Here is a 57,671-nt window from a genome sequence, read left to right as displayed (position 1 = left end):
TTCCCGTCTCGGCAATCCAGATGTTGCCTTTCGAGTCCTTGTAGACCATGCGCACGAGGTTGCTCCTCAGCTTGTTGTTCTCCACGCTGAGCAAGAGGTAGTCGTCAGGGTTGCCGATGATTCTGTCAGGATTGGCTATGACCACTCCGGCGTTAGTGCTGACCCACAGGTTTCCGTCGTTGTCCTCGACGATGTTGCGTGTGCAACTGATGTTGTACTCCTTGTCAAGGAAGTGGCGGAAGCGGTAAGTGCCGTCCTTTTGCTTCACGGCAAGGTTCAGTCCGCCGCCGTGTGTGGTTATCCACATGCGGTTCTTGCTGTCGCGGAGGATGCTGAACACGGCGTCGTTCGACAGGCTTTCGGCGTTGCCTGACTGCCGGTTGTAGAGCTTGTCGCCGATGATTATTCCGCCGTCGCGCAGTCCAAGCCATTGTGTCCCTTCGCTGTCGAAGGCCACGGAGTAGACGCTGTGTGGGAATTTCTCAGAGTTTTTCTGTATGGAGAACGTTGCGTCATAAGTGTCCAAGGTAGTGTTCTTTGTGCCGACATAGATGTCGCCGCCCTTTATCGGCTGGCAAATCATGCGCACCTGTTCGCCTTTGTACGTCTCGGTGGTGACATTGCGTGAGACATTTATGCAGCTTATGCCTGTGTACCAGGAGCTTACCCATACGTGGTCGTCCTTGTCAAGGAACGTGTAGAGGAGGTTGTTCTGGCCTATCGGCGATGTCCCGCTGTTGCCGGCCCTGAAGTTTGTGAGTTCGCCGGTGCGCTTGTTGTACATCAGCAGTCCGCAATGGTCAGTGCTTATCCAGATCAGTCCGCGCGAGTCCTCCACGACATTGTACCTGAAGTTTGCGCTGCTGCCGTCTCGTCCCGGTGCGTTTATGCGGATGACAGTGCCGGTGCGCTTGTCGATGCGTGTGAGTACGAAGTCCTTGTTGTAGAGCCAGCAGTTGCCTTTGTTGTCGGTGCGCAGGTCAGGCAGGTTGTCGTTCGTCCAGTCGGCAGGGACGGGAGTGAGCGTGTTTGCCTTTGTGTTGAAGTACATGAAACTGTCATTGCTGCTGCCACAGACGACAAGCCGTCCTGCAATCTCCGTGGCATTGGTGAATCTGCCATGGTGCTTCAAATGCCGGAAGCCTTTTCCGTCAAAGATGAACAGTCCTTTGTCGTTGCCTGCGATAGTCTCGTGATTGGAGGTTTCGTAGATGAACTGGAAGTTTCTTGCCATCTTGTCCTTGAAGCTCTTTGCCGACAGGCTGCCGTCATTGCCGACAGTAATCAGTACTGTGCCGTATCCATAGAGCCATATCCTCCTGCCGTCATTTGACATCGCCATCCTCTTGCACTGGAATCCTGTCCCGAGGAGTCCGTTCATGTCAAGGAACTTGTCGGTGCGCAGGTCCAGGCAGTAGCTCTTCATGTTCATGGTGAGGACCCACAGGTGCCGGTGTGCGTCTTCCATCACCCAGTCGATGCGGTCGTCGTAAATGGAATTCTGTCCGTATCCCTGCGGATTGAACACTTTCATCGTGTTCCCGTCGTACCTGCACAAGCCGTTGAGAGTGGAGAACCACATGAATCCCTTCCTGTCTTGTGCGATGGAACGGACGAAATTGCATGGCAGTCCGTTGTCGGAGGTTATCCGCTTGGAATATATGGAAAATCCTTGTGCCGTGGTCTGCGCATCCGCGAGAAGGGAGAAGGCTGCCGCAAGTAGAAGGATGATGGATTTATGTAAAGGCATATTGTATATTATAAGGTGTAGTATCAGACAGTTTTCTTGTTTTCAAGAGCAAAGTTACAATATTTTTTTAATATTTGGAAAAATATACATGCATATTGCACAAATTTGCATATAAAAATGTAAAATGAAAGTTAATTTTGCAACTAAATTTAATGAAAAGCGAAAATTCACTAATCACTACAACCTAAAAAGCAATTTACGAACCAAGAATCCGGCTCTGCAAAGGTACGCCAATGTCCTTTGTCATGGCTGCCCTGCTATGGCGTTTCCTGCTTGCACGGCAAGTCCCGGAGTTGTTTGGCTTGTAATCAGACGCGACAAAACTAACAATAAAATAATTTACAACTAAACTTATGAGCAAAATCAGACTACTGAACACGAGTGGAGCCTGCAAACTGCCGGCAATGGTGTTGTGCGCTTCCGCTTTGGTGTTTGCTCCCAATCTTGGTGTCTTGCCGGCACAGGCGGTCACAGGCGTTGCTGCCCTCCAGCCTGCGGGAGTCATCAAGGGTACTGTGCTTGACCCAACCGGCGAGCCTGTTATCGGAGCGACTGTTTATCTTGTCAGCGCATCAGGTGCCACATCGGCACAGAACGCTGCCATCACCGACTTTGAAGGAAACTTCTCCATCAAGGCAAAGGCAGGTGACAAACTCAAGATTGTGTACATCGGCTACGCTGACCAGATTGTCACTGCCAAGGACAACATGAAAGTGACTCTCAAGGAGGACGCCACCATGCTTCAGGGTGTGGAGGTCGTTGCCTACGGCACTCAGAAGAAGGTCACTGTGACAGGTGCCATCTCTTCCATAAAGAGTGAGGATCTTGTCCGCACTCCTGTCAGCTCTGTCAACAACGTGCTGGCGGGACAGCTCTCAGGCGTCACCTCTGTGCAGTTCTCAGGTGAGCCGGGTTCAGATGCTGCCGACATATTCGTGCGTGGTAAGGCTACTTTCGCCGGCTCTGATGCTGTGAAGCCACTCATCCAGGTGGATGGTGTGGAGCGTGAGATGTGGGACATCGACCCTAACGAAATCGAGAGCGTTACAGTCCTGAAGGACGCGTCAGCTACTGCCGTGTTCGGTGTGCGTGGTGCTAACGGTGTAATCCTCATAACCACAAAGCGTGGTAAGGAAGGCAAGGCACGCATCTCAGCAAATGTCAGCTTCTCAGCTCTCACTCCTACGAAGATGATTGATATGGCGGACTCTTATGAGTATGCAAATTTCTATAACAATATGTTGTCGTACGACGGTGATGCCCCAATGTTCAGTACAGACATCGTTGAGGCTTTCCGCACGAATTCCGATCCTATCCGCCTGCCAAGTATGCGTTGGACAGATTATATCATGAAGGATGTGACGCTCCAGCAGCAGCACAATGTCAACATTTCCGGCGGTAACAACAAGGTGAAGTATTTCCTCTCAGCGGGTATGTTCACTCAGGGTGGCCTGTTCGAGTCTTTCGGAAGGGATTATGACTTTGACTACAGCTACCAGCGTTTCAACTATCGTGGCAACATCGATATAGATGTCACTCCGACAACAAAGCTCAGTGTGAACCTCGCAGGTAAGGTGGATGACAGTACAAAGCCACGTACAGGTCAGGGTGCTTCAGGCATGATTAAGGCTATATATGAGGCATCACCGTTCTCAAGTGCGGGTTTCGATGAGCAGGGACGTTACATTTATACAAATACAAACCCTGCATATAACACATTCACTATCCCTGAATATGATGATGAAGGTAATGTTGTGCGTGATGCAGACGGCAATCCTGTAATTGCAAGTACTAAAACTTCTGTCCTCCCATTCACTGGCAGTGCACCTATGACATACATTATTTATCAGCCAGGTGCTTACCATTATAATAACAACCGACTGATGATGGACGTCATCCTTGACCAAAAGCTTGACTTCATCACAAAGGGCTTGTCACTGAAGCTGAAGGGCTCCTACAACTCTATCTACGGTGTCACAAAGGAACTTACTGCAAGTACGGCAAGCTATACTCCGGTAATCAGATGGAATCCTGAGACAGCGACTAACGACATGCTGTATCTGAAGTCAGGTCAGGATACAGACCCTTCTTACAAGCCAAGCACAAGCAAGGGTCGTGACTGGTATGCCGAGGGCTCTCTGAGCTACAGCCGCGCATTCGGTGAGCATACTGTCAATGCTCTCGCTCTCTACAACCAGAGCAAGACATATTATCCAAAGACTTACTCCGACATTCCCCGTACTTATGTAGGTTTTGTGGGCCGTGTCACTTATGACTACAAGAATCGCTACATGGCAGAGTTCAACATCGGCTACAACGGTTCTGAGAACTTTGCTCCTGGCAAGCGTTTCGGCTCTTTCCCTGCAGGCTCTGTGGGATGGCTCATCAGCGACGAGCCTTTCTTCAAGCCTCTCAGCAAGGTCATTTCGTTCATGAAACTGCGTGCTTCATGGGGTCTTGTAGGTAATGACAAGGTTGGCGGCAGCCGCTTCATGTATCTTGCCGACCCTTACGTTGTCAACGGTGCAGCCCTGATGGAGCGTATGGGCAAGGATGCGAACCCTTATGCTTACTATTTCGGTGTCAGCAACATTACGGGCTCCACACAGTACGGTGCCACGGAGCTGGCCAAGAACAATGCCGACGTGACATGGGAGAAGGCGTTCAAGCAGGACTATGGTGTTGATGTCTACTTCCTCAACGACAAGCTCCGCATATCATACGACTACTTCAAGGAGCACCGTACAGACATCCTGTGGAGAGACGGGACAGTGCCTTCCTTCCTCGGATTCTCTGTTCCTTACACAAACTTCGGTGTCGTGGACAGCTGGGGACATGAGGTGTCCGTCAACTGGCAGGACAAGATAGGCAACGATTTCCGCTACTGGGCGAAGTTCAATCTCTCTTACAACCAGAATGAGATTATCGAGGACCGTCAGGCTCCACAGAACGAGCAGTACATGTATACTGCAGGACGCCGCATCGGCAGCCGCTCACTCTATAAGTTCTGGAATTACTACTATGAGGGTTGCGAGGCAGACTATGAGAAGACGTTCGGTCAGCCATTCCCTGAGCAAATAGTCCAAAACGACCAGTTGAAGCCGGGTGATGCACTCTATGTTGACTTGAACAATGATGGCAAGATTGACACCAACGACATGAGCCGCGACCTCGGATACACTGACGACCCGGAGTATATGGCAGGTCTCTCTTTCGGATTCTCATACAAAGGATGGTCATTCAACACCCAGTTTACAGGTGCATGGAATGTCAGCCGTGTGATTGACGGAACATTCCGCCGTCCATTCTACAATTCTTCTGGTGACAATAAAGGAGGTCTGTTGGTTTACCATCTCGAGAACTCTTGGTCACCGGAGAATCCTAATGCGGAATATCCACGCCCGACATTCAGAAGAAAAACCCAGAACTACGACCCACAGTCAACATTATGGGAGAAGGATGCCAAGTATCTGCGCTGTAAGACCATGCAGGTGGCTTATGACTTCAGCATGCCTTGGATGAAGAAGTTCGGCATGAACCAGCTGCAGCTTGCTCTCAGTGCTTACAACCTCTTCACACTCACTCCATACAAGTGGGGCGACCCTGAGGTGAGGGCTTCAAATTCTCCTTCTTATCCGTTGCAGCGTACTTACACTCTGTCAGTTAAAGTAGGATTCTAAGCTAATCATATATGAAGAACAATAAAATGAAAATAAAGAATATATTCAACGGACTGAGTGTCGCAGTTCTTGGAGCTGCAATGCTCTCAGCCTGCACCGATGACATAAAGTTCGGCAACGCCTTCATCGAGAAGGCACCGGGTGGAGCGGTCAATGTGGACACTGTGTTCAGCAGTCCTGTCTATACCCAGCAGTTCCTGAACTCGCTCTATGCGCGTCAGTATTATGGATTGCCATACGCCAACGCCAGCGGTACTCCGAACAGTTCCAACACATATACAGGAAAGTTTGATGCCTTGACTGACTGCTACCAGCTTCACTGGGGAAGCACAAGGGTTGAAAACTCTTATTATACAGGCAGCCTTAACTCCAACACCACACCGCTCATGGGATTCAATGACGACTATGTGTGGGAGGTGGTACGCCTTGGATGGATGCTGATTGAGAACATCGGCCGCGTGCCGGGGCTCTCCGACGCTCAGAAGAAGAATATGGTTGCTCAGGCTAAATGCCTTATTGCCGAGCGCTATTTCGATCTTTTCCCGCACTATGGAGGCTTGCCGATAATCAGGAACACATACACCGGCAATGAGGGCTCCTACGAAATGTCACGCAGTACAGTCGATGAAACCGTGAAGTTCATGGTTGGGTTGCTTGATGAGGCTATAGAGGGTGATGCTCTCGTGTGGGCGTATAACGGCAACACTCCGGAGACCAACAGTACCAACGTTGGACGCTGGACAAAAGCCGGAGCAATGGCAATGAAGGCAAAGATTCTTACCTTTGCCGCTTCTCCGCTCTTCAACAATGCAAAGCCTTACTATGACGGCTCAAGCGAGGCGGAACAGCAGCATCTCGTATGGTACGGCGACTACCAGAAAAGCCGCTGGGACGATGCCCTGAAGGCATGCAGGGATTTCTTTGACGAGGTGAAGAAAAACGGCTACTATGGTCTCCGTGAGGCGACAAGCAAGACTCCTGACGGCTACCGCCACGCATACCGTATGGGATACATTCTCGATGACAGTCCGGAGGCTCTCCATACCACACGTGTGATTTCAATCTATGGTACCCAGGGTACTTACTGCTGGCTCTCATGGGGATGGCAGCAGAACGGCATCAACCGTAACAACTATACTCCTACTCAGGAATATGTGGATATGTTCCCATGGAAGGACGGCACACCGTTTGACTGGGACAAGGACTTTGCTGCCGGACGTATAGAAGGCTCTAACGGCAAGTTGTTCTTTAGCTACACACCTATCCGTGGCGGTTTCAAGAAAGAGGCTTCACGCGACCCTCGTCTCTATGAGAACGCTTTCGTAAACGGTCAGCAGGAACAGCTCGGATGGGAAACCGGCACATCAACCGGTAACGTCTTTGAGTTCTGGGTTGGCGGCTACCATGCTTCCTCCAATGTGTTGGGAGAGGCAAAGGATAAGGACGGAAAACCAAAGAAGGACGAGAACGGGAACCAAATATATGAACCTGTTGAAGCTACTCTGACGATGTGTCCTACCGGATACGGTAATGTGAAATATCTCCTTGATGAGCAGTTCCACCGTAAGGCAGACAACCACTGGAACGTGGTGACAATGCCGGAGATGTACCTAATCTATGCTGAGTGCCTCGCACAGACAGACAATCTGCCGGAAGCCATCAATCAGGCCAATGTTGTCCGCAAGCGTGTCGGTCTTGGCTCTCTCACAATGGGACACCCAGAGATTGCTACTAACAAGGATGCTCTGATTGAAGAGATTCTTCGTGAGCGTGCTTGTGAGCTCGGTCTGACCAACGCCCGCTTCATGGATATGGTTCGCTACAAGCGCACTGACTGGATGACAAAACAGCTCCATGGTCTTGGTATCTTCCGTATGCAGCAGGGCTCTGACGGAAAGTGGGTACGTGTGACACGCCCATGGCTTGGCGACGACAAGAACAGCGGTACAAAGGAGCCTAACCGCTTCGAGTATCAGAAGTTTGAGCTGAGCAAGCCTGTACGCCGCGTACTGTGGGGCATGGATCCTGATGACACCGATGTAAGGAAATGGCTCATGTCTCCATTCCCACAGACGGAAATCAACAAGGGCTATGGTCTTGTCCAGAACCCGGGATGGTGATACATTTGATTATTAATGTGCAAGAACTTAGAATTTTATGAAAAATAAGAATATATTGATGCTTTCACTGCTTGCCGGACTATCTGTTCCGGCAGCAGCACAGCAGGACAGCACAGGCATCGCCTTCGTTGACCAGACCATCGAGGTGGGAGCCAACAAGAATTTCTCACGCGAGACCTCAACGGCTGCCGTGTCTGTCATAACAAACAAAAATGTCAACAAGCGTTCGGCAAAGAACATTGGCAACTCTATCCTCGGACAGGGTAACGGCCTTATCTCATTGCAGGGCGGAGGCACATTTTTTGAGCAGAACCCTACATTCTACATCCGTGGCTTGCAGAGCCTCAGTGTCAGCAGCCCATTGGTGCTTGTCGACGGTGTGGAGCGTGACATCAGCTACATCAGTGCCGACGAGGTGGAGGAAGTGCAGATCCTCAAGGATGCTGCTGCCGTTGCCCTCTATGGTTACAAAGGCACAAACGGTGCACTGCTCATCAAGACAAAGCGTGGTGAATACAACAGCAAGACTATAAAGTTCACTTATGACCATGAGTTCCGTCAGATGCTTAACCGCCCTAAGTTCATCGATGGTGCGACTTATGCAAGCGCAATGAACGAGGCTCTGTACAATGAGGGACAGGGACAGTTCGCGAAGTATTCTGCTGACGAGATTGCCGCTTTCCAGAATGGTACACACCCTTACCAGTATCCAAGTGTCAATTGGGTGGGCGAGACATTCCGCAACCACGCTCTTGACAACCGCTTAGGGCTTGAGTTCAGCGGTGGTGGTGAGAAGTTCCGCTATTTCACAGCGGCAACCCTTATCTCTGACAAGGGCTTCATCAAGAATCCTGCAATGAATGAGGGCTATAACACTCAGGACAAGTACGTTCGTGGTAACATACGCACAAACCTCGACATCGACCTCACTCCAAACACAATGATGAGAGTCAACCTCCTCGGTATGCTGAGCGAGATGTCACGCCCGGGCAGCAATGTTGATCTTTGGGGAATGATGTACTCAGTGCCTTCAGCTGCTTTCCCTATAAAGAACGAGCACGGCACATGGGGCGGTTCCAGCACATGGGCAGGAACAAACAACCCAGTAGCTCAGTCAACAGGCGCAGCCTATTACAAGATTCATGAGCGCGCACTGAACCTCGACGCAGTCCTTGACCAGAAACTCGACTCTTGGACAAAGGGACTCAGCCTGACGGTTAAGGCAAGCTACGACATATATTCCACCCTTTACGAGGACCACTCCAAGGAGTATCTCTACGGCTACACTCCTGTGACAGGATGGGCAAACGGTGAACCAGTTCTCGGTGATTACTGGGAAGGTGGCAAGCAGGGAGAGATGGGTGCAGGCGCAGCTACTGACAAGTACGCTCGTCGTATGACCTTCGGTGCAGGTTTCAACTACAACCGCTCTTTCGGCAAGCACAGCGTCTACAGCCAGTTGATGTATGGCTACGACTTTGAGGAGACAACAGGTGTCAACACAAAGATTTACCGTCAGAACATCTCTTGGCTCGGTCATTACGCTTACAACAACAAGTATATCGGCGAATTGGCACTCATGGAGTCAGGCTCAAGCCGTCTTGCTCCGGGTACAAAGTGGGCGATGTCTCCAACAGTGTCAGCAGCATGGGTTGCTTCAAACGAGAATTTCCTGAAGGATGTCTCCTGGCTTAACTTCCTTAAGCTCCGCGCTTCTTTTGGCGTAATCAGTGCCGACTATCTGCCGGGTGACAACTTGTGGACATACTACACACAGTCTTACTCAAAAAACGGTACACAGTATCTGTGGGGTGCCGGCTACGACACCAGCGACGGTGCTACAGTGCTTGGTCAGATGGCAACCGCAAATCCTTCACACGAGAAGGCGCGCAAGTTCAACATAGGTATCGACGCCACTCTCTTCAAGGGACTGAACATCGAGTTTGACTACTTCAACCAGCATCGTTATGATATCTGGGTGAGTGGTGCAGGCGCATTCTCTTCACTCATTGGTTTCGAAGCTCCTTATGTCAATGCAGGTGTGGTTGACCAGTACGGTTTTGACCTTGCTCTTGACTATACAAAGACCATCGGCGACGTTACATTCAACATCGGCGGAAACATGACCCTCTCAAAGAACGAGATTAAGGAACAGGCAGAAGAACCAAAGGCTTACGCTAACCTCGTGACCACAGGCAATCCGCTCAATTCCAACTACGGACTTATCGCTGAAGGACTCTTCCGCAACGAAGACTTCGTGTATGATAAAGACGGCAACCCTACCGCTCTCGTTGACGGCATCCCTGCACACACCTTCTCACAGGTGCGCCCGGGTGACATCCGCTATAAGGACGTGAACGGTGACGGCAAGATTGACGCTAACGACAAGACAAAGATTGGTTACAGCTCAACATGTCCTGAACTCTACTACTCTTTCCACCTCGGAGCAGAGTACAAGGGACTGGGCTTCACAGCACTCTTCCAGGGCGCAGGTCGCTACACAGCAATGCTAAGCAACTCCGGCTACTACTGGGGACTTGTCAACAATACATCCCTTGCACAGTATGTTTATGACAACCGCTGGACAGCAGAGAGCAACGACCCTAACGCTATGTTCCCACGTCTCAGCTCATCCAGCAACGCCAACAACTATCAGGCGAGCACATTCTGGATGCGCGACCGCTCATTCCTGAAGCTCCGCAACATTGAGGTCTACTACAACCTGCCAAAGGCTGTCATGAAGAAGACCGGTTTCGTGAACGCTGCCAAAGTCTATGTCCGTGGCAACGACCTCTTCTGCGCTGACCACATCGAGGGTCGTGACGCTGAGATTCTCGGCAACGGAACTCCTGCCTCACGCAGCATTGTAGTTGGTGCACAGCTTACTTTCTAACCCTTAAAACTGAACAACAATTATGAAACTAAAGAATATAATTTTCGGTTGCGTGGCTCTCTCGCTGGGATTCACCTCATGCGACATGGACTACCACGAGTATAAGGTTGACGGCGAGGACTACATCAAGGAGAATTTTGAAAATGTCAATGGCTTGATGACAACCATCTACCGTGACCTTGACTCCGATTGGGGAAACTACAGCGGAGCAATGCTCGCATCTGCAACCGACGAGGCTGTCTATTCTCATCAGGGCAACTCTGTCGAGAGCTTCTTCAACGGCAACTGGGGACCTGCCAATGCCAATTCCTCTGTATGGGACAAGTGCTGGCACGGTATCTCTTACTGCAACCTCTTCCTTGACAAGTTCACCAATCTGACGTTCGATGACTATAAGCTTGACATCAACTATGAGGCTAAGATGGAGAAGTACAACAACTTCCAGTATGAGGCGCGTTTCATGCGTGCTTACTTCTATTTCCAGTTGGTGCGCCAGTATGGCGGTGTGCCGCTCATCGTAAACTATGTCGACGCTGAGACAGCCAACAACACTCCACGCGCGACGGCTGAGGAAATCTTCAAGTTCATCGACGACGAATGTTATGCTATAAAGGATGAAATCATCAAGGATTACTCAAAGGCTTATTCTGAACTCGGACTTGTCGAGAACGGACGCGCCAACAACCTCACTGTGATGGCTCTCCGCGCACGTGCTGCCCTGTACCACGCAAGCCCACTCTTCAATCCTGAAAACAACAAGGAACTCTGGAAAGAGGCTGCTCTCCGTGCTCAGGAATGTATCAATGCCTGCACATCACGCAACATGGGATTGGTTTCAAAATACGCCGACCTGTTCGCTGTTGACAGCTACTCAAAGTGCACAAAAGAAATCCTTTTTGGCACACGTACCGCTGCTTCCAACTCTTTCGAGAAGAACAACTTCCCAATTGGTATGGAGAACGCAGGCGGCGGCAACTGCCCTACCCAGAACCTTGTCGACGCTTATGAGACAAAGAAAGGCCTGACAATCACTGAGGATCCGGATTACGATGCGCAGAACCCATACGCCAACCGCGATGCACGCCTCGCAGCTACCATCGCTGTCAACGGCGAGCGTTGGCCTGACGGACTGGCAACAGACGCAAAGGCTGTGCTGGAGACTTACTACGGCGGTCGCAACAGCCGTTCTGTTGTTTACGGTACTCCTACAGGCTACTACCTGAAAAAGTATCTGCAGAAGACACAGGTCATCGGTGCTTCCAACGCAACTACATCCTACCATACATGGGTACTCTTCCGCCTTGGCGGCATCTATCTCGACTATGCTGAGGCTGTGCTGAACTACTTCGGTGACGGTTACACATCAGGTGAGGGACTTACACGCACCGCTGCACAGGCTATCAATATCGTGCGCAAGCGTGCCGGACAGCCTGATATAAAGACAGGACTCAGCCCAGAAGCGTTCACAAAGCGTTATGAGAACGAGCGCTTCGTGGAACTCGCATTCGAGGGACACCGCTTCTTCGATGTGCGCCGCTGGAAGAAGGGTGCAGAGTACTTCAAGGACATCAAGGTGATGGAAATCACAAAGAATGCTGATGAGTCATTCACATACAATGTAGTGACCAACCCATCATACATCACTGCCCGTAATTGGGAGGACAAGTTCAACCTTTTCCCTCTGCCACAGAGCGAAATCCTGAAGTCCGGTGCACTCACCCAGACTCCTGGATGGGAATAAAAAAATAAATTTATTATGTGGCAGGACACTCTTGCCCTGCCACATAATAAAGAAATATATCATTACTAATTTATCAATTTTATTATTAACTAAAAATCAAACGTATGAAAAAGTTTTATCTTTCTCTCGTTGCATTGACGATGCTCTGCATCTCTAATGTAAGTGCGGGTACACGCGTGCTGTTCTCGCAGAACTTTGAAGGCGTGACAAGCTCTGCGGAGACAGGCTGGACTTATGGTGGTGAGGCCATGAACATCCTGACTGATGACCAAGGCACGTACTTTGAGTTGTTTGGCGGTGCAACCAACGGCCGTAACGCTGTATTGAATTGGGGTGCCGAAGTCTATGGTGAGAATGCCTCTATCCTTGAAGATGGCAAATATACCTTGACATTCGAATTTTGCCCACAACAACCTTCAAACAACCAGTACAACAGTGCAATCACAGTTGTATCTAACCTTTCCGCTCCGGCCAATCAGCCTTATATCAACCGCTGGACTTACCTTAAGGATCAAGACGGAAATGAAATCACAGACCCAGCTGCTTATGTTGGCTTCCTCTTTGACCTTTCACAAAAGGCAGATATCGCTACAGGTGATGCATATTTCGTGAATGGTGATGAGTCTAACATTGTTAATCTTACTCAAGGTTCTTGGTACCTTGTTTCTCTCAACGTTGACGTTAATGCTCGTACCATAGAGTACAACGTTAGTGACCTTATGGGTACTACTGTTACTTCCGGTACACGTACAATCCCTGCTACAGAGTGTGACGGCACAGAAATCAGCATGTATGCAGAGGGCTTGAACGTTATGGTTGCACGTTATCAGGCAAGATACTACTTTGATAACATCAGCCTCACTTGCGAGTCTGCTCAGGATGTGGCAAACGACCCTGTTGTGGCTCTCACTGGTCTTGGAAAAGACGAAGAAGGCAATCTTAACCCGAACCTCCGTATTTACACCATCACATTCAAACCTGGTGAGACATTGAAGGTAAAGGGAACTGAGGGTGATGTTGCAGAAGTAAGATACGACGACTGCACTGGTTCTTACAAGTATTCTACTACAACAAGTGGTACATTGGTAGCTTGGACAGAGGTTGGTACTGCTAAGTCTAACGAGATTACTATGGAAGTTGACTGCTCACCTTGTGCTCTCCCTGCAGTTGCCGCTGACGTTATCTCTGTGGAAGAAGGCTTCGCTAAGACGTACAAACTTACTGTAAGCAACGCTGAAGTGCCATTGTCTCCAACATTGTTCATCTCTTACACATTCAATGGCAAGAACGGCACTACATTGAGCGGCGAGGAGCTTCCTACAGGTACCACAGTTACTGTTCCTGAGGCAGGTACTCTGACTGTGACAACATCTGCTTTCGGCTATCAGGCTACTGTAGTAACTATAGAGAACAACATCGAGTACGAGCTTAAGAATAGCTACGACTTTGCCCGTATGACTCCGGAGACAATCAAGGCTGCTGGCTTCGCTGCCATAGAGGATTTGAATTCTGCAACAACAAGTGGTGAGAACAACTGGACAGCCCGCAAGCGTCTCTTCTACTATGACGTCAACCAGCCTGTAATGGGTGAGGATGGCAGCCCTGCTGTTGACGACAAGGGCAACCCTGTTTATACAGCTGTCTATCCATTCGGCTATGTTGCTGACGATTCAGAGTGCGTCATACACCGCTGGGTTATTGCTGACACTGACATGACAGAGGAGAAGGCTGCTGCAACATTCGAGGGTGTTACTCTTTGGAACGGTCTTGCTGCTCAGGTTCTCCAGGGCATCGGTCTTACCCAGAATGCTACAAAGAACAACTACAACACTGTCAAGTTCAAAGGTATCGGTGCTAACGACATCGTGATAGTCAACACAATCAATAGCTATGGCAGCAACTCTATCCACCCTGTATGCGCAACAGCTGACGAGTATTTCGCTCAGGTAAAGGGTGAGGATGTTGCTTATCCAATCGCAAGTACAGGCCGTGAGGTTCTTGGCAGCAAGGCAGGCGGTGCTTACGTTATCGATGAGGAGGACGGCACGAAGACTCTCGGCTTCCAGCTCTATCGTATCGACACAGCCCTTGTCTACGCAAAGGTATTCGGTGTGAAGGGCGGTTCAGTAGGCATCGAGAACATCGGTACCGGTGAGAACGCTCAGAACGCAGGTGCTTACTACAACCTCGCAGGTCAGCGCATCGCGAAGCCTGCTAAGGGCTCTATCTTCATCCACAACGGAAAGAAGATGATCATGAAGTAATCCTCAACGAGGATAATTTATAAACAAAAAGGGACGCCATGAACGGCGTCCTTTTTTGTTGTCGGTAGGTTTCCCTTTGGAAATGTTTCTAATGCGGATTCTGATGATTTCCGTGGATTCTTCGAGTGATAATGTCTTTTTTTTGTTGTAATGCTTTGATAACCAAGGATATAATTGTGTAAAAATGAAAGGTATCGCTTTGCACGTCAAAGCGTTACCTTTGACCATGCAAAACGTTATCTTTCGTCATGCAAAGCGTAACCTTTTGGGAAACCATGATTTCTTCTTCGCAAAACCATGTGTTTTTATACGAAATCACATCTTATGCGCACGGATTTACATTGTTATTTCGTCTGTTTTCATTAATTTTGCGGAAGAAAACAAACATACCTGCATTTTCCTTATCAAACTAACCGTAAAAACTGTAAAAACATATACCATGCGCAAAAAGATAATCCTACTGTTCCTTTCCTGCTTCTCACTCGTGCCGGTGAATGCCGATGAGCTTGTATGGTTCGGCAATGGGAAGCCTGTGACGCTTTCCGTGCAGAAACGTACCGACCCGGTGGTCACTGTCGCACTGAGGATGTTCAATTCCGACATGCGGATGGTGACGGATGCGGAGCCGCAGCGTGCCGACATGAAGCGTGCGACAATACAAATCGTTCAGCTTGACAAGGCCGGAAAGGCGGAGAAGCAATGCCTCATGAAAGCCGGTGTTGACACGGATTTCCTGCGGAACGGCACGGATGCTTTTGTTGTCAAAGTCCATGAAGGACGCATTCTTGTGGCAGGCGGCAACGGCAGGGGCACGGCTTATGGCCTGCTCGAACTGAGCCGCATCGCCGGTGTGTCGCCATGGGTATGGTGGGGCGATGTCACTCCCGAGCGCAAGCCGCGCCTTACAATCGCCACGGACTACATGACAAAGCAGAGCGCGTCGGTGGAGAAGCGCGGCATTTTCATTAATGACGAGGACTGGTCATTGCGCCCGTGGAGCAGCAGTGACGGACGGCGCATAACGACAGACACCTATCGCCGTGTTTTTGAGCTGCTCCTGCGCCTTCGCGCCAATGCCGTATGGCCTGCGATGCACGAGGGAACGGAGGCGTTTTTCGCCAATCCCCGGAACAAGATTGTCGCCGACAGCTGCGGAATATTCATCGGCACATCCCATTGTGAGCCGCTTTTGAGGAACAATGTCGGCGAGTGGAAGGTCAAGGAGCGTGGCGCATTCAACTACCGAACGAACCGTGAGGCGGTGCAGAACTACTGGACAGACCGCCTGAAAGAGGTCAGCAAGTCCTCGACAAACATGTTCACCATCGGCATGCGAGGAATACACGACGGTTCGATGGAGGGCTACAAGACTGCCGATGAGAAGTTCCACGCCTTGCAACAAGTCATCGACGACCAGCAGCAGCTTATCGCGAAACATATCGGTGACCCACGGAAGCAGATGCAGGTCTTTGTGCCTTATAAGGAAGTCCTTGAGCTTTACACGAAAGGACTGCGCGTTCCGGAGACCGCAACCCTGATGTGGTGCGACGACAATTATGGGTACATAACCCGCCTGTCCGACCCTCGCGAGCAGCAAAGGCAGGGAGGCGCCGGTGTCTATTATCACCTCAGCTATTGGGGACGCCCTCATGACCATCTTTGGCTGACGACCACGCAGCCGGGACTCATCTTCCATCAGATGCGTCAGGCTTATGACCATAATGTGCGCAAGCTGTGGATTGCCAATGTCCATGACCCGAAAGTATCTGCTTACGACCTTGAACTGTTCCTCGATATGGCGTGGAATATCGACTGTGTAAACGGCAGCACTCTTGACAATCATCTGAAACAGTGGCTCACAACGCAGTTCGGGGCGGAGGCAGCCAATGCACTTGCCCCGGCGATGAAGGAGTTTTACAGGCTTTGCGGTATCCGTCGCCCGGAGTTTATGGGATGGTCACAGGTGGAAAGGGACAAGAAAATCTACGACCGCGGTCTCTCTCCGGTGCGCAACAGTGAGTTCTCCACCACACAGTTCGGCAATGAACTCGACCGTTATCTTGATGATTACCACCGCATTGTGGCTGTTGTCGACAGTGTAGCAAAGAGGAATATCCCGGCACGCCTTCACGATGCGTTCTTCGCAGCGGTGGAGTACCCTGTGAAATCAGCAGCCTTCAATGCCGTGAAAATGCTTGAAGCGCAGCGTGCGCGCCAGCTTTCCAACGGCAAACAGGCAGAGATGAAGGCGGCATGTGTAAGGAGTCTTGACGCTTATCGCAGGGTTATGGTGATGACCGACTATTATAATAATGATCTGGCGAACGGCAAATGGCATGATATTATGGACAACAATCCTCGCCGTCTGCCGTCGATGGGTGCGCCTGTCCTGCCTTATCTCTTCACGGATGAGGATGTCAAGGCGGCTTCTGCAACGGAAACCAACGCCCGGAAGTATCACGCCATAGACCTTGACGGTGTCGTGGCGCGCAACGCATCGTCCTTCACCACCGCTCCGGAGGGCACTGCGCCAGTCAAGATGTTAGGTCATTCGATGAACGCTGTGCCACTGCAGAAGGGCGGCACACTGACCTATGACTTCACATTTGACCACGAGGGCGAGGCGAATCTGACAGTTGCCCTTATCCCGACGCAGCCGAACGACAGCGGTGACTTGCGCTTCCAAGTGAGCATTGACGGAGCAGAGCCGACGGTGTTCTCACAGAAAGAGCCGTTCCGTTCCGAGCAATGGAAGGTGAATGTGCTGCGCGGACAGGCACGGCGCACGCTGAAAGTCAATCTCTCAAAGGGCAGTCACAGGCTTGAAATCAAGGCTCTTGACCCGAATATTGTCGTTGACCAGTGGATGATTGATCCGAACCTGAAGCGCGGAACGCATTACCTGATTCCGGTGAAATAATGGGACAATACTGACAATATTGACACTACTGTCAGTATTGTCATAAAAACAACCTAATCAAAAATGAAACATCTACTCGCATCTTTACTGATAATATCCTCCTCTCTGCCAACTTTTGCAGCCGGCAGCATGACCAATGTGCCGGAGGAAAAGGACATGAAAGCCTACCTTATGGTCTACCATAAGGACGAGGACCACGGCCTGCACATGGCAATCAGCCGTGACGGACGCCGGTTTACGGCACTCAACGATGACAATCCCGTCATCGCCGGCGACACCATTGCCATGCAGAAAGGCATCCGCGACCCACACATCTATCGCGGACCTGACGGCGCTTTCTACATGACCATGACCGACTTGCATGTCTTCGGGCAGCGTGACGGCAAGCGCACGACGGAGTGGGAACGTCCGGGCAAAGACTATGGCTGGGGCAACAACCGTGGCATCGTGATGATGAAATCATGGGATTTGCTCCATTGGAGCCACACTGTGCTGAACTTTGACACACTCTTCCCGGCATGGAAAGAGATAGGTTGCGCATGGGCTCCTGAGACTTTCTACGATGACAAGGCAGGGAAACTCATGGTGCATCTGACCATGCGCCAAAGGAAGGATGCCAACAAACTCTATTATGTCTATGTAAATCAGGATTTCAATGCCATGGAATCCGAGCCGAAAGTCCTTTTCCGCCACAACGATCCGAAGGTTTCGGTCATCGACGGTGACATCACCAAGGTTGGCGATGCTTATCATCTGATGTACGTCAGCCACGAACGGCAGGCAGGAATACGGCATGCCGTGTCCGACAGTCCCACGGGCGAGTGGACGGTCTCTGACGGTTATGTCGACGCATCGCCTGTCGGTTGTGAGGCACCTACCGTGTTCAAGCGCATCGGTGAGGATGTTTGGGTGGTGATGTATGACATCTATCGCCAGAAACCGATGACCTTCGGTTTTGTGGAGACCACGGATTTCAAGACCTATAAAGACCTTGGGGAGTTTAACAACGGCAAGATGCGCATGCTAAACTTCTATTCCCCGAAGCACGGTGCTATCGTGCAAATCACCGGAGAAGAGGCTGACCGGCTGGAGAAGCATTGGAAGGAGAATCCGAAAGGTTATAATGCCTATCGTCCTGTGACAGAGCCGAACAAGGCAAACCCTGTCATCGAAGGCTTTTTTGCCGACCCTGAGATACTTTATTCAGAGAAGACAGGCCGCTATTACCTCTATCCAACCACCGACGGTGCTGAGGAATGGCGCAACCATGATGCGGAAGTCTACTCCTCAGCCGACATGAAGACATGGCGGCATGAGGGCAAGGCACTTGACCTGAGGACAGATGTGGCGTGGGCAGACAACTGCCTTTGGGCGCCGTGCATCATAGAGCGCAAGTACGGAAAGGGAAAGAAAGCGAAGTACAAGTACTTCTACTATTTTGTCGCCAACGGCAATATCGGTGTGGCAACGGCAGACAATCCCGCAGGACCGTTCAAGGATGCGCTCGGCAAACCTATGATTCCGAATCCCGAAAGCGGACCGATGCGCGGGCATATCATCGACCCTGATGTGTTCCATGACCCTGTCAGCGGAAAGTATTACCTGTATTGGGGCAATTCGTTCCTTGTCTGTGCGGAGCTCAATGATGACATGCTGTCGGTGAAGGATGAGACTCTGACCTATGTAATCCCACGAGGCGAGCAGCGGAAGTTCCGTTACAATGAGGCAAGCTATGTCTTCTACCGCAACGGAAAGTACTACTTCATGTGGTCGGAGAACGACACTCGCAGTACGGAGTACCGTGTGCGCTACGCCATGGGTGACTCTCCGACGACAATAACGGAACCTGTCAAGGACGCTGTCGTCCTCCGCAAAGACCCTGACCGTCAGATTTACGGCACAGGTCATCATGCTGTCATCTGCAAGCCGGGCACAGATGAGTGGTACATCGTCTACCACCGTTTCCAACGTCCTGACGGCTTGAAGCGCGGATGGTCGGCAGGCTACTACCGTGAGGTGTGCATCGACAGGATGTATTTCAACTCTGACGGCACCATAAAGCCCGTAAAGCCGACATTGTAAGTTGGAAGGTATTGGGTCGTTGGCTGTGGGTTTTAGTCATCAATAATAGCAAAACAAATTCATACCAACACCCCTGAACCTATAACCAACACCCGGAAATTGATGAAAAGTTGTTTGATAATATGTATTTTTTCCACTATTGTAGATTTTCATGGTTAGCACAATAGTAAGGAGAAGGGTCGGCATCTCGTGAGAAATGCCGGCCCCTGTTTTAGTTTGTAAAAGCGTTTTTATGCAATGTTTCCACACAAAGGATGTGGTCATCCTTGTTGCTGCTTCAGCTCTTCAAGGAATCTTTCGATCTTTCTCATAAGTTTCTTTGGCATCTTGCTGTCAAGGAAATGCCTGAAATGCGTAACACTGTGCGTGTCGGTTCCTGCCAGACTGTAATAGCCCTTGTCAAGAAGCCATTGCGCGTTCTTCTCCGCTGCAGGGCCGTAGATTCCTGTCAGGGCAGGGATATTGAGCTGGAAGATTATGCCAAGGCTGTGCAGTTCCTCGTAGTCCTCTGGCTCCATGTACTGGTAACGGCATGGATGGGCAAGGACAGGGTGCAGCCCTGACACCTTGATGTCTCTCAGAGTCTCCTTCATGTTGATAGGAGGGTTGAAGTAACTTGTCTCCACCAGCAGCTTGTCCCCTTGCAGTGGCAGTTTTGATGCGCGTTCAAGGCAGAACTCTCTGTCAATCATGTGTTCCGCGGCAAGGTGCAGCTGTATCGGACCATCATAAGGAAGGCTCTCGAAACGGTGCTGCAAATCCTCGGGACTGTTGGGGTGTTCTTCCATTATATGTGGCGTAAGCCATACCTCACGGACACCATGGCGGTGCATCATGTCAAGAATCCGCAACGTGTTCTCCACAGTCTTCACACCGTCGTCTACTCCGGGGAGAAGATGGCAGTGGCAGTCGGTGAAATCGTTCAGCAGGGCGGACTCCGAAACCTTTATCTTGGATTTGAAGAAAAACATAATCTCGTATTTTCCTGCAAAGTTCAGCAAAATAATTGATATATGCAAATGTTGGGCATAGAAAAAAACTTTATGTTTTTAAAAATCTGTTTCTTGAAGAGCAAAAAAAACAGTGATGACAGAAGTTTTTGATGGCAAAAAAGCCGCTTAATGTGCCGGTTTGTTGAGGAAAATCAGTATCTTTGCAAAAGATAAGCTGCACATCAGCAAACCAAGAATCAACCACTAAGCCATACATTAATAACAAAACAATGAGAAAAAAACATAACCCCGAGTCCGCAATCCGCATTCTTACGCGTGGCAAAGCCCTTGCCTCGGGACTTTTCATGCTGCTTTTCGTTCCACTTTCTGCCCAACAGCTGTTCACTGCCAATGACGTCAGCGGCAAGGCAGCGGAACGCTCCATGCAGTATTTTCCCGAGGGTAATGACTTCGTTTGTGTGAACGGCAAGAACCGTTTCACACGACCGCTGTACGGCACGCACACCGTCTGGCGGTTGGAGACGAGCGACCGCCCCGTGTTTGCTGTCTACAACAAGCCGAAAAGCTGGCACATTGCATTCCGGATGATGCTTGACGGCAACACCATTGCCCTCGATTCCACCGACTACTGCAAGGCGCGCTACACTCCGGGGCGCAGGTATTACACGCTGAAAGACAAGCGTATGGGCAGCGGAACGCTGTCCGTCACCGCCATTCCGATGGCAGACAAAGAGGGCGCGATATGGGTTTTCCGCACGGACAAGGTGAAAATGCGCCTGCGTTCGCAGATAGGCGACATACGCGCGAAGAAACTTCAGCGCAACGGCGACCTTGGTGTGGACAAGGCGGACAGCTTTGAAGCCTCGCTGACAGCCTCGCCGACCTGTGCGGAGCATGATTTCTCGAAGAACGAATTGTATATAATATATGAGGACAATGCTCTCCGACGTGTCACCACGGCTGAGGGACGAAAGCTCTATGCAAAGGCTGAAGAGGCACGGAAAGCGTTGGTTTCGCAGTTGGAGATTGTCACTCCCGACCCTTACATGAACACACTCGGCGGTGCACTCATGGCGGCTGCCGACGGCATTTGGGACGGTGAGGTGTGGCTCCACGGTGCCAATGCGTGGCGAATGCCGCTGAGTGGCTGGCGTGCTGCCTACGCAGGTGACTGCTTGGGGTGGCATGACCGCGCACGGAAGCATTTTGACAACTATGCAAACTCGCAGGTCACAGACCGCGAACCGATATATCCGCATCCTACGCAGGACGCGAAAATGAACAACGCACGTGCCGAAAAGAAGTGGGGGACGCAGATGTACAGCAACGGATACATCTGCCGCAACCCGAACCGCAACAACCAGATGCACCATTACGACATGAACCTTTGCTACATCGATGAGCTCATGTGGCACCTCTGCTGGACAGGCGATGTCGATTATGCAAGGAAGATGTGGAATGTCATCACGCGCCATTTGGAGTGGGAAAAGCGCAATTTCGACCCGAATGATGACGCACTTTATGACGCTTATTGCTGCATTTGGGCGAGCGATGCCTTGTACTACAACAGTGGGGCGGTGACGCATTCCTCGGCTTACAACTACCGCGCGAACAGGCTGGCGGCACGGATTGCCGAACTGATTGGCGAGGACGGCAGCCGGTATGCACGCGAGGCGGAGCGCATAAAGGCGGCGATGAATGCGCGCCTGTGGATGGAGGATAAAGGCTGCTGGGCTGAGTTAGAGGACTTTATGGGACACCGTGACCTGCACACCTCGCCTGCCGTGTGGACAGTCTATCACGCCATAGACTCCGATGTGAGCGATATTTTCCAATATTACCGTGCCACGAAATATGTCGACCGTGAGATTCCGCACATCCCTGTGACGGGAAAAGGGCTGGAGGGCGACTACCATACCATCAGCACAACCAACTGGATGCCTTACGCATGGAGCATAAACAATGTGGCGTTTGCCGAGGTATGGCATACGGCACTGGCTTATTGGCAGGCCGGCAGACCGGAAGAGGCGTACCGACTGTTCAAGAGTTCGGTGATTGACGGCATGTATCTCGGGCATTGTCCTGGCAATTTCGGGCAGATAAGCCATTACGACCGCGCCCGCGGCGAGTGCTACCGTGACTTCGGCGACCCTGTCGGCATGGCGTCAAGGGTGCTGGTGCAGGGGTTGTTCGGCATAGCTCCGGACTTGCTCAATGATAAGGTGAACATCACGCCGGGCTTTCCTGCCGCATGGGATTATGCTTCCCTGCACTCCACGGACATAGACATCGACTTCCGGCGCAAGGGTTTTACAGAAACTTATACAATAAAACCGCGCTTCATGAAGTCTGCCGATGTGGTGCTTACCATACCCGCCTTGCTCGACAGTTACGACGCTGTGACGGTCAACGGGCGGCGTGTCACTCCGCAGAATGCCGTGAGTGTGGGACGCGCACGCATTGTTGTGAAATGTCCGTATGCAAAGGAAATCAAGGTGGTGGTGAAGTGGAGCGGTTCGCCGATTGACTATGACCGCAGCCAACCGTCAGAGACAAAGCAATCATTTGCCCTCGCAAGGCAGGGAAAAGTGGAGTGGTGGACATTCTCAGAGTCGCTTTCCGTTACTGCGAGGTCTAAAAAAGACTATGGCACGGTGCTGCCAAACACCGATGAAATGGCGGTTTTTCGCATGATAAACCTTGACAGTGTGGTCAATGCAAGCGTGACAGACATCTTCCGCAACACGTATGCCTCACCTCGCTCTCCTTACACTACGCTGCAGATACCGTTACAGGGTATCGGTGAGTGGTGTCACCCGAAGGACACGGCGGACATAGACGACAAAGGATTCCGTGGGAAAATCACCGACGGAGTGTTCCGCATGCCACAGGGAGTGCCGTTCCGTTCCTATAAAGAGGGTAGGAACATAGCCTTCACTTCGTTGTGGGACAACTATCCCGACTCGGTCAGTGTCGCCCTCGAAGGCAGTGGCAAAGGGATGTATCTGCTTCTTGCGGGCAGCACGAACCACATGCAGTGCCGTCACCGCAACGGACTTGTGACGGTGGAATATGCAGACGGCACAAGCCGAGAGCTGGAACTTCGCAATCCGGACAACTGGGCTCCGATAGAGCAGGAGTTCTATGTCGACGGCAAGGCGTTCCGCATCGACACTCCGCGCCCTTACCGCATTGCACTTGCATCGGGTATTGTCAGCAACGACATGGACAAGGCTCTCGGACTGAAAGGTTTCACTTCGCGCACCATTCCCGGTGGTGCGGCGACAGTGCTTTACATCCCTCTTCAGGAAAACAAGCCTTTGAAGTCCCTGCGCCTGACGACAAGTGCCAACGATGTTGTCATAGGTCTGATGGCTGCGACAATAGTTGAGTAATTCTTTTTGTCTATATGTAAGTGAAACAATAAAATCACTTACAAAACGAGAGGTGTTTTGGTGGTTTTTATAAACCGAAACACTAATGGATGTTAAAGCATAGGCGACATTACGAAAGGTAACGCTTTGCATGGTGAAGCGTTACCTTTTGCCAAACAAAGTGTTACCTTTTGCATGGCGAAAGGTAACCTTTCATTTTGTCACTCAATGCATTCTGCTCTGAGGAAGGATGCCGTGGGATTTCCAAAATGCTTTTTCCTACATGCAAAAATCTACTTTCCCAACATATATAAACACAAAAACGGCGCGCCTGCCGGTTATGGCAGACACGCCGTCTGGTGTGTTTATGTGTTTATGAGACTTTACGTTACACGATGCCCTGAGCCATCATTGCCTTGGCAACCTTCATGAAGCCGGCAACGTTTGCGCCCTTCACGTAGTTGATGTAGCCGTTCTCCTCTGTGCCATACTTCACGCAGTTCTCGTGGATGTTCTCCATAATCCAGTGGAGCTTGTTGTCAACCTCCTCGGCAGACCATGAGAGACGGCCGGAGTTCTGTGACATCTCGAGACCTGAAACTGACACGCCGCCGGCGTTTGCTGCCTTGCCCGGAGCGTAGAGAATCTGCGCATCCTGGAACACTTTGATAGCGTCAGGAGTACAAGGCATGTTGGCACCCTCTGATACAGCTATCACGCCGTTTGCCACAAGAGCCTTCGCTGCCTCCTCGTTGATTTCGTTCTGTGTTGCGGAAGGGAGCGCAATCTCGCATCCTGTCTCAAACCAAGGCTTCTTGCCGGGAACGTATTTCGCTGTAGGATATTCGTCTGCGTACTCCTTGATGCGTCCGCGCTGGATGTTCTTCAACTCCATGATGAAGTCGAGTTTCTCGCGGTCGATGCCGTCCGGGTCATAGATGTAGCCGTCGGAATCAGACATTGTCATAGGAATGCCGCCGAGCTGGAGCACCTTCTCTGCTGTGTACTGTGCCACATTGCCCGCACCGGAGATGAGCACCTTCTTGCCCTTCAGTTCGATGCCTCGTGTCTTGAGCATCTCGCAAAGGAAATATACGTTGCCGTAGCCTGTTGCCTCAGGACGGATGAGTGAACCTCCGAACTCGCGGCCCTTGCCTGTCAGCATGCCGGTGAACTGGTGAGTGAGCTTCTTGTACATGCCGAACATGTAGCCGACCTCACGTCCGCCGACGCCGATGTCGCCTGCAGGAACGTCCTCGTCAGCACCCACGTGGCGGTAAAGCTCTGTCATGAAAGCCTGGCAGAAGCGCATCACCTCGTTGGCAGACTTGCCGCGTGGTGAGAAGTCTGAACCACCCTTCGCGCCACCCATAGGGAGAGTTGTCAGAGAGTTCTTGAAAGTCTGCTCGAAAGCGAGGAATTTCAGGATGCCGAGGTTCACGGATGCGTGGAAGCGGATGCCTCCTTTGTAAGGGCCGATGACATTGTTGTGCTGCACGCGGTAGCCCATATTTGTCTGAACCTTGCCTTTGTCGTCAACCCATGACACACGGAACTGGATGATGCGGTCTGGGATGCAGAGACGCTCGATGAGGTTTGCCGCCTCGAACTCCGGATGCTTGTTGTACTCTTCCTCGATGGTTGGAAGTACCTGACTTACTGCCTGGATGTATTCCGGCTCATTTGGAAATCTCTGTTTGAGAGTTTCGACAACTTGTGCTGCGTTCATAATCTTTGCTGTTTTTATTTGTTGAATTGTTTTATCCTTTTACCTTATTACTTGTTTATAAAAGCAAAGCATCTTGTTTTGTGGTTGCAAAATTACAAAGAAAGTTTGAAATACACAACAAAATGACCGAAAAAATACACGAACAGACTACATTTTGTAAGTTATGCGCTGTTTTTTGCGCTTCCAATAGAAATACATCAATTCCATGAGCCCTTACAGTTGGTGGGACGGAGGAGGATTGCCTGTTGGTGAAATGAAACAAAAATGGCGGTTATCGCAAAACTGAATGTTTGCGATAACCGCCAAAGTGAGGTGATTTTGTCTGTAATTATAAAAAAACAACCTGCAGATTGAGTTTTTTTCTTTTTTTATTTGTACCTTTGTACCCATATAGGAATTCCTATGGTATGTTGCACACTACCGTACCGGTTTCTAAATAAAAAACACTAAAAGTGCTTATGAAACAAATTATTCTGACTGTTGAGGATAACTCGCTAATACCCAAATTGAAGGCTGCGGTTAAATTGCTTCATGGTGTGATAAACGTCAAAGTGGTCAATGTTGATAGCAAAGAGAAAGCTAACAAAGAGACTTTGGAGGCGATAAACGAACTCAGAAGGGGTGATTATGCCGGTAAACTTGACAATTCTTCGAAAGAGGAATTGTTGAAATCCTTGATGATGCTATGACGAAAGAGATACTGTATTCTTCCAAAGCAAAGAAAGATATCAGGAGAATCCGCCACGATGTGAAGAAGATGAGAGAATTGTCTGACGTGTTGTGGCGGTTGGCTAACGGTGAAACTCTTGAGGAAAGATTCAGGGTGCATGCACAGAAAGGAGAATATAAAGGCTGTTTGGAATGTCATATAGAAAGTGATTTTCTCCTTGTTTGGGTAGATGATGACAGCATCCAAGTGGTTCGTGTCGGCAGTCATTCTGAAGTCTTTTGAACTGTTAGGTAATCATGTTTATAGGATATTTGGACGAAAAACAGTTAGGATGAACAGTATTTATATAAAAAGAATTGGCTCATACAACATAAAATCAGTAGAACAGTATGTTAGAGGTAAAGAATCTGCACGCCAGAATAGGCGACAAGGAAATATTGAAGGGTATCAATCTCACGATTAATGATGGCGAGGTGCATGCCATAATGGGACCTAACGGTTCAGGAAAGTCTACTCTCTCCGCTGTACTTGTGGGCAATCCTGCCTATGAAGTGACAGAGGGCGAGGCGTGGTACAACGGCAAGAACCTGCTGGAGATGAAGCCTGAGGATCGTGCCCATGAGGGTCTGTTCCTCTCTTTCCAGTATCCGGTGGAGATACCGGGAGTGTCCATGACCAATTTCATGCGCGCTGCCATCAACGAGAAGCGCAAGTACCATGGTCAGGAACCGCTTAACGCTTCCGAATTCATGAAACTTATGCGTGAGAAGCGTAAGGTTGTGGAGCTTGACAGCAAGCTCGCCCACCGCTCAGTGAACGAAGGGTTCTCCGGAGGAGAGAAGAAGCGTAACGAGATTTTCCAGATGGCAATGCTCGAACCGACACTGTCCATCCTTGACGAGACAGACTCCGGACTGGATGTCGATGCTATGCGCATCGTTGCCGAGGGCGTCAACAAGCTCAGCAATGAGAAGACTTCGACGATTGTCATAACACATTATGACCGTCTTCTTGAGATGATACGCCCGCAGTTTGTGCATGTGCTGTACAAGGGCAGGATAGTGAAGACCGCAGGACCTGAGCTTGCGAAGGAGATACAGGAACGTGGTTTCGACTGGATAAAGCAGGAAGCTGATGGAGAATAGTGCAAGACAGTATGTCGAACTTTACGAACAGTGCCGTGAGACGATAATGTCTCACAGCTGTGAGGCAATGAACGCCGTGCGTGAGGAGGCTTTCGAGAGTTTCCGCAGCAGCGGTCTGCCCGGCAGAAAGGATGAGGAGTACCGCTACACCGACATCCGTGAGATGATGGCTCCTGACCTTGGGCTTAACCTTAACCGTCTCGAAATCCCCGTAGACCCGTACCGGGCGTTCCGATGTGACGTGCCTAACCTTTCCACACAGCTTTATTTCGTGGTCAATGATACGCTTTTCGGCAAGGCTCTCCCCAAGAAAGAGTTGCCGGAAGGTGTTGTCGTGGATTCGTTCTGCAACCGTCAGGACATCGTGGCGCGATATTACAATTCTCTGACCACAGCGGATGCGATAACCTCCCTTAACACCATGCTTGCCGAGGACGGACTTTTGATTTATGTTCCGGAGAACACTGTGGTGGAGAAGACCATTCAGGTGGTGAACATTCTGCGCTCGGATGTGGACATGATGGTCAACCGCCGTGTGCTGATTGTGGCGGAAAAGGGAAGCAAAGTGAAGGTTCTCTTCTGCGACCATGCAGCCGACGACCGCCAATTCCTTACCACTCAGGTGACGGAAATCCTTGCCGGAGAGGGTGCGGACATAGAGGTTTACGGATTGGAGGAGACTCATCAGCGCAATGCTCTTGTGGCAAACACATACATAAGGCAGGAGAGTCGCTCGCGTGTCCACCACAGTCTTATCACACTGCATAACGGAAAAACACGCCAGATGACACGCCTCACGCTTGCAGGTGAGGGTGCGGAATGTTGGCTTGACGGTGCTGTGGTGGCTGACAAGGAACAGCACGTGGACAACAACACGCTCATCGACCATGCCGTGCCTGACTGTGACAGCCACGAATTGTACAAATATGTCCTTGACGGCAATGCCGTAGGTGCTTTTGCCGGCCGTGTACTGGTGCGCAAGGATGCACAGAAGACGATGTCAGAGGAGAGAAACCAGAACCTTCTATCTACGAAAACGGCGCGGATGTACACACAGCCGATGCTCGAAATCTATGCCGATGATGTGAAATGTTCCCACGGTTCGACCGTCGGGCAGCTGAGTGAGAGCGCACTTTTTTACATGCGTCAGCGCGGCATTCCTCTCGAAGAGGCGCGCCTTCTCCTTCAGGCGGCATTCATTTATGAGGTAATCGACGAGATTCCTCTCGAACCTCTGCGCGACCGTCTGCACTATCTCATCGACAAACGCTTCCGTGGCGAGTTGTCAAAATGTGAGGGCTGCAAGCTCTGCAGATAATGGTTGGTTAGATTTTGGGTCATTATTGTCATTATTGACAGTACTGACAATATTGACCAAAATCCCTCAAAAACACACATCACCCAATGGAATACATGAAGATATGGCAGGACATAATGTCCGGCAAGAAGATACTTTACGTCCACGGCTTTGCTTCCAGCGGACAGTCGGGGACAGTGACGCTGCTGCGTACAATCTTCCCCAACGCTACTGTGGTTGCTCCCGACCTCCCTCTTCATCCGCAGGAAGCGATGGATTTGCTCCACGATGTCTGCGAGAATGAGCATCCTGACCTCATCATAGGCTCATCGATGGGCGGCATGATGACGGAGATGCTCTACGGATACGACCGCATACTGGTCAATCCGGCGTTCCAAATGGGCGACACAATGGGCAGCCATGGCATGGTGGGCAAGCTCACTTTCCACAACCCGCGGCGTGACGGCGTGCAGGAAATGATTGTCACAAAGGCGATTGTAAAGGAGTATCGTGAGCTCACGGCGCAATGCTTCAATCCCGAAAAGGTCAGGGAGGACAAGGCGAGAGTGTGGGGACTTTTCGGTGACAATGACCCCGTGGTACACACAAGGGACTTGTTTCTTGAGCATTATCCTCAGGGAATAACCTTCCATGGTGAGCACCGCCTGATAGACACCGTTGTGCATCATGCCCTCGTCCCTGTTGTCCGTTGGATAGACGACAGGCAGGAGAAACGGCAGCGTGAGACAGTCTACATCGACTTTGAATGCCTTCACAACGACCGTATGCAGGCAACGCCGTCGATGCACAAGGCGGTTGAGGCTCTCCTTGATGACTATACGCTCTGTTTTGTGGCATCTTCACCGACGAATGACACCTATTATTATAAGGTGGTCACGGACTGGATGCAGGAATATGTCACAGTGCCGGCGCACGACCACCTTATCTTCACAAACAATCCGGAATTCCTTTACGGTGATTTCTTCATATCTCCCTGCCCGCCGAAGGACGGAATGGCGACACCGATAGAGTACGGTTCGGACACGTTCAAGACATGGGAAGAGATAATAACCTATTTCAGCCGTCTGACAAACTGATGTCTCTCCTGTCCTTTCTGCCGATGAAATGGGCAAAAACATTAAACAAAACTCATTAAAACAAATACTACTATGCTTTTCGATCAGATTTCAACAGACATCAAGGAGGCTATGAAAGCACGCGACAAGGTGCGCCTCGAGACATTAAGAAACATAAAGAAAGTGTTCCTTGAGGCTAAGACTGCCCCGGGAGCAAATGACGAACTCACCGATGCGGAGGCAATGAAGATTCTCCAGAAACTTGCAAAGCAGGGCAAGGAATCTGCTGCTACCTACGTTCAGCAGGGACGTCAGGACCTCGCAGACGACGAGCTTGCGCAGGTTGCTGTCATCGAGCAGTATCTCCCGAAGCCAATGACCGAGGAGGAAATCGAGGCTGTTGTGAAGACTATCATTGCCGAGACAGGTGCTTCTTCCATAAAGGAAATGGGCAAAGTCATGGGCGTTGCCTCCAAGCAGATGGCCGGAAAGGCTGATGGCGGGCAGATTTCTGCCATCGTGAAGCGTCTGCTTGCGTAAGTGAGGCTGCTTATCTCAGGTGTTTGAACAAATACTAATACTGAAAACCGGTATACTTATGTCACAGGGCATGAGTATACCGGTTTTCTTGTTTGTCCACCGTCATAACGGTGCTACTGTTTCCCGAACCACATGACGAGGGCTTCATTTTCCGCCTTTTCCATTATCTCACGCTCTCCCGGACCTTTGTCGTTGATGCCGCAGAGGTGGAGGATGCCGTGGATAATCACGCGGTAAAGCTCCTCTTCGTAAGGCTTGTTGAAGAGTTCGGCATTGCTGCGCACGGTGTCGAGCGAGATTACAAGGTCGCCATTGACCTGATTGCCCTCATCATAATCGAATGTTATGATGTCCGTATAATAGTCATGCTGCAGATACTCGCGGTTGACCTCGAGTATCTTCTCGTCGTCACAGAAGAGATAACCTACCTCTCCGACCGTCCTGCCGTACTTTGCAGCGACATTACGTATCCATTTTGTCACCTCACGCTTCTTTATCTGAGGCATCTTAACGTTCTCCGCGTTGTAGCTAATCATAATCTTCTATGTTTTGAAAACTGTATAATTCTTACAAAAAACGCCCATTTCATCGGGAAATATATCTTGGAATGCAGGTGTTAAGGGAGGAATTTCGTGGTGTCCTTGCCGAACATCTGCAGCGTGCGCACTCCACTGCTTGACAGCGCAGAGAGTTCCGGACGTGAGAAAAACAGCACCGTCTCCAGCCCGTCCCCTAACAGACGGTTGTATTCCGCCTGATTCCTCTCATACTCATAGTCCACGACTGAGCGCACACCTTTTACTACGGCTGCCGCATCATGTCTCTTTGCAAGGTCGGCAGCCATGTCGCTGTACGCCTCCACCATGACGCGCGGCTCATGTTTGTAAACGTTTTCTATCTGTGCGAGACGCTCCTCCACACCGCTGTTGCTGTCCTTCGCAGGATTGAATCCTATGCCGATGACAACCTTGTCAAAGATAGCCAGTGCACGTTCCACAATGTCCGCATGTCCGATGGTGAACGGGTTGAAAGTCCCGGTGAATATTGCTGTTCTCATGATTCTGTCGTTTTAGCCTGTCCGACGTAAGTCTCTCAGTCGAACAGGGACGGCTGCCGCTCTCCTGAAGTGTAGATGTCCCTGCCGAGGTGGCGGTATGCCAGTTCCGTAAGTACACGTCCGCGAGGCGTGCGCTTCATGAAGCCCTCCATGATGAGGAACGGTTCGTAGACCTCCTCCACGGTTCCCGCATCCTCGCCGATGGCTGTCGCAATGGTGGAGATGCCCACAGGACCGCCACGGAATTTGTCGATGATTGTCGTAAGTATCTTATTGTCAATCTCGTCAAGACCAAAGGAGTCGATGTTAAGAGCCGTGAGCGACATCTCCGCAATTGCCGTGTCGATGCTTCCGTTGCCCTTCACCTGGGCGAAATCCCTCACCCTTCGCAGCAGAGCATTGGCTATTCGAGGCGTACCACGTGAGCGTCGCGCTATCTCCATGGCAGCCTTGTCCGAGATAGGCACACGGAGAATGCCCGCCGAGCGTCGTATGATGCGCATCAGAGTCTCAGGATTGTAGTATTCAAGGTGCATGTTTATGCCGAAACGCGCACGCAGAGGAGCCGTCAGCAGACCCGAGCGCGTCGTTGCACCGACAAGGGTGAACGGGTTCAGGTCTATCTGTATGCTTCGTGCCGAAGGACCTTTGTCAATCATGATGTCTATGCGATAGTCCTCCATGGCAGAGTAAAGATACTCCTCGACGACAGGGCTGAGGCGGTGAATCTCGTCGATGAACAGCACGTCGTTAGGCTCCAGCGATGTCAGTATGCCGGCAAGGTCGCCCGGTTTGTCGAGCACCGGACCGGAAGTGATTTTGAATCCCACGCCCAGTTCGTTGGCAATGATGTTTGAAAGTGTCGTCTTTCCCAGTCCCGGAGGCCCGTGGAGCAAAGTGTGGTCAAGAGGCTCACCGCGATATTTCGCTGCCTCCACAAAGACCTGAAGGTTCTCCACAACCTTCTTCTGTCCGGTGAAATCGCCGAATTCGAGAGGGCGGAGAGCGTTCTCAAAGTCCTTTTCCGTGCTCTTCTGCCCCTGGCTTCTTATGTCGAAATCTTCATCCATAGTCTGTAATCTGTCATCCTGCATGCCCCGCAAAACGGTACGGACATTTCTGCGAAAGTCCTTGCATACAGGCAATAGCAATATAATTTGCCACAAATTTACTAATTATTTGGCAAATTCTTTATATCTTTGCACCATAATTTTTCATTTTTCAGAGAAAAAGGCATAATGCCTTGTCAAAAAATCCATTATAACCGACCATGACAACAGAGGAGTTTATCACTATCCACCGTGACGATGATGTCCGCCGGCTGGCGTTAAAGCCGCAGCAAGGAGTGGACATGCGCTTCGCCCTCCGGCAGATTGACGGCAGGCAGAGGGCGCGCACGAAGCTGCCGATGTGGGCGGAATGTGACGGCATACTCTATCCTCCGCACATCTCCATGGAGCAATGTTCGAGCGAAAAGACCGCTGTCTACAAGCGTGACAAACTGCTTCCGGAAAGCACGGAAGTGAAGAAAAACGCCCATTTCATCGACCTAACGGGAGGTTTTGGCGTAGATTTCTCCTACATGTCGCAAGGTTTCGGGAGGGCGTGGTATGTCGAGCGTCAGGAGCATCTATGCGAGATGGCGCGCCATAACTTCTCCGTTCTCGGAATGGAGAATGCCCATGTCGCCTGCGACACCTCTGAGTCGTTCCTGCAATCCCTGCCTTTCTCGGAAGAGGAGCGCAAGAGGACGACAATCTACCTTGACCCTGCGCGCCGTGATGTGAACGGCAGGAAGACCTACGCCATAGAGGACTGCACGCCCGACATTGTCGGTCTGATGCCGTTGCTGAGGGAGAAGGCGTGGCGCGTGATAGTGAAACTATCGCCGATGCTTGACCATCGTGAGGCGTGCCGTCTTGTAGACGGTGTTTCAGAGGTACACATTGTCTCCGTGAAGAATGAGTGCAAGGAACTTATCCTTGTCATCAACGACAGCGACGAGCCGGCAAAAGTGGTGTGCGTCAATGATGATGAGGTGTTCGAGAGCATGCTCCTTCCTGACGGAGACTGTCAGCCGATGCTGCCGCCTGTCGTCACTGCCATGCCTGCCACCGGAGAAACTTTGGTTGTGCCCAATGCTTCGATAATGAAATCGGGTAATTTTGCCGATTTCACCGCACAATTCTCTTGTGCTGCCCTTGACAGGATGTCGCACCTGTTTGTTGCAAAAAACGCCGATTTTATCGGGAAAATCCCTGCCAGATGTTTTGAGATTCTTGCCGTTTCCTCCCTGAACAAGAAGGAGTTGCGCAAAGTCCTCTCCGTCATTCCCGGCGGTGTGTCGCGTGCGAACATAGCCGTGCGCAATTTCCCCATGTCCGCGGACGAGCTCCGCAAGCGTCTCCGCATGAAGGACGGCGGAGAGTTTTTCATCTTCGGGACAACCATTCTCGGCGAGCACCGTATCCTTGTCTGCCGTCGCAGGTAAGGAATGTTGTCCAACTTTGTTATTTGTTGAAAATCAGCAAGTTGATGATTGTGAAACAAAAGGTTGCCTTTTGCACTGCGAAAGGTAACACTTTACACGGTAAAAGGTAACCTTTGACTATGCAAAGTGTTACCTTTGGTTTTGCAGGTGGGGAGTAATTCGATGAATGAAAGTGTCCTTTTGCGTATTGTCACTTTGAGCATCTGCCCTTAAGAACTTATGTGATTGCTTTTTGAGTGCATAAAAACAAACCCGATAGCTTGACGAATCAGGGGCTACCGGGAGTAAACATTGCAAAGATACGATATTATACGTTATAAAGCAAAAATAATCAGAACTTTCTGTTCTTTTTTAGTTATTTTTATGAATTATGTGGAGGTGTTGAGCATATCAATCTTTTTGCAGACTTGATTCACATGGTCAAGCCCATAGAGAAGTGCTTTGCTGTCAATGTTGAGCCATGAAAAAAGACGGATTATTTTGGCATACCGGCTAATGACATAGAATGTGTCTATCTCACCTTTGCTGTTAAAGCAGATTGGTTAGTGGTGGGCGATGCGGTTTCTCATGTTGTTTATATAATCCAACTCGTTGAATATAAACGAATTGTCGATATTCTTCTCTTTTGTGGAACGAGGCTTGTTAGGGAAAATATTGAGCAATATGCGTCCCGAAACCCTGTATTCTATGCCGGAATACATGTATTTTCAAACACCGAATTCCATTTCAGCAAGCAGTTTTTCATGACTGTATTTGCGTTTGTGCATCAGTCCCTCGTAGGCTTTGTATATGATTTTGCGGGATTTCTCGATTCTTTTTTCATTGAAAAATACACCTCCCGGCATGACAAGGTCGCGCAGCCAATGGCTTCCCCAGTGATTAGCCATTTCCCGGTCTATGGCATTGCGTAGAGCTACTTCAAAGCAACTGATAACAGTGAATATCTCTTGTGATAAGCGGAGGTTGAGACGGTAGAGTGTCATGGCTTTGCGTGTGTCATTGCCACAAGCAATAACATATTTACGCATCCGTTTTGATGAAATTATATATTCGAACTTTGAGAAATCCATTAGTATGATGTTGTTTTATGAAATTATAGTGTGTGAATGTGTTTAGGATGGCGAATGACGAAACCGCTATGCAAAGATAGTTGTTTTGGCGTGGCTGTACAAGGTTTTCTCGAAATATTTTTCCAATCTGTCTAAATAATAGTCATGGAGGTTTTTCCACACTTTTCACTCCAAAGAACTAAAAAAAAATAATTTTACAAGGCAAAATGTTAAGAATACGTTTGTTTTTAGTAACTTTGTAACGTTTTATGCGCGGATGCGCCCAAACATTATATATGCGCGGGAAAGAAATGCGGATGCATTGACCCAAATTATTGAATATGAAAGATATAGAGATACGCAGGGTAGATACGAAGAAAGACCTTGGACGGTTCATTGATTTCCATTACGACCTTTATGAAGGCTCGCCTTATGATGTCCCTTCGCTTTACAGCGATGAGATGGACACACTTTCCCGTGACAGAAATGCCGCTTTTGACTTCTGTGAGGCGGAGTATTTCATGGCTTACCGTGACGGAGAGCTTGTGGGAAGGGTGGCAGCCATCATCAATCACAAGGCTAACGAGAAATGGGGCAGGAAGGATGTGCGCTTCGGCTGGATAGACTTTGTTGAGGACAAGGCGGTTGCCGAGGCGTTGCTCGATGCCGTCGCTGACTACGGGCGGAAGCATGGCATGGAGCAGATGGTCGGTCCGCTCGGCTTCACGGACATGGACAGCGAGGGCATGCTGGTGTATGGCTTTGATGAGTTGAGCACGATTGCCACGCTATACAATTACGAGTATTATCCGCGAATCATCGAGGAAATCGGCGGCTTTGAGATTGACAACCGCTATAATGAGTACAATATCCTTGTTCCGGAGAAGATGCCCGAGAAACACAGGAAGATTTCCGAGATGATCATGAAGCGTTACAATCTGCACATAAGGAAGGTGAAGCGCAGAGAGTTGTACGGCAAGGAGAAGATGGGACGCAAGGTCTTCTCTCTGATAAATGCCACGTACAAAGACCTGTATGGCTACAGCGAACTGACAGACAGGCAGATAGACCAATTGGTGGGCAAGTTCTCCATTGTGCTGGACATGAACCTTGTGACCCTTGTGGAGGACTGGAACACCCCGGGACACGACCTCATCGGCGTGGGCGTCACAGTGCCTTCGATGGCGAGAGTGCTGCAGAAGTGCCGCCGCGGCAGGCTCCTCCCTTTCGGCTGGTTCCACCTTTTGCGCTTCCTTCTCTCAAAGAAATCAAAGGGGCTCGACCTGCTCCTTATAGGTGTGCTTCCCGAATACCGCAACAAAGGTGTCAATGCCCTGTTCTTTTACGACTTGATTCCGTACTACCACAAGTACGGTGTGGAGTGGGCGGAGACGCAGCTGGAGATGGAGACGAACACCGCCGTGCAGGGGCAGTGGGACATGTTTGAGCACCGTAACCACAAGAAGCGTGTGTGCTGGAAGAAGAAAATATAGTGAAGACATGACGTTCTCATAGTGTGACATGGTTTCGTGATGCGACATGTTATCTCATGATGAAACATGTTATATCATGATGTCTCATGTTGCCTCATGATTAAATAAACAACAACAACCCGATTAACCAAGGGAATCCCTTTCCCTACAACCACATAACATAATCAGAATATGGCAGAAGACTTGGAGTTTCAGGCAGAGCAGGTGGAGTATACTGACGACAACATACGCAAGTTGTCCGACGTTGAGCATATCCGCACGCGCCCCGGTATGTACATTGGTCGCCTCGGTGACGGCAGCCATGCCGAGGACGGCATATATGTGCTTCTGAAAGAGGCTATCGACAATTCCATCGACGAGTTCCGCATGAATGCCGGAAAGCGCATCGAGGTGGATGTGGACGAGCAGTTGCGCATCTCCATCCGCGACTATGGACGCGGCATTCCTCAGGGCAAGATGATTGAGGCAGTGTCGCAACTGAACACCGGCGGCAAGTATGACTCCAAGGCTTTCAAGAAGTCTGTGGGCATGAACGGTGTCGGTGTGAAGGCCGTAAACTTCCTTTCCTCACGCTTTGAGGTGCGTTCCTACCGCGACGGAAAGGTGCGCAGCGCATGTTTTGAGCGGGGAATCCTGCAGTCGGACGAGACGAAGGACACTGAAGAGGAGAACGGAACGTTCATTTTCTTTGAGCCTGACGAAACGCTGTTCCTCAACTACAAGTTCCATGACGACATTGTTGCCGAGATGCTTCGTAACTATACGTACCTCAATTCCGGTCTGATTATCATGCACAACGGACGCCGCATAGCGTCCAGGAACGGACTTGCCGACCTGCTGAAGGACACGATGTCCACGGCTTCGCTGTATCCTATCGTGCATATAAAGGGGGAGGACATAGAGATTGCCTTCACACATGCCAACCAGTATGGTGAGGAATACCACTCTTTTGTCAACGGACAGCACACCACGCAGGGCGGCACTCACCAGTCGGCTTTTAAGGAACATATTGCCAAGACATTGAAGGACTTTTTCCAGAAATCCTTCGAGTTCACCGACATCCGTAACGGCATTGTGGCTGCGGTGGCAGTGAATGTCGAGGAACCGATGTTCGAGTCGCAGACGAAAATCAAGCTCGGTTCGCTGCTTATGGCACCGGAGGGCGTGAGCATCAACAAGTATATCGGTGATTTCGTGCATACCGAGGTGGACAATTTCCTGCACAAGAATCCCGATGTTGCCGAGGTCATTCTCGAGAAAATCACCTCTTCGGAGCGTGAACGCAAGGCAATGGCAGGCGTGACGAAGCTCGCCCGTGAGCGTGCCAAGAAGGCAAACCTCCATAATCCGAAGCTCCGCGACTGCCGTGTGCACTTCTCTGATTTCAAGAATCCTCGGAAAGAGGAGTCTTCCATATTCATCACCGAGGGCGATTCCGCTTCCGGTTCCATTACGAAGAGCCGCGATGTGAACACTCAGGCGGTGTTCTCCCTGCGCGGAAAACCGCTGAACTCCTTCGGACTTACCAAGAAGGTGGTCTATGAAAATGAGGAGTTCAACCTCCTGCAGGCGGCACTTGACATTGAGGACGGCCTTGATTCCCTGCGTTATAATAAGGTCATTGTCGCCACGGATGCCGATGTCGACGGCATGCACATACGCCTTCTGACCATCACTTTCTTCCTCCAGTTCTTCCCGGAGCTGGTCAGAAAGGGGCATGTCTATATCCTTCAGACACCGCTGTTCCGTGTGCGCAACCGCCGTACGAAAATTAAGAACAAGGCAGTCATAAAGGCAGAGGACGAGAAACTGAAGGCTCGCAACGAGAAGCAGAAGGACTTCATCACGCGCTACTGTTACAGTGACGAGGAGCGTCAGCGTGCCATCGAGGAACTTTCTCCTGACCCGGAGATTACGCGCTTTAAGGGTCTGGGCGAGATTTCCCCTGACGAATTTGCCGGTTTCATCGGTCCGGACATCCGTCTTGAGCAGGTTACGCTGCGTCAGGAGGACCAGGTGCAGAAGCTCCTTGCGTACTATATGGGCAAGAACACTCCCGACAGACAGGATTTTATCATTAACAATCTTGTCATAGAGAAGGACATTCTGGACGAGGAGGAGTAATAACCTTGGGTCTGTATTGTCAGTTTTATCATTATTGACAGTATTGACAAGAAATCAGTACTGTCAATAATGACACTATTGACACTATTGTCCGAAAAAACTTAACCAAACGAAAACAATGAAAAAACTGCTTATATTCCTTGCCCTCCTGCCACTTGCGGCTGCAGGACAGATGAAAATAAAAATCGGCGCAGACTCTCCTTTGCGCAAGCTGCAGATAGCCCAACTGGCGATAGAGAACCTCTATGTCGACACTGTTGATGCCAACAAACTCGTTGAAGATGGTATACGCGGCATGCTGGAGAAGCTGGACCCGCACTCTTCCTTCACCACTGCAAAGGAGACACAAGAACTTAACGAACCGCTGCAAGGCAACTTTGACGGCATAGGTGTGCAGTTCAATGTCATTGAGGACACACTTATCGTCCTCCAGACAGTCCACGGCGGACCGTCGGAAAAGGTCGGAATCATCGCCGGAGACCGTATTATCGCTGTCAACGACACAGCCATCGCCGGCGTGAAAATGTCAAGAACGGACATCATGAAGCGTCTCCGCGGCAAGCGAGGGACAAAGGTCAATGTCCTTGTAAAGCGCGCCGGAGAGAAGAAACCGATATCTTTCATCATAAAGCGTGACAAGATTCCGGTGCATTCCATGGATGCCGCATACATGGTAGAGCCGGGAATCGGCTACATACGCCTCGGCAATTTCGGCGCGACAACCCACAAGGAGCTGCTCCAAGCAGCGGATTCGCTGAAGCGGCAGGGCATGGTCGACCTTATCCTCGACCTTCAGGACAATGGCGGAGGCTATCTTTCGGCAGCGGAGGATGTTGCCAATGAGTTCCTGGAGAAAGGAACCCTCATCGTCTATACCACAGGAAGAAGTGTCCCACGCCATGAGTCCAAGGCGGACGGCAGAGGCAGATTGCAGACCGGAAAGGTGGTTGTGCTCGTCAATGAGTTCACCGCTTCCGCGGCAGAGATTGTCTCCGGTGCGGTGCAGGACCACGACCGCGGCATCATCATAGGACGAAGGACATTTGGAAAGGGGTTGGTGCAGCGTCCCGTGGAGCTTCCTGACGGCTCCATGATACGCCTTACCGTCGCCCATTACTATACTCCTACGGGTCGCTGCATACAGAAACCGTACAAGCCGGGTGACAGGAAAGACTATGATATGGACTTCGAGCAGCGTCTGAAACATGGCGAACTGACCTGCCGTGACTCCATACATTTCGATGATTCCCTGAAGTATGAGACGCTCCGTGAGCACCGTACCGTCTACGGCGGTGGAGGAATCATGCCGGACATCTTCGTCCCTCTCGACACACTCCAATACACCCGATTCCACCGCTCCTTGGTGGCAAAGGGCATTGTAGTGCAGGAAGTGATAAAGTACTATGACAAGAACCGCCGCCAACTGAAGAAATTCAAGATAATAAACGACTTCAAGCGGGACTTCAACATCCCCGAAACGCTCATCGCAGCGATTGTCGAAGAGGGCAGGAAACAGAAGGTTGAGCCGGCGGACGAGAAGGAGAAGCAGCGCACAATGCCTTATCTCAAAGATCAGTTGCGTGCACTCATAGCGCGCGATTTATACGGTGAATCCGCCTATTTTGAGATAATCAACCCGACAAATCCGACATTCAATGCGGGTCTGGAGGAGATAAAAAGAAAGTAATGGTCAATAAAATCAGTATTGTCAATATTGACAGTAATGTCAGTAATGTCAATATAGATTAAAAAACACCACACACCCATGCTCCGAACCCTTGCCATTCTGATTGCGACAGCGTATGCCTCAGGCGTACATTCCGCCACCTCCTGCACATTATATAATAATGATGCAGAGGACTATGGTGACGATTTGACCGTCGTCTCCACCACCGGCAAGCACGAAGTCGAGAACTATCTGCGCTTCTCTCCCTATGCCATCATTGCAGGGCTGAAGGTCGCCGGCTACGAAGGACGCTCCGGTTTGCCGCGCTTCCTGACATCGGCTGCGGTGTCAAACGTCATCATGGCAGGTGCAGTCACCGCCGCAAAACACACTTTCAAGGCACAACGCCCTGACCATTCCGATAACAAGTCGTTCCCCTCGGGTCACGCTGCGGTGGCTTTCACGGCAGCGACAATCCTTCATAAGGAATATGGTGCGACGCGCTCCCCATGGTTTTCCTTCAGCGGATACGCACTGGCTGCAGGGACAAGCATGCTCCGCGTGGCACATAACCGCCACCATGCAGGCGATGTGGCAGCAGGAGCAGGCATAGGAATCCTGTCCGTTGAGATTGGCTATTTCCTTGCCGACCTCATCTATGGCAACCGTGGATTGAACGATTTTGAGCAGGGTAAGTTTCAAAAAACCACGAATCCATCGTTCCTTGACGTGCAAATGGGCGTCGGAATACACAAAAATACACTGCATTTCCTCACCCCTGACGGCATGGAAAAGGCAATCAACCTGCGTGCAAGTTCTGTGGCAGGACTCGAAGGGGCATATTTCTTCAATGAATATGTAGGCATCGGCGGTATGGTGCGTGTCACAACGACTCCCGCGGACATACCATTCATAATGGAAAAGTACGGTGAAATGGCGTATTTTGATGACAATATATTCACCGATATGTCATTCGATGCCGGTGTTTACGGCAATATTCCTGTAGGCAACAGTGTCGCTTTCGGTGCAAAAGCACTATGCGGCATGCGCTTTTCCGACGGCATTTGCGTCAGGAATGACGACCGGTCGTCACAGGAAATGCTGAGAGTCAAAGGAGGAAATGCCTTCAATCTCGTCACCGGCATAAGTGCTTCGTGGCGTTGCAGAGACAATTTCGCATGGAAAATCTTTGTGGATGTGGATGCGTCCAAGAGCACATACACTTATCGAAGCCTGTCACCGTCACCGGTAAATAACGCACATAATCAGACGGTTACAGCCGAAAGCCGGCGTTGGATGACACACTTTGCCATAGGCGGAGCGTTCACTGTGCAGTTTTAGCCCGTTCCATCGGAATAATGAATCTTGACAAATTGCCAGATTGCCACATTGACAAGACAAAGCGAAACCATATCAAAACAAAATAAAAGCAAATGAGAAAACTATTTATCTTCGCACTCCTTGCACAGTCGTTCTTCGGTGCATCCAAGGCAAAGGCTGACGAAGGAATGTGGACACTCTCCAACCTGCCACAGGCAGTCTACGAGAAAATGCAGGAAGAAGGCTATCATCTGCCTTACGGACAGTTGTACAACGACAAGAATGCCATAATGAAGTCAGTGGTCAACTTCGGCGGCTACTGCTCCGGAGTGGTGGTCTCTTCCGACGGACTCGTGTTCACCAACCACCATTGCGGTTTCGAGGCGATACGCTCACACTCCACCGTGGAGCACGACTACATGCTCAACGGATTCGTGAGCAAGTCCTTTGAGGAGGAGCTTCCTAACGAGAACCTCTTCGTTTCGTTCATGATTTCCCAGCGCGACTACACCGCCGAGGTCATGAAGCACAACATCTACAGCCTTTCAAACGCAAAGCGCGAGGCACTCCTCGACTCTCTCGAGTCCAAGGAGCAGGAGCGTGTGCACAAGGAAGACTCCACACTGCGCGTGGAGCTGAAACCGTTCTACGAGGGCAACAAGTTCTATCTGACCACTTACCGTGACTTCGAGGATGTGCGTCTCGTCTTCGCCATTCCTAAGTCCATGGGCAAATTCGGTGGTGAGACAGACAACTGGATGTGGCCGCGCCAGACCTGTGACTTCTCCGTCTTCCGCATCTACTGTGACCCGAAGACAGGCGGTCCTGCGAAATATTCCAAGGACAATGTGCCTTATCATCCTGAAGTCTATGCCCGTGTGAGCAACGAAGGCTACAAAGAGGGCGACTTTGCCATGACAATGGGTTATCCCGGCAGCACTGAGCGTTACCTCTCCAGCTTCGGAATCCAACTTATGCGCGACGCAACCAACGCCCCACGCTATCAGGTGCGTACCGTGAGACAGCGCGAAATGCTGCGCCACATGCGTGCCGATGAGGCTGTCCGCATCAAGTATGACTCAAAGTATGCGCAGAGTGCCAACTACTGGAAGAACGCGCTCGGCATGAACAAGTGCATCGATTCCCTCGAAATCATTCAGCTGAAGCAGCGTCACGAGGCACGCATCAAGCACTATCAGGACAGCACCGGTTACCTGAAAGGACAGCTTGACATAGACAAACTCGGCGGACTGTATGCCCAACTGACGGACAAGCGCAAGGCTCTGACCTATTTCATGGAGACTTTCGGACGCACAAACGAGATTGTCACTCGTGCCATGCGCTACGCCATGGGTGCCCCAATCTACGGACCGGAGGACAACAAGAAGAAGCAGTACAACCAGTTCAAGGACAATTCCGAGACTTGGGACCTTGCAACCGAGAAGGATGTGCTTGCCGCTCTCCTCAAGAACTATAAGGATCAGGTGCCTGCAGAGTATGTACCGGAGTTCTACAAGACCATCGGCAACGACTACAAGGGTTATGTCGAGAAGCTCTACAACTCACGCCTGATGTCCTCCGAACCTATCTATTTCAACAAGAAAAAGGTGCAGAAGGAGATGCAGAACGACATCGCCGTGCAGATGGGCCAGGACCTTCTTGCCACAATGCAGCTTATCCGCAAGGGCACAGAGGAAATCTTCCAGACCATCGACGACCAGGAGCGCATGCTCTGCGATGCAAAGATTCGCATGGAGGAGGATATGCCTCACTATTCCGATGCCAACTTCACGCTCCGCATGTCCTACGGACAGGTGGGCGGATACCTCCTCAACGGCAAGAAGAGCAGCTACTACACAGAGCCTTCTTCACTCTACAAGAAGATGCTCCTCGGCGATGAGAAGACTGCCGGAAAGGACTATAATTTCGAGTACTATGCAGAGCCAATCATGCACGAACTCTTCTCTGCGAAGGATTTCGGACAGTACAATGACCCTGTGAGTGGAACAATGAACCTCTGTTTCCTCACCAGCAACGACATCACCGGCGGCAACTCCGGTTCTCCGGTGTTCGACGGTAACAACCGTTTGATAGGTCTTGCCTTCGACGGCAACTGGGATTCTCTCTCTGCAGACATATTCTTCGATGCGGAACTCGCACGCTGTATCTGTGTGGACATCCGCTACATGCTCTTCATGATGGACAAGTGGGGTAAGGCAGACCGCCTTATCAAGGAAATAAACAAGTAAGGCAAAACGAACAAAAGAGCAAGGGTTTGCGGCTGTGAGAGCAGTTGCAAACCCTTGCAATCATTATTATAAGTAAAAAGAAAGCATGGATAACAGAGCAACATTCAATTCGCGCATAGGTGCTGTTCTTGCCGCTGCAGGCAGTGCTGTGGGACTGGGAAACATCTGGCGCTTCCCCTGTGAGACGGGAGCACATGGCGGAGCGGCATTCATACTGCTTTATATCGGGTTCATAATCACCGTGGCTGTGCCGGTGCTCATCTGCGAGATGGCACTCGGAAGACGGTCGCGCACAAACTGCTACGCCACCTTCAAGCGGTTGTCCAACAGCCGTGAGGTCTCTGTCTCCAAGCCTCTCGCCCTCCTTTTCTATCTTACCGGCGCGATGTGTGTCCTTGCCGGATTCGTGTTGTTCTCCTATTACAGTGTCGTGGCAGGATGGACTCTCGGCTACACCGCCACTGCCGGAGTGGGAGGAATGATGGAAATGACGGTCGAGGAGACGGGAAGAGCCTTCGCGGAGTTCTCTTCCGACCCGGTGATGCCTGTCGTATGGCTTGTGGCATTCGTGATTATCACCGCAGGAATCACGGTGATGGGCGTGCAGAAAGGCATAGAGCGCGGCTCAAAAATCATGATGCCGGTGCTCTTCATCCTGCTCCTTGTCCTTGCCGTCTGCTCACTTTCTCTGCCCAATGCGTCAAAAGGTCTGGAGTTCCTCTTCTGTCCCGATTTCTCGAAAATCACCACCGATGTGGCTCTGAGTGCAATGGGACAGGCGTTTTTCACGCTGAGCGTGGGCATCGGCTGCCTTATGACATACGCCTCATACTTCTCAAACGAGGAGAACATCGTCAAGGATGCCTTCAACATTGCTGCCATAGACACCATGGTAGCCATAGTGGCAGGCATAATAATCTTCCCGGCTGCGATGTCCGTAGGCATCAATCCTGATGCCGGCCCGTCACTGGTGTTCATCACGCTGCCTAATGTCTTCAACCAGGCCTTTGGTGCTACGCCGTGGCTGTGCTATGTTGTCACGCTGCTTTTCTACCTTCTTCTCACCATGGCAGCCCTGACTTCGAGCATCTCGATGCTTGAGATTACTACGGCATTCGTGTCGGAGAGGTTCGGCGTGAGACGCCGTAACGCTGTTGCAGGCATAGCCATTGTGACCTGTGTTGCCGGTTTTGCCTGTTCGATGTCCTTTGGGGAATGGAGCGGAGTGACAGTGTTCGGTATGGGTTTGTTTGACCTTTTCGACTTCTTTGTGGCAAAGTTCGCGATGCCGATAGGTGGCATATTCATGTGCCTTCTGATGCGGAAGTTCGGTGAGAAGGAGGTGACACGCATGCTCACCAATGACGGACGGATTGACCTCGGATGCTTCCCGAAGGTGTTCAGTTTCCTTGTAAGTTGGGTGATTCCTGTGCTTATACTCGTCATTTTCGTAAACGAACTGCTGTAAGAAGTGGCTTGCCTGTGGCAAAAGAAATAAAAATCCAAAAACAGATGTATAATACTTTCACACTTGACAATGGTCTCCGCATCATCCATCATCCGTCCTCCGGCAACGTAATCTACTGTGGTTACGCCATAAAGGCGGGCACAAGGGATGAGCGGCAGGGAGAGGAGGGGTTGGCACACTTCTGTGAGCACGCCTCGTTCAAGGGCACTTCCGGCAGGAAGGCATGGCAGGTGATACAGTGCATCGAGAGTGTCGGCGGCGAGCTTAACGCCTATACCAACAAGCAATCGACAGTATATTACTGCGCATGCCTTAAGGAACATCTTCCGCGTGCTGTCGATTTGCTGACCGACATGGTGTTCCGCTCGGTGTTTCCCGAGGCGGAGCTGGAGAAGGAAAAGGAGGTTATATGCGATGAAATCGAGTCATACAACGACTCTCCGGCGGAACTTATCTATGATGAGTTTGAGAACCGCATCTTCCGCGGACATCCTCTCGGGCACAGCATCCTTGGCACAAAAGACACTGTGCGCGGCTTCTCCACCGCCGATGCCTTGCGCTTCACACGCCGGCTCTACCGTCCTGACAATGCCATCTTCTTCATCAACGGAGATGTTTCGTTCACAACTATTACGCGTTTGCTGGCGAAATGCCATAAGGACATACATGCCCTGCCTGCCGAACCGACACCGCCGTTCGTGCCGCCCGTGGCGAGTGAAATCTCCGTTACCGGCACTCATCAGGCTCATGTGCTTGTAGGGCGAAGGGCATACGACATAAATCATCCTCGGCGCATCACGCTTTACCTCCTCAACAATATCCTTGGCGGTCCTGCCATGTCCTCACGCCTTAACATGGCACTGAGGGAAAAGGAGGGACTTGTCTACACCGTGGAGAGCGGAATGGCAAGTTTCGCCGACACAGGTCTGTGGTCTGTCTATTTCGGTTGTGACCCTCACGATGTCAAACGGTGTCTGCGCATCGTGCGACGTGAGCTTGACCGCCTGATGAACAAGCCGCTTTCATCTCGCCAACTGCAACAGGCGAAGCGTCAGTTGAGGGGACAGATAGCCCTGGCGTGTGACTCTCGAGAGGGCTTCACGCTCGACTTCGCGAAGTCGTTCCTGCACTATGGCTGGGAGAAGGATGTCCGTGCTCTCTGCGAGGATATAGACAGAGTCACGGCAGACGACATCCTTGCTGTTGCCAACGACCTCTTCCGCCCTGAGACAATAGAGACTCTCGTGTTCGCATGACGGCTTTGCGGAATCCGTCCGGCATCGCTTCGGGCGTTTATTCCCACGACGAAGAGACGGAGAAATGTCATTGTTTGTAATGCGTTGTATAAGAGTATGTTGCAGAGGGCGGGAATATAATATGCCAAACCGTTACCTTTCATGTCGTAAAAGGTAACGGTTGACAATGTAAAAGGTAACCTTTCACACTGCGAAAGGTTACCTTTTGTTTTTTCATATATGTTGCCATGAACGGGAAAAGACAAAAAGAATACAGACAAGCATACAAGAAAGCAACAAAGAATACATGGTGTGTTTTAATGACCGGTTCGGGATTGAACCTGTTGACTGACTTATGTTGCTGATTTTCTTGAAAACTTATCAGAACTGAATATGGTTTATATTTAGCGTGAATCCGACGGAGCTATGCCGTTATTCCCAACCGGATGTGTCTTATCAGTCTGTATTCATACTTACTTGCGTCAGCCGGCGGATTACTAAGCCTCGTCTCAATAACTTTCAGTATGTATGCGGTGCCCTTTTCATAAGTGAAGCCCGATATGAGGTCGAAAGGTTCACACTCCCATACTGTGCTGCCCTCTTCGCGTATCAGCATGCCTTCGTATTCATCATTACTGAATCCATGATATGTTCCCGTTTTGTCTGAAACATAGAAGGTGACAATTCTGGAATCGTCATCATCATCACTGCTGCATGAGGACAGAATGAAGAAGGAACACAACAGAAGTAGCAATAAACTGATTTTTGTTTTCATAATTGAGAGGATTGTTTAAGTTTACTTGGATTCATTCTTTCACCGAATTTTAATTTTTAAGGAAAGAATGACTACTTTCTTGCGTTGTCTTTTTTATCAATCAACATAAAGAACATATAAGCCATCCAGAATATAGCATGTTCCCTGCTTTCAAAGAAAAAGCCGTTGAACACACCTATAAATCCAATCAGTATGTCCCAATAGTTCCTCCTGTATACTGTTGATGAATCAATCATGGCTGCTATGAAAAGAACAGCCAATAGGAGGAAGAAGACCACACTGGCGGCGGTATGCAGCATCTCACAACTTGATGCCGCAGGTACAATTGCCAATGACAACTTACAAAGTCTTGACAAGATAGGATACCATTTCATATACTCATATTTAGCTAAGTAATAAGTATGGAACTAAAAAAATTTCTGCACTTTCTATATGAATAAGGTTTTTGTACGCTATTTGTTGAATGTTTTATCCCAATAATTGAAACTATACAAAGAGGTTGCTAACCCAATCTTTATACTATTCAATTGTACCTCTGTAAGTTCTGCTGATTTTTCCAAAATATCAAGATATTTATTGATAATGAAAACTACATCTGTACAATCTGTTGAATACTGTTGAAAGACCTCACAGAACAAATCTATAACTTGCTGTTCAAGTGGTTCCCTTTCTATTTCAATTTATAGCTGTAGGATTGTTATACGAACAGGTTAATGGAATTAAACCTGACGATATTGCAGGTTCGTCGCAGAGTGTTATTTGCGAGAACCAGACCGACATGAAAATTAATAGTAGTAGTTTTTTCATTTTTGTACTTTTTGTTCAATGTCTGCAAGCCTTGTATAATGAAACTTGCTTCTGATTGCTGAGATGCCATTTGACTTTTGCAAAAGTACAACAAATTTTAGGAAAACAACAAGAAAAATGAGTACAATTAGTACACGGAGGTTACAGCGTTGTATACTAATTGTATAATAATCAGCAACTTATTGCAAAAGTACAAAAAGTACATTGTGGTGTTATAACCTGGAAATATTTTTTGTAAATGTCCTTGCTCCTATTTGGTTAAATATTTTTTATTAAGGCTGCTGCGAAGGTTTATGACGTTTTGCTTTGTCATATTCAACAGCACAGCTATCTCCGAAGGGATAAAACATATACGTGTGAGGATACAGACCCTCAGTTCGTTTTCTGTAAGAGGTACCGAGGTTGATTCCAGTGAAGCAAGAACATTAGGAATATGATAGCCGGCAACATCTATGAGTGCCGACCATTCTGCTACAGTGGGCAATGTCAATTTTGAGGCATGGCTATGCATAATCGCAACAATCTGGTAATTTTGCAGTTCTTTTTCCTGTATAAGTTTGCTTATATCAAAACCATCCTGATAAGTAGAAAGTTCTTTTTCCAAATTTTCAATATTATCGTCCTGCTTGTTTTCACTGACTGATTTTTCTGTATTGACTTTGTCATATTCTGCAACAGCATCATGGTAAGCACGTAATGTCTGCACGTACTTGCTATTAAGCTCTCGTAGTTCGGAAAACATTTTGCCTTTATATCTTTTATGGAATAAATAAGATACGCATGCTATCACCACCACAGCCACAAGACTGGAGAATAGTATACACCACAGCCGTGTCACCTTTCTGGAATTTTCCAGAGCGTCCTGCTGGTACGAGGAATAGTCGTAAAGAGCCTGCACCCTGCTTACTTCGTTTGCGGAATTTCTTATGTTCGCCGTATCATTGGCATTGGCGTAAAGCTTTGCATATTTCATTACAGAGACTGACAGTTACAGATTTCCGTATACTTCCATCAGTCCCTTATATCCGTTCTCAAGGTTCATGATGTCTTCATCATAGGATATGAGTTTCCTGTAATAATACAGGGCGGAGTCTGTATTATGGGATTTGAGATAATACTCGCCCAAATAGGAATAGAAGAACTCGCTTCCTTCCGCCATGTTGCCATGCTTGTCAGCCAGTCTTGATTTGGAGACATACTCGTCTATCTCGCGTTTTGCATCGTCCAAGTTGTTATGTTCCAGATTATAAGCTATTGTGGTCGCCAGTTCACGAGCAGCCAAGGAGTCCGCTCCCATTTTCTTGCAGAATTTATATGTCTCTCTGGAAAACTCCGCAGCCTTCCCTTTCTTGCCTTCCAGCCAGTAGACTCCGGAGATTCTCATCATGCTTTGCATTACCATCAGGGTGTCATTCGCCTTCCTTGCCATAGCGATGGCGTTGTTCCACATTTCAAGTTCTTTCTGCGGATAACGCTGCTTATGGAACAGTTCCGCCATCTGTCCGTAAATACGGCTTAGAAGCTCATGGTCACACGTCTTTTCCGTTGTGTCGGCAAGGTTCACGGCTTTCAGGTAATACTCCAGAGCCATAGGGCTGTCGCCCCGGTCACGGTAGACACATCCGTTCATGTAGTTTGCGCGGATTCTCTCTTCCGCCGTGCCGTGGGAGTCATAAAAGCGGAGGACTTCGTCCATGAAAGTCACGGTGTCCATGGGGATATAGTCAGAGTTCATCTGCTCTGCCGGGTGAGCAGCGTTGCCATGCGCTCTTTTCCGTATGGCATCAGGAACAACAGGACAACTGCCACAATAATCAGAGTGACAGTTATGTTCAACGGTGACAGTAGTTTTTTACAGGTCATCTCAGGCAAGGGAAATATGCTTTTGTCTGTTTGGGTATGCCGTGCCGATAATGGGTTGGCACGGGGTTCACACAGTCAGGCATCTTTTGTTCAGGTTGCAAAAGTACTGCTTTTCTTCCACAACTGCAACAGTTTTACATATTATTGATGATTTGCCATAGTATTGAACCGCCGGTGTGGTGGTCATATATGGTCATGCCGGAGGTCATGGAATTTCTGCACAGCCGTACCTCTTTGTTTTTTTAGGAATTGCCTGTTTCTTTCCTGCTTCTGTTCAGTCGTATAGCCCGCCATACTCCTGCAAAGAATCCGAACCTCCACTCGGCAAAAGCCTGAGCATCATGCTGGATTCCAATGACCGGTTCGGAAAAGACGAAAAAGAGGGCCGGCATCACTGCCGGTCCTCTTTTTATTAGGGTGTTATTGATGTAGTGTTTTAATAGATTGTTTTGTTTTTATTTGGAAAGCTTAGAAAATGTCTTACTTGATGATTGTCTCCGGCACGGTCTGCAATCGTGAATGCCGGTCTCCGAACTTTATGGAGTCAGACTTCACACTGTCCTTCACAGCCACAGACGGCCCTTTGTTTACAGACGGCTCTTTCGCTATCTGCGAAGGGTAAGGCGAGTCTGTCGGTTCGGTCGCTTTCTGTGCTGCAGTGCCGAGAGTGATGATTATGGCGACGACCGCTGATGCGCGATAGAGTGGGCGCAGACGCTGTGAAAGCGTGATGTTGCGTGCCTTGACAGGCTTCTCGTCATTGATGATGGACAGCATGCGCTCGTCAAAATCGTCAGAGATTCGGACTTCCTTCTTCTCCTCATTCTGTGCAATGAACAGCTGTCGGTACTGCAACAGCTCCACCGGGACACTGTCCTGAGCGAAGAATGCGCGCAGGATAGCCTCCTCTTCCAGCGTCGTCCGGCACTCCCAGTAACGCTCGAGCAACTGTTCTATGTACTTGTAGTTCATCATTGTTTTTTTGCCTTAATCTATACAGAAGACGATTGGGTTACGGAAAAGTTACAGGAAAATGTGATTTTTTTTGATTTTTCTTCAATTTTCGAGAATGTTTTGTAATTTTGCACTTGGTTATATGGCATTGAGGTCGGTCATGATGCGTGGATTATGTGCCGGTAATGCAGTTCGGATGCCGTAAACAACCGTCTGTCGGAAAAATCTTTGCGATGCCGGACTTTATCCTTAATTTTGTCCCACAAAAAAAGGATATGAGAAAAATCACTATGGCAATCCTGCTCCTCCGGGCGGTGGCAGGCATGGCGCAAGGCTACATCACTTACGAAAACCTCTCTTCAAGTGCGCTGCGCAACGAGCTTGGCGACCGTTTCGGGTCGGGCGGCATGTATATGGTATCGGCAGGCTATACCATCCCTTTGTCCTCAAAGGAGAACGAGCGAGGGCAGAGGACGGCATGGATGGCAAGCATTTCCGGCAAATATGCCGAGATGGACAACCACGGTGAAGCCCGCGAGCTGAACCCCACAAGCATCATAAACAGCGGCATCAGTCTGACGCACATCCGCCCAATCTCGGAGAAATGGAGCATCATGGCCAATGCTGGCTGCGGCATCTACGCCCCTGCCGACGAGATTTCGGCGAAAAGCATATTGGGCAGTGGCGGAGTTATCTTTGTCTACAGCCTGAACAAGAACCTCAGTCTCGGTATCGGAGGAGGAATAACAAACTCCTACGGTGCACCGATGGCAATGCCGATATTCTACCTTAACTGGCAGCGAAACGGCAAGTTCACGTTCCGGGTAGACATGGCAAACAGCATAAAAATGGCGATTTCAACGCATTTTTCTGATAGATTCGCCCTGGAACTCGTGCCGATGGAGGTGGACGGTCTTTCTGCCGTGATGTCCGTGGAAGGCCGGGAACAGGTCTACTCCATGACGATGTTGCGCAGCTACCTTTCCCCTTCGTTCCGTTTCGGCAAGCGCATGACCCTCTTCGCCACGGTCGGCGGCAACTGGCTTCGTGGCATAAAGACTACGGAACGCAGTCTGAAAGGCTTCTTCAACAGTTTCACTGACGACGATGAAGACAATCCGCATTTCCGGCCGGCGTTGCGCCTTTCGGCAGGGATGAGGTTCCGTTTGTAATGGAACGGCAGGTTTTCATGATTGCAACCCGACAAGAAATGACATCGCATCCCGTTATGCGACATCCATATTGATAGACCATAAAATAGAGGAATGGGCTAAATGAAATCGCGCATCTCGTTATGCGATATCCATACAGATAGACCTCAGAAGGTGTGGCTCCGCCACATCTTCTGAGGTGTGCTTGTCCGCACCGGTTTGTATGGGGGATGTTCATGAACATAGCTCCGCCACACTTGCTGGGGCATATTTTTGTCATAGCGACCGTACTGAGATTATTCCTGAAAATGGTTTTTTATAAGAGAAAATACACATATATATAATATCATGGTGAAATATCTTATCATAGAGGACGAGCCATTTGCCTACAAAGAACTTAAGAGAATGGTCGACGAACTGCGTCCTGACTATCTGTTGACGGGGTGGGCACAGAGTGTCGCGCAGAGCGTCGAACTGCTGAAATCGCAGGATTTCGACTTCATCCTTGCGGACATTTCGCTGGCTGACGGCTTGTGTTTCGAGATTTTCGAGCAGACAAAAGCGGACATTCCGGTGATTTTCACCACCGCCTACGATGAGTATGCGATAAAGGCATTCAAGGTCAATGGCGTGGACTATCTGCTGAAACCTTTTGAAAAAGAGGATCTTGCCCTTGCCCTCGAACGCTTGGAACGTCGCTCCACGGTGACGAGCGCGTCGGAGAAGGTGGCACTGCTGAATGGCGATTATTCCTCTTCGATGCCGAAAAACCGCTTCCTTGTCCGTACGGGTGATGCCTACACCCATGTCCCAGCGTCGGACATAGCCTTCTTTTACAGCGAGGACAAGTACACGTTCCTCCACCTTTTCACGGGCAAACGCCACATCGTTGACTACTCCCTTGACAGGCTTGAAGAGCTTCTCGACGGCGAAATGTTCTTCCGCACCTCACGCAACAGCATCGTCAACATCCGCGCTGTCGTCCGCTGCACACGCCAGTTTGGTGGCAGACTGAAGCTGTATTGCCAACCGGAAGCCGATGCCTGCGGATTCGTCAGCCGCAGCAGGGCAAAGAGTTTCCTGGATTGGATTGACGGAATAATATGAATTTCAAGAATATGAAGCAGTACAGATACATCCTTTTGTTCATTATCGTGGTTTCAGTCTCCTTTGTTCCGTTTATCGGCATCTACTGCATTATAACCGGAAGGGAAGATTACCTGTTGAAGAATATTGTCATAAACCTGCTGGTATGCCTTATGATAGGCAGTTTCGACTATCTTTTCATAAGGCTGATGTCCGGTGTTTCCTCCCTCGGCAATTCCTTGCGGCTGACGGCAGACATCGTTGTCACGACGGTGGCGTGCGTCTTCATAGTATGTTTTCTTAACTTCATCTTCTCCGATTTCGGTGTCCGCGAGCTTGTGAAGTCCGCCCTTCCCGCCGTTCCGTGGAACTGGGTTGTCACGCTCCTGATAGAGCTTTTCTTCTACAACAACCGCCAGCAGGAGATTGAGAAGGAGAAAGCAAACTACCAGCTTGCGGCTCTCAGGAACCAAATCAACCCGCATTTCCTCTTCAACAGCCTTAATGTGCTTGCCTCCTTGGCGTACATCGATGCGGAGAAGACCAACATTTTCGCCAAACGGCTGTCGGCAGTCTACCGCTACCTCCTTTCCAACGGCGAGCGGACGACGGTGAGCATCGACGAGGAACTGGAGTTCGCGCATAAGTATATCTATCTTGAACAAGTCCGTTTCGGCGATTCTCTGAAGGTGGAGATGACCGACGGGCGAGTGGAAAAGGGCGGTCGGATTATCCCGGCAAGCGTGCAGATGCTTGTGGAGAATGCCATAAAGCACAATGTCTGCACTTCGGAGTCGCCTTTGGTGATAAACATCGTTGTCACGGACGACAAAGTCACCGTCACGAACAATCTCCGTCTGCGCCGCAAAGTGGCAGCCTCCGGAGTGGGGCTGAAGAACATCAGGCGGCAGTATGCCCTGCACAATCAGGCGATTTCTGTCGAATTCACCGACAAAACCTTCACTGTCACCCTCCCTGTGATGGTGTGAAATGCGGTAGAAAAGTGAGGGGGTGTGTGACAAAAATGGAGGAAAAGTGTGTGCAAAATAAACCTCAGAAGGTGTGGTGGAGTTGTTTTTCAGCAACAATCCCTACACAAACAGTATAACCACATATACCTCAGAAAGTGTGGCTCCGCCACAGCCCTCAGAAAGGTATAGGTGTAGATGTTGTATAATGTGCTGTCATACAGTTACTTCTTGTATGTAAATAGGTGTTGGCTATATCCTTGATACCTAAATAGTTAGGAAATGTAAGACAAAAGGTTGTCTTTCATGGTGCGAAAGATAACCTTTTGCATGGTCAACCGTTACCTTTTACATGGTGGAAGGTAACCTTTTGTTTTGCCTGTGATTATGGCTGCTTTCCGAGAAGCTCAAGATAGGTGTCGAGAGCGTTGCGGAGTTCCGAGACTTTTCTATGCTCATTGGCGGATTGTGGTGTGCGAACCAGGTTATCAAATCAAAGTTCCCAATTCTCCAGCCTTATATTGGGAATCCGTGAAAAATGCTTGGTATTGGCGGTCACCATGACCATTTGCTCTTGAATGGCAGTAGCCCCTATGAGCAAATCAAAGTCTTCTATGCGTGTCCTTTTTGAGTTCAAGGTAGGCTCTGGTCTTTGCGTAAGTCGACAACTGGTTGCTGACGGGTACGACTTTGAATATTTTCATTACAAAGGAGACATCATTGAAATGCTTTTGTTTGCCGCTTTTCTCTGCGCCAACAAGCAGTTCGGCAATGGTTATGTCCGAGACATAACAGTTTTTGTAGCCTACTTTGGCGACCTGTTCCCGTACTTGTCTGTTGCCTTTTATCATTGCAATGCAGATGCAAGTGTCAATCAAATACTTATCCATATCACCAAGGCTCTATTTCCCTGCTGCTCTTAGGGTGGTTATAGCGTATCTCGTTTGCGATTTCCTGTGCAGAGGCATCACCGCCAAAGTCTGAGCTGAATTTTGCAAAAACCTCATTCAGGTCGATGCTTTCTTTCTGCACCTCGTCTGCTTTGCTGTTAGGTCGCAGTGTTGCGAGTATTTTGTTTACCAGGTCAAACTTCTGGGTTGGTGTAAGCAGCGAATTGATTATCCGTGCATACATATCTACCTGATTTAATGATATATTGTTCATGGGCGTTGGTTTTGGTGGCTGTTGAAAAGGCAATGCAGACCAGATGCAGCAAGAGTTTCCTCTTGTTGCTGAGGTGCAGCTTGCCTTATGCAAAGATACAAACTTTTATCGGAATCCACAAATATTTTGGCTGTTTTCTTAACCGTAACCTTTTGTTTTGCTGGTAATTATGGTTACTGTTTGAGAAGCTCAAGATAGGTGTCGAGAGCGTTGCGGAGTTCCGAGATTTTTATATACTCATCGGCGGAGTGGGAGCGTGCGGACTCGCCCGGTCCGAGCTTGAACGACTGCCACGGCATAAGAGCCTGGTCGGAGAGGGTCGGCGAACCGAAAGGCTTCATGCCCATGGCGATGCACCGCTTTATCAGCGGATGGTCGGTGGAGATGTGCGAAGAGCGCAGGTGAAAAGAGCGCGCTTTTATCTCGGAGCGCACATTTTTGCCGATTTCATCGAAGATTTCTTCGTTTGTATAGTGCTCATTCGAGCGCACATCGATGACCATGCGGCACTCGTCCGGCACCACATTGTGCTGCGTTCCGGCATTGATGACGGTGAGCGACATGCGTGTCGGACCGAGGAATTCCGACACTTTTTCAAACCTGTGGCTGCGAATCCACTGTATGTCGTCCAATGCCTCGTAGATGGCGTTAACGCCTTCGTTGCGTGCGGCATGTCCCGATTTCCCGCGAGCCGTCATGTCGATGACCATCAACCCTTTCTCCGCGACAGCCGGCTGCATGCCCGTCGGTTCGCCGACTATGGCGACATCCACCCTTATCCCTCCGAGCACGGACGGCAGTTCGGGGATTACGCGCCGTATGCCGTTGATGCCCGAGACCTCCTCCTCGCACGATGCGAGGTAGACAATGTTGTACGTCCGTTCGCTTTCCGCCATTATGCGGTAGACCTGCAGCAGTGTGACAAGCCCCCCTCCGCAGTCGTTGCTGCCTATGCCGTAGAGCCTGTCCCCAATGATTTCAGGCGAATAAGGGTCACGAGCCCAGCTTGCCACGGGGCGTACGGTGTCGATGTGTGCGTTGAGCATTATCGTCTCGCGGTCGGGACAGTAGTCCGGGCATACGAGCAAGAGGTTGTTTCCGGAGCGTATGGGTGACAGGTTGCGCGCTGTCATCCACTGCTCCATGATGTCCGCGGCGGCGGTTTCCTCGCGGCTTGTGCGCGGAGTGGCTATGAGCCGGCATAGAAGCTCCACGGCTTCGGTGATGGTTTTTTCCTTGTCCATTATTCGTGTTTTGGTGCAAAGTTAGTAAAAAGTTTCCTTTTTTATTCTTCATTTTCGGAAAAAGATTGTAACTTTGTAGCAACTTAAATTATAATAAGGTATGCAGACTAACAGTCACCTCTCTGTTCTTGTCCGTGACCAGGCAGAGATTTACGGCAACAGGACAGCCCTTGAGTACAAGGAGTTTGGCGGTAAGCAATGGAAGAATGTGTCGTGGAACACCTTCTCGGAGCAGGTCAGGCGTGTCTCTCTCGCGCTGCTCTCCCTTGGTGTCGGTGTGCAGGAGAAGGTGGCTATATTCTCGCAGAACACGCTGCAGTATATCTACACTGACTTCGGAGCGTGGGGAATCCGTGCCTGCACGGTGCCTTTCTATGCCACGACGAGTGAGGAGGCAGTCCGGTTCATGGTCAATGATGCGCAGATAAGGTTCATTTTCTGTGGCGAGCAGGAGCAGTACGACCGCGCCCGGAGGGTGCAGCACGTATGCCCTACGGTGGAAAAGCTCATTGTTTTTGACCGTGGAGTGAGGTTTTCGACCCATGATCCGTCATCGGTTTACTTCGATGAATTCGTCAAATTTGGCGATAACGGTGAGTTTTTGGCGGAGTATGAGGAGCGTCTGGCAGCGGCAAATTGGGACGACCTTGCCTGCATCCTTTACACTTCCGGCACGACAGGCAACCCTAAGGGAGTCATGCTCACACACGGGCAGTTCCGTGCGGCGTTTGCCGACAACCACAAGGGATTGGATTTGAAGCCAGAGGACAGGATATTGAATTTTCTGCCTTTCGCTCATATCTTTGAGAAAGGCTGGGCATTGCTGGCTCTGACGGAGGGATGCACACTGATTGTCAACACCAATCCGCATGATGTTCAGGACGCCATGCGCGAGACTCATCCCACCTGCATGTCCTCTGTGCCACGCTTCTGGGAGAAGGTCTATACGGGTGTGATAGCAGAGATTGAGGCTGCGAATCCCATGAGACAGCGTCTGTTCCTCCATGCGTTGGAGATTGGCAGGCGGCACAACATCGATTACCTCAGCAAAGGCAAGCGTCCGCCTGTCACTCTGCAAATAGAATATATGGTTATGGACAGGACGGTGTTCTCCATGGTAAGGAAACGCCTCGGCATAGAGCATCCTCATTTCTTCCCGACGGCAGGTTCTTTTGTGTCGCCTAAAGTGGAAGAATTCATCCATTCCATCGGTATTTTCATGATGGTAGGATATGGTCTGACGGAATCCCTTGCCACTGTGAGCAACGACCAT

Annotated in this window: 42 protein-coding genes (2 of these 42 running past the window's edge); 26 read left to right on the top strand and 16 right to left on the bottom strand. The window is 50.0% G+C overall.

Features of this window, described 5'->3' with window-relative positions; genetic code table 11:
- Positions 1 to 1,750 carry the start of a hybrid sensor histidine kinase/response regulator transcription factor gene (locus E5358_RS00900; protein ID WP_135938491.1) on the bottom strand. Its footprint begins 2,390 nt before the window's first position, so 1,750 of the gene's 4,140 nt are visible here — the first part of the coding sequence; the start codon lies at positions 1,748 to 1,750; its stop codon lies off the left edge, out of view.
- Between the two features lie 353 nt (positions 1,751 to 2,103).
- On the opposite strand from E5358_RS00900, the gene E5358_RS00895 reads away from it, so the two are divergent.
- The 7 genes from E5358_RS00895 to E5358_RS00865 all read left to right on the top strand — a co-directional run bounded on the left by E5358_RS00895 (position 2,104) and on the right by E5358_RS00865 (position 19,450).
- Positions 2,104 to 5,430: a SusC/RagA family TonB-linked outer membrane protein gene (locus E5358_RS00895; RefSeq protein ID WP_135938490.1), complete on the top strand. Its 3,327-nt coding sequence runs from the start codon at positions 2,104 to 2,106 to the stop codon at positions 5,428 to 5,430.
- A gap of 26 nt (positions 5,431 to 5,456) precedes the next feature.
- The gene (locus tag E5358_RS00890; RefSeq protein ID WP_135938489.1) at positions 5,457 to 7,550 is read left to right on the top strand and encodes a RagB/SusD family nutrient uptake outer membrane protein; all 2,094 of its coding nucleotides are present in this window, start codon (positions 5,457 to 5,459) and stop codon (positions 7,548 to 7,550) included.
- A 37-nt stretch (positions 7,551 to 7,587) separates the two neighbouring features.
- Complete coding sequence (locus tag E5358_RS00885; protein ID WP_135938488.1) at positions 7,588 to 10,443, top strand: SusC/RagA family TonB-linked outer membrane protein; 2,856 nt, start codon at positions 7,588 to 7,590, stop codon at positions 10,441 to 10,443.
- Between the two features lie 22 nt (positions 10,444 to 10,465).
- On the top strand, positions 10,466 to 12,184 hold the full coding sequence (locus E5358_RS00880; RefSeq protein WP_135938487.1) for a RagB/SusD family nutrient uptake outer membrane protein: 1,719 nt from the start codon (positions 10,466 to 10,468) through the stop codon (positions 12,182 to 12,184).
- Between the two features lie 104 nt (positions 12,185 to 12,288).
- Positions 12,289 to 14,448: a hypothetical protein gene (locus E5358_RS00875; protein WP_135938486.1), complete on the top strand. Its 2,160-nt coding sequence runs from the start codon at positions 12,289 to 12,291 to the stop codon at positions 14,446 to 14,448.
- Positions 14,449 to 14,887: 439 nt separating this feature from the next.
- Complete coding sequence (locus E5358_RS00870; protein WP_135938485.1) at positions 14,888 to 17,368, top strand: glycosyl hydrolase 115 family protein; 2,481 nt, start codon at positions 14,888 to 14,890, stop codon at positions 17,366 to 17,368.
- Positions 17,369 to 17,431: 63 nt separating this feature from the next.
- Positions 17,432 to 19,450: a family 43 glycosylhydrolase gene (locus tag E5358_RS00865; RefSeq protein ID WP_135938484.1), complete on the top strand. Its 2,019-nt coding sequence runs from the start codon at positions 17,432 to 17,434 to the stop codon at positions 19,448 to 19,450.
- A gap of 260 nt (positions 19,451 to 19,710) precedes the next feature.
- Here E5358_RS00865 and E5358_RS00860 read toward each other — a convergent pair whose 3' ends face one another.
- The gene (locus E5358_RS00860; RefSeq protein ID WP_135938483.1) at positions 19,711 to 20,421 is read right to left on the bottom strand and encodes a tyrosine-protein phosphatase; all 711 of its coding nucleotides are present in this window, start codon (positions 20,419 to 20,421) and stop codon (positions 19,711 to 19,713) included.
- Between the two features lie 251 nt (positions 20,422 to 20,672).
- Between E5358_RS00860 and E5358_RS00855 the strand changes: the two genes are divergently transcribed.
- Positions 20,673 to 23,798 carry a DUF4450 domain-containing protein gene (locus E5358_RS00855; RefSeq protein ID WP_277821112.1) on the top strand — a complete coding sequence of 1,042 codons (3,126 nt, stop codon included), beginning with the start codon at positions 20,673 to 20,675 and terminating at the stop codon, positions 23,796 to 23,798.
- Positions 23,799 to 24,165: 367 nt separating this feature from the next.
- Here E5358_RS00855 and E5358_RS00850 read toward each other — a convergent pair whose 3' ends face one another.
- Positions 24,166 to 25,506: an NADP-specific glutamate dehydrogenase gene (locus tag E5358_RS00850; RefSeq protein ID WP_135938482.1), complete on the bottom strand. Its 1,341-nt coding sequence runs from the start codon at positions 25,504 to 25,506 to the stop codon at positions 24,166 to 24,168.
- A gap of 458 nt (positions 25,507 to 25,964) precedes the next feature.
- Between E5358_RS00850 and E5358_RS00845 the strand changes: the two genes are divergently transcribed.
- The 6 genes from E5358_RS00845 (at position 25,965) to E5358_RS00820 (ending at position 30,234) form a co-directional block, all read left to right on the top strand.
- A complete protein-coding gene (locus E5358_RS00845) occupies positions 25,965 to 26,195 on the top strand; it encodes a hypothetical protein (RefSeq protein WP_135938481.1) in 231 nt (76 codons plus the stop codon).
- A complete protein-coding gene (locus tag E5358_RS00840) occupies positions 26,192 to 26,458 on the top strand; it encodes a type II toxin-antitoxin system YafQ family toxin (RefSeq protein WP_135938480.1) in 267 nt (88 codons plus the stop codon). The genes E5358_RS00845 and E5358_RS00840 overlap by 4 nt, the downstream gene beginning before the upstream one ends.
- A gap of 107 nt (positions 26,459 to 26,565) precedes the next feature.
- On the top strand, positions 26,566 to 27,321 hold the full coding sequence (sufC, locus tag E5358_RS00835) for a Fe-S cluster assembly ATPase SufC (protein ID WP_135938479.1): 756 nt from the start codon (positions 26,566 to 26,568) through the stop codon (positions 27,319 to 27,321).
- A complete protein-coding gene (sufD, locus tag E5358_RS00830) occupies positions 27,311 to 28,639 on the top strand; it encodes a Fe-S cluster assembly protein SufD (RefSeq protein WP_135938478.1) in 1,329 nt (442 codons plus the stop codon). The genes sufC and sufD overlap by 11 nt, the downstream gene beginning before the upstream one ends.
- Before the next feature lie 86 nt (positions 28,640 to 28,725).
- A complete protein-coding gene (locus E5358_RS00825; RefSeq protein ID WP_135938477.1) occupies positions 28,726 to 29,715 on the top strand; it encodes a YqiA/YcfP family alpha/beta fold hydrolase in 990 nt (329 codons plus the stop codon).
- A gap of 72 nt (positions 29,716 to 29,787) precedes the next feature.
- A complete protein-coding gene (locus tag E5358_RS00820) occupies positions 29,788 to 30,234 on the top strand; it encodes a GatB/YqeY domain-containing protein (protein ID WP_135938476.1) in 447 nt (148 codons plus the stop codon).
- A gap of 113 nt (positions 30,235 to 30,347) precedes the next feature.
- Here the strand turns inward: E5358_RS00820 and ybeY are convergent, their stop codons facing one another.
- The 3 genes from ybeY to ruvB form a co-directional block, all read right to left on the bottom strand.
- Positions 30,348 to 30,770 (bottom strand): rRNA maturation RNase YbeY, encoded by a 423-nt coding sequence (ybeY, locus tag E5358_RS00815; protein ID WP_135938475.1) that lies wholly within the window; start codon positions 30,768 to 30,770, stop codon positions 30,348 to 30,350.
- Between the two features lie 80 nt (positions 30,771 to 30,850).
- On the bottom strand, positions 30,851 to 31,291 hold the full coding sequence (gene coaD / locus E5358_RS00810; protein ID WP_135938474.1) for a pantetheine-phosphate adenylyltransferase: 441 nt from the start codon (positions 31,289 to 31,291) through the stop codon (positions 30,851 to 30,853).
- Between the two features lie 35 nt (positions 31,292 to 31,326).
- The gene (ruvB, locus tag E5358_RS00805) at positions 31,327 to 32,361 is read right to left on the bottom strand and encodes a Holliday junction branch migration DNA helicase RuvB (RefSeq protein WP_135938473.1); all 1,035 of its coding nucleotides are present in this window, start codon (positions 32,359 to 32,361) and stop codon (positions 31,327 to 31,329) included.
- A 200-nt stretch (positions 32,362 to 32,561) separates the two neighbouring features.
- On the opposite strand from ruvB, the gene E5358_RS00800 reads away from it, so the two are divergent.
- The gene (locus E5358_RS00800; protein ID WP_135938472.1) at positions 32,562 to 33,782 is read left to right on the top strand and encodes a THUMP-like domain-containing protein; all 1,221 of its coding nucleotides are present in this window, start codon (positions 32,562 to 32,564) and stop codon (positions 33,780 to 33,782) included.
- A gap of 542 nt (positions 33,783 to 34,324) precedes the next feature.
- On the opposite strand, the gene E5358_RS14995 is transcribed toward E5358_RS00800, so the two are convergent.
- Together E5358_RS14995 and E5358_RS00795 are read right to left on the bottom strand one after the other, a co-directional pair.
- Positions 34,325 to 34,483, bottom strand: a complete 159-nt coding sequence (locus E5358_RS14995; RefSeq protein ID WP_168354551.1) for a hypothetical protein — start codon at positions 34,481 to 34,483, stop codon at positions 34,325 to 34,327.
- Between the two features lie 6 nt (positions 34,484 to 34,489).
- Positions 34,490 to 34,810, bottom strand: coding sequence for an Abi family protein (locus E5358_RS00795; RefSeq protein ID WP_168354550.1), 321 nt, complete (start codon positions 34,808 to 34,810; stop codon positions 34,490 to 34,492).
- A 362-nt stretch (positions 34,811 to 35,172) separates the two neighbouring features.
- Here E5358_RS00795 and E5358_RS00790 point away from each other — a divergent pair, with 362 nt between their 5' ends.
- The 7 genes from E5358_RS00790 (at position 35,173) to E5358_RS00760 (ending at position 46,407) form a co-directional block, all read left to right on the top strand.
- Positions 35,173 to 36,324: an N-acetyltransferase gene (locus E5358_RS00790; protein WP_135938470.1), complete on the top strand. Its 1,152-nt coding sequence runs from the start codon at positions 35,173 to 35,175 to the stop codon at positions 36,322 to 36,324.
- Between the two features lie 171 nt (positions 36,325 to 36,495).
- Positions 36,496 to 38,448, top strand: a complete 1,953-nt coding sequence (locus tag E5358_RS00785; RefSeq protein WP_135938469.1) for a DNA topoisomerase IV subunit B — start codon at positions 36,496 to 36,498, stop codon at positions 38,446 to 38,448.
- Positions 38,449 to 38,566: 118 nt separating this feature from the next.
- Positions 38,567 to 40,135: a S41 family peptidase gene (locus tag E5358_RS00780; RefSeq protein ID WP_135938468.1), complete on the top strand. Its 1,569-nt coding sequence runs from the start codon at positions 38,567 to 38,569 to the stop codon at positions 40,133 to 40,135.
- 78 nt (positions 40,136 to 40,213) lie between these two features.
- The gene (locus E5358_RS00775; protein ID WP_135938467.1) at positions 40,214 to 41,455 is read left to right on the top strand and encodes a phosphatase PAP2 family protein; all 1,242 of its coding nucleotides are present in this window, start codon (positions 40,214 to 40,216) and stop codon (positions 41,453 to 41,455) included.
- A 92-nt stretch (positions 41,456 to 41,547) separates the two neighbouring features.
- Entirely contained in the window at positions 41,548 to 43,683 is a 2,136-nt protein-coding gene (locus tag E5358_RS00770; protein WP_135938466.1) for a S46 family peptidase, read from the top strand.
- A gap of 85 nt (positions 43,684 to 43,768) precedes the next feature.
- Positions 43,769 to 45,151, top strand: coding sequence for a sodium-dependent transporter (locus E5358_RS00765; protein ID WP_135938465.1), 1,383 nt, complete (start codon positions 43,769 to 43,771; stop codon positions 45,149 to 45,151).
- Between the two features lie 44 nt (positions 45,152 to 45,195).
- Positions 45,196 to 46,407, top strand: a complete 1,212-nt coding sequence (locus E5358_RS00760) for a M16 family metallopeptidase (protein WP_135938464.1) — start codon at positions 45,196 to 45,198, stop codon at positions 46,405 to 46,407.
- A gap of 403 nt (positions 46,408 to 46,810) precedes the next feature.
- Here the strand turns inward: E5358_RS00760 and E5358_RS00755 are convergent, their stop codons facing one another.
- The 5 genes from E5358_RS00755 to E5358_RS00735 form a co-directional block, all read right to left on the bottom strand.
- On the bottom strand, positions 46,811 to 47,161 hold the full coding sequence (locus E5358_RS00755) for a DUF4377 domain-containing protein (protein WP_135938463.1): 351 nt from the start codon (positions 47,159 to 47,161) through the stop codon (positions 46,811 to 46,813).
- A 71-nt stretch (positions 47,162 to 47,232) separates the two neighbouring features.
- Positions 47,233 to 47,493, bottom strand: coding sequence for a hypothetical protein (locus E5358_RS00750; protein WP_135938462.1), 261 nt, complete (start codon positions 47,491 to 47,493; stop codon positions 47,233 to 47,235).
- Positions 47,494 to 48,218: 725 nt separating this feature from the next.
- On the bottom strand, positions 48,219 to 48,710 hold the full coding sequence (locus E5358_RS00745) for a hypothetical protein (protein ID WP_135938461.1): 492 nt from the start codon (positions 48,708 to 48,710) through the stop codon (positions 48,219 to 48,221).
- Positions 48,711 to 48,956: 246 nt separating this feature from the next.
- Positions 48,957 to 49,703 carry a tetratricopeptide repeat protein gene (locus tag E5358_RS00740; protein WP_135938460.1) on the bottom strand — a complete coding sequence of 249 codons (747 nt, stop codon included), beginning with the start codon at positions 49,701 to 49,703 and terminating at the stop codon, positions 48,957 to 48,959.
- A 608-nt stretch (positions 49,704 to 50,311) separates the two neighbouring features.
- On the bottom strand, positions 50,312 to 50,803 hold the full coding sequence (locus E5358_RS00735) for a pyruvate ferredoxin oxidoreductase (protein ID WP_135938525.1): 492 nt from the start codon (positions 50,801 to 50,803) through the stop codon (positions 50,312 to 50,314).
- A gap of 257 nt (positions 50,804 to 51,060) precedes the next feature.
- Between E5358_RS00735 and E5358_RS00730 the strand changes: the two genes are divergently transcribed.
- The 3 genes from E5358_RS00730 to E5358_RS00720 all read left to right on the top strand — a co-directional run bounded on the left by E5358_RS00730 (position 51,061) and on the right by E5358_RS00720 (position 54,011).
- The gene (locus tag E5358_RS00730; protein WP_135938459.1) at positions 51,061 to 51,957 is read left to right on the top strand and encodes a DUF6268 family outer membrane beta-barrel protein; all 897 of its coding nucleotides are present in this window, start codon (positions 51,061 to 51,063) and stop codon (positions 51,955 to 51,957) included.
- Between the two features lie 327 nt (positions 51,958 to 52,284).
- A complete protein-coding gene (locus E5358_RS00725; RefSeq protein ID WP_135938458.1) occupies positions 52,285 to 53,043 on the top strand; it encodes a LytR/AlgR family response regulator transcription factor in 759 nt (252 codons plus the stop codon).
- 11 nt (positions 53,044 to 53,054) lie between these two features.
- Positions 53,055 to 54,011, top strand: coding sequence for a sensor histidine kinase (locus E5358_RS00720; protein WP_277821111.1), 957 nt, complete (start codon positions 53,055 to 53,057; stop codon positions 54,009 to 54,011).
- Positions 54,012 to 54,592: 581 nt separating this feature from the next.
- On the opposite strand, the gene E5358_RS00715 is transcribed toward E5358_RS00720, so the two are convergent.
- From E5358_RS00715 to E5358_RS00705, 3 genes are all read right to left on the bottom strand, one after another.
- On the bottom strand, positions 54,593 to 54,880 hold the full coding sequence (locus E5358_RS00715; RefSeq protein WP_135938456.1) for a PIN domain-containing protein: 288 nt from the start codon (positions 54,878 to 54,880) through the stop codon (positions 54,593 to 54,595).
- A 1-nt stretch (position 54,881) separates the two neighbouring features.
- The gene (locus E5358_RS00710) at positions 54,882 to 55,154 is read right to left on the bottom strand and encodes a hypothetical protein (protein ID WP_135938455.1); all 273 of its coding nucleotides are present in this window, start codon (positions 55,152 to 55,154) and stop codon (positions 54,882 to 54,884) included.
- 173 nt (positions 55,155 to 55,327) lie between these two features.
- Positions 55,328 to 56,398, bottom strand: coding sequence for a M20 family metallo-hydrolase (locus E5358_RS00705; protein WP_135938454.1), 1,071 nt, complete (start codon positions 56,396 to 56,398; stop codon positions 55,328 to 55,330).
- A gap of 100 nt (positions 56,399 to 56,498) precedes the next feature.
- Between E5358_RS00705 and E5358_RS00700 the strand changes: the two genes are divergently transcribed.
- A protein-coding gene (locus tag E5358_RS00700; RefSeq protein WP_135938453.1) for an AMP-dependent synthetase/ligase crosses the window boundary here: on the top strand, positions 56,499 to 57,671 show its 5' portion. 636 nt of this gene lie beyond the right edge of the window; only the first 1,173 of its 1,809 coding nucleotides appear in the window; its start codon is at positions 56,499 to 56,501; the stop codon falls past the right edge of the window.

This window comes from Palleniella muris, assembly GCF_004792655.1.
Taxonomy (GTDB): Bacteria; Bacteroidota; Bacteroidia; order Bacteroidales; family Bacteroidaceae; genus Prevotella; species Prevotella muris_A.
This window is presented reverse-complemented; position numbering and strand designations above follow the sequence as displayed.

What these genes read in the sequence shown, in the direction of transcription:
- E5358_RS00895 (WP_135938490.1), top strand. Translation starts at nt 2,104, where the DNA reads ATGAGCAAAATCAGACTACTGAACACGAGTGGAGCCTGCAAACTGCCG.
- E5358_RS00890 (WP_135938489.1), top strand. Translation starts at nt 5,457, where the DNA reads ATGAAAATAAAGAATATATTCAACGGACTGAGTGTCGCAGTTCTTGGA.
- E5358_RS00885 (WP_135938488.1), top strand. Translation starts at nt 7,588, where the DNA reads ATGAAAAATAAGAATATATTGATGCTTTCACTGCTTGCCGGACTATCT.
- E5358_RS00880 (WP_135938487.1), top strand. Translation starts at nt 10,466, where the DNA reads ATGAAACTAAAGAATATAATTTTCGGTTGCGTGGCTCTCTCGCTGGGA.
- E5358_RS00875 (WP_135938486.1), top strand. Translation starts at nt 12,289, where the DNA reads ATGAAAAAGTTTTATCTTTCTCTCGTTGCATTGACGATGCTCTGCATC.
- E5358_RS00870 (WP_135938485.1), top strand. Translation starts at nt 14,888, where the DNA reads ATGCGCAAAAAGATAATCCTACTGTTCCTTTCCTGCTTCTCACTCGTG.
- E5358_RS00865 (WP_135938484.1), top strand. Translation starts at nt 17,432, where the DNA reads ATGAAACATCTACTCGCATCTTTACTGATAATATCCTCCTCTCTGCCA.
- E5358_RS00860 (WP_135938483.1), bottom strand. Translation starts at nt 20,421, where the DNA reads ATGTTTTTCTTCAAATCCAAGATAAAGGTTTCGGAGTCCGCCCTGCTG.
- E5358_RS00855 (WP_277821112.1), top strand. Translation starts at nt 20,673, where the DNA reads ATGAGAAAAAAACATAACCCCGAGTCCGCAATCCGCATTCTTACGCGT.
- E5358_RS00850 (WP_135938482.1), bottom strand. Translation starts at nt 25,506, where the DNA reads ATGAACGCAGCACAAGTTGTCGAAACTCTCAAACAGAGATTTCCAAAT.
- E5358_RS00845 (WP_135938481.1), top strand. Translation starts at nt 25,965, where the DNA reads ATGAAACAAATTATTCTGACTGTTGAGGATAACTCGCTAATACCCAAA.
- E5358_RS00840 (WP_135938480.1), top strand. Translation starts at nt 26,192, where the DNA reads ATGACGAAAGAGATACTGTATTCTTCCAAAGCAAAGAAAGATATCAGG.
- sufC (WP_135938479.1), top strand. Translation starts at nt 26,566, where the DNA reads ATGTTAGAGGTAAAGAATCTGCACGCCAGAATAGGCGACAAGGAAATA.
- sufD (WP_135938478.1), top strand. Translation starts at nt 27,311, where the DNA reads ATGGAGAATAGTGCAAGACAGTATGTCGAACTTTACGAACAGTGCCGT.
- E5358_RS00825 (WP_135938477.1), top strand. Translation starts at nt 28,726, where the DNA reads ATGGAATACATGAAGATATGGCAGGACATAATGTCCGGCAAGAAGATA.
- E5358_RS00820 (WP_135938476.1), top strand. Translation starts at nt 29,788, where the DNA reads ATGCTTTTCGATCAGATTTCAACAGACATCAAGGAGGCTATGAAAGCA.
- ybeY (WP_135938475.1), bottom strand. Translation starts at nt 30,770, where the DNA reads ATGATTAGCTACAACGCGGAGAACGTTAAGATGCCTCAGATAAAGAAG.
- coaD (WP_135938474.1), bottom strand. Translation starts at nt 31,291, where the DNA reads ATGAGAACAGCAATATTCACCGGGACTTTCAACCCGTTCACCATCGGA.
- ruvB (WP_135938473.1), bottom strand. Translation starts at nt 32,361, where the DNA reads ATGGATGAAGATTTCGACATAAGAAGCCAGGGGCAGAAGAGCACGGAA.
- E5358_RS00800 (WP_135938472.1), top strand. Translation starts at nt 32,562, where the DNA reads ATGACAACAGAGGAGTTTATCACTATCCACCGTGACGATGATGTCCGC.
- E5358_RS14995 (WP_168354551.1), bottom strand. Translation starts at nt 34,483, where the DNA reads ATGTATTCCGGCATAGAATACAGGGTTTCGGGACGCATATTGCTCAAT.
- E5358_RS00795 (WP_168354550.1), bottom strand. Translation starts at nt 34,810, where the DNA reads ATGCGTAAATATGTTATTGCTTGTGGCAATGACACACGCAAAGCCATG.
- E5358_RS00790 (WP_135938470.1), top strand. Translation starts at nt 35,173, where the DNA reads ATGAAAGATATAGAGATACGCAGGGTAGATACGAAGAAAGACCTTGGA.
- E5358_RS00785 (WP_135938469.1), top strand. Translation starts at nt 36,496, where the DNA reads ATGGCAGAAGACTTGGAGTTTCAGGCAGAGCAGGTGGAGTATACTGAC.
- E5358_RS00780 (WP_135938468.1), top strand. Translation starts at nt 38,567, where the DNA reads ATGAAAAAACTGCTTATATTCCTTGCCCTCCTGCCACTTGCGGCTGCA.
- E5358_RS00775 (WP_135938467.1), top strand. Translation starts at nt 40,214, where the DNA reads ATGCTCCGAACCCTTGCCATTCTGATTGCGACAGCGTATGCCTCAGGC.
- E5358_RS00770 (WP_135938466.1), top strand. Translation starts at nt 41,548, where the DNA reads ATGAGAAAACTATTTATCTTCGCACTCCTTGCACAGTCGTTCTTCGGT.
- E5358_RS00765 (WP_135938465.1), top strand. Translation starts at nt 43,769, where the DNA reads ATGGATAACAGAGCAACATTCAATTCGCGCATAGGTGCTGTTCTTGCC.
- E5358_RS00760 (WP_135938464.1), top strand. Translation starts at nt 45,196, where the DNA reads ATGTATAATACTTTCACACTTGACAATGGTCTCCGCATCATCCATCAT.
- E5358_RS00755 (WP_135938463.1), bottom strand. Translation starts at nt 47,161, where the DNA reads ATGAAAACAAAAATCAGTTTATTGCTACTTCTGTTGTGTTCCTTCTTC.
- E5358_RS00745 (WP_135938461.1), bottom strand. Translation starts at nt 48,710, where the DNA reads ATGTTTTCCGAACTACGAGAGCTTAATAGCAAGTACGTGCAGACATTA.
- E5358_RS00740 (WP_135938460.1), bottom strand. Translation starts at nt 49,703, where the DNA reads ATGAACTCTGACTATATCCCCATGGACACCGTGACTTTCATGGACGAA.
- E5358_RS00735 (WP_135938525.1), bottom strand. Translation starts at nt 50,803, where the DNA reads ATGAACTACAAGTACATAGAACAGTTGCTCGAGCGTTACTGGGAGTGC.
- E5358_RS00730 (WP_135938459.1), top strand. Translation starts at nt 51,061, where the DNA reads ATGAGAAAAATCACTATGGCAATCCTGCTCCTCCGGGCGGTGGCAGGC.
- E5358_RS00725 (WP_135938458.1), top strand. Translation starts at nt 52,285, where the DNA reads ATGGTGAAATATCTTATCATAGAGGACGAGCCATTTGCCTACAAAGAA.
- E5358_RS00720 (WP_277821111.1), top strand. Translation starts at nt 53,055, where the DNA reads ATGAAGCAGTACAGATACATCCTTTTGTTCATTATCGTGGTTTCAGTC.
- E5358_RS00715 (WP_135938456.1), bottom strand. Translation starts at nt 54,880, where the DNA reads ATGGATAAGTATTTGATTGACACTTGCATCTGCATTGCAATGATAAAA.
- E5358_RS00710 (WP_135938455.1), bottom strand. Translation starts at nt 55,154, where the DNA reads ATGAACAATATATCATTAAATCAGGTAGATATGTATGCACGGATAATC.
- E5358_RS00705 (WP_135938454.1), bottom strand. Translation starts at nt 56,398, where the DNA reads ATGGACAAGGAAAAAACCATCACCGAAGCCGTGGAGCTTCTATGCCGG.